Origin of the sequence: Nonomuraea monospora, assembly GCF_039531895.1 — a bacterium.
Lineage (GTDB): Bacteria > Actinomycetota > Actinomycetes > Streptosporangiales > Streptosporangiaceae > Nonomuraea > Nonomuraea monospora.
Map to the genome: position 1 here is coordinate 1 of NZ_BAAAQX010000040.1, position 55,780 is coordinate 55,780.

Annotated in this window: 56 protein-coding genes (1 of these 56 cut by a window edge); 21 read left to right on the forward strand and 35 right to left on the reverse strand. The window is 70.6% G+C overall.

Annotated elements, in window-relative coordinates; translation table 11 throughout:
- Nucleotides 1-944 (forward strand): NADP-dependent oxidoreductase (locus tag ABD331_RS48295; protein ID WP_344491570.1); only part of this gene is annotated, 944 nt, incomplete at its 5' end.
- On the opposite strand, the gene ABD331_RS48300 is transcribed toward ABD331_RS48295, so the two are convergent.
- The 3 genes from ABD331_RS48300 to ABD331_RS48310 are packed head-to-tail and all read right to left on the reverse strand — an operon-like array spanning nt 934 to nt 4,725.
- Entirely contained in the window at nt 934-2,892 is a 1,959-nt protein-coding gene (locus ABD331_RS48300; protein WP_344491573.1) for an acetoacetate--CoA ligase, read from the reverse strand. The two genes, ABD331_RS48295 and ABD331_RS48300, sit on opposite strands and share 11 nt — an antisense overlap.
- A gap of 58 nt (nt 2,893-2,950) precedes the next feature.
- Complete coding sequence (locus ABD331_RS48305; protein ID WP_344491576.1) at nt 2,951-3,808, reverse strand: serine hydrolase; 858 nt, start codon at nt 3,806-3,808, stop codon at nt 2,951-2,953.
- Nucleotides 3,805-4,725 (reverse strand): LysR family transcriptional regulator, encoded by a 921-nt coding sequence (locus ABD331_RS48310; RefSeq protein WP_344491579.1) that lies wholly within the window; start codon nt 4,723-4,725, stop codon nt 3,805-3,807. Before ABD331_RS48310 ends, ABD331_RS48305 begins: the two co-directional genes overlap by 4 nt.
- Before the next feature lie 147 nt (nt 4,726-4,872).
- Here ABD331_RS48310 and ABD331_RS48315 point away from each other — a divergent pair, with 147 nt between their 5' ends.
- Nucleotides 4,873-6,381: a penicillin-binding transpeptidase domain-containing protein gene (locus ABD331_RS48315; RefSeq protein WP_344491582.1), complete on the forward strand. Its 1,509-nt coding sequence runs from the start codon at nt 4,873-4,875 to the stop codon at nt 6,379-6,381.
- Between the two features lie 30 nt (nt 6,382-6,411).
- On the opposite strand, the gene ABD331_RS48320 is transcribed toward ABD331_RS48315, so the two are convergent.
- From ABD331_RS48320 to ABD331_RS48340, 5 genes are all read right to left on the reverse strand, one after another.
- Nucleotides 6,412-7,119, reverse strand: coding sequence for an HAD family hydrolase (locus tag ABD331_RS48320; protein WP_344491585.1), 708 nt, complete (start codon nt 7,117-7,119; stop codon nt 6,412-6,414).
- An 89-nt stretch (nt 7,120-7,208) separates the two neighbouring features.
- Entirely contained in the window at nt 7,209-7,835 is a 627-nt protein-coding gene (locus ABD331_RS48325) for an HAD family hydrolase (protein ID WP_344491588.1), read from the reverse strand.
- Nucleotides 7,836-7,916: 81 nt separating this feature from the next.
- Nucleotides 7,917-8,363: a DUF2690 domain-containing protein gene (locus tag ABD331_RS48330; protein ID WP_344491590.1), complete on the reverse strand. Its 447-nt coding sequence runs from the start codon at nt 8,361-8,363 to the stop codon at nt 7,917-7,919.
- 104 nt (nt 8,364-8,467) lie between these two features.
- On the reverse strand, nt 8,468-8,977 hold the full coding sequence (locus tag ABD331_RS48335; protein WP_344491593.1) for a DUF6912 family protein: 510 nt from the start codon (nt 8,975-8,977) through the stop codon (nt 8,468-8,470).
- Nucleotides 8,978-9,057: 80 nt separating this feature from the next.
- The gene (locus ABD331_RS48340; RefSeq protein WP_344491596.1) at nt 9,058-9,702 is read right to left on the reverse strand and encodes an HAD family hydrolase; all 645 of its coding nucleotides are present in this window, start codon (nt 9,700-9,702) and stop codon (nt 9,058-9,060) included.
- A 141-nt stretch (nt 9,703-9,843) separates the two neighbouring features.
- On the opposite strand from ABD331_RS48340, the gene ABD331_RS48345 reads away from it, so the two are divergent.
- Complete coding sequence (locus ABD331_RS48345; protein WP_344491600.1) at nt 9,844-10,638, forward strand: F0F1 ATP synthase subunit A; 795 nt, start codon at nt 9,844-9,846, stop codon at nt 10,636-10,638.
- Nucleotide 10,639: 1 nt separating this feature from the next.
- Here ABD331_RS48345 and nagZ read toward each other — a convergent pair whose 3' ends face one another.
- The 6 genes from nagZ to ABD331_RS48375 all read right to left on the reverse strand — a co-directional run bounded on the left by nagZ (nt 10,640) and on the right by ABD331_RS48375 (nt 15,774).
- Nucleotides 10,640-11,920, reverse strand: a complete 1,281-nt coding sequence (gene nagZ / locus ABD331_RS48350) for a beta-N-acetylhexosaminidase (protein ID WP_344491603.1) — start codon at nt 11,918-11,920, stop codon at nt 10,640-10,642.
- A gap of 52 nt (nt 11,921-11,972) precedes the next feature.
- Nucleotides 11,973-13,634 (reverse strand): phosphoenolpyruvate--protein phosphotransferase, encoded by a 1,662-nt coding sequence (ptsP, locus tag ABD331_RS48355; RefSeq protein ID WP_344491606.1) that lies wholly within the window; start codon nt 13,632-13,634, stop codon nt 11,973-11,975.
- Nucleotides 13,631-13,891, reverse strand: coding sequence for an HPr family phosphocarrier protein (locus ABD331_RS48360; RefSeq protein ID WP_225271735.1), 261 nt, complete (start codon nt 13,889-13,891; stop codon nt 13,631-13,633). The genes ptsP and ABD331_RS48360 overlap by 4 nt, the downstream gene beginning before the upstream one ends.
- 116 nt (nt 13,892-14,007) lie before the next feature.
- A complete protein-coding gene (locus tag ABD331_RS48365) occupies nt 14,008-14,454 on the reverse strand; it encodes a PTS sugar transporter subunit IIA (RefSeq protein ID WP_344491614.1) in 447 nt (148 codons plus the stop codon).
- Between the two features lie 10 nt (nt 14,455-14,464).
- A complete protein-coding gene (locus ABD331_RS48370) occupies nt 14,465-14,701 on the reverse strand; it encodes a PTS sugar transporter subunit IIB (RefSeq protein ID WP_344491617.1) in 237 nt (78 codons plus the stop codon).
- 38 nt (nt 14,702-14,739) lie between these two features.
- Entirely contained in the window at nt 14,740-15,774 is a 1,035-nt protein-coding gene (locus ABD331_RS48375; RefSeq protein WP_344491620.1) for an SIS domain-containing protein, read from the reverse strand.
- Between the two features lie 115 nt (nt 15,775-15,889).
- On the opposite strand from ABD331_RS48375, the gene ABD331_RS48380 reads away from it, so the two are divergent.
- The 4 genes from ABD331_RS48380 (at nt 15,890) to ABD331_RS48395 (ending at nt 20,223) form a co-directional block, all read left to right on the forward strand.
- Entirely contained in the window at nt 15,890-16,630 is a 741-nt protein-coding gene (locus ABD331_RS48380; RefSeq protein ID WP_344491623.1) for a GntR family transcriptional regulator, read from the forward strand.
- Nucleotides 16,631-16,981: 351 nt separating this feature from the next.
- Entirely contained in the window at nt 16,982-18,250 is a 1,269-nt protein-coding gene (locus tag ABD331_RS48385; RefSeq protein ID WP_344491626.1) for a PTS transporter subunit EIIC, read from the forward strand.
- A 130-nt stretch (nt 18,251-18,380) separates the two neighbouring features.
- Entirely contained in the window at nt 18,381-19,676 is a 1,296-nt protein-coding gene (locus ABD331_RS48390; RefSeq protein WP_344491629.1) for a PTS transporter subunit EIIC, read from the forward strand.
- Nucleotides 19,677-19,854: 178 nt separating this feature from the next.
- Complete coding sequence (locus ABD331_RS48395; protein WP_148439421.1) at nt 19,855-20,223, forward strand: Rv3235 family protein; 369 nt, start codon at nt 19,855-19,857, stop codon at nt 20,221-20,223.
- Nucleotides 20,224-20,482: 259 nt separating this feature from the next.
- Here ABD331_RS48395 and secA read toward each other — a convergent pair whose 3' ends face one another.
- Nucleotides 20,483-23,272 (reverse strand): preprotein translocase subunit SecA, encoded by a 2,790-nt coding sequence (secA, locus tag ABD331_RS48400; protein ID WP_344491634.1) that lies wholly within the window; start codon nt 23,270-23,272, stop codon nt 20,483-20,485.
- A 224-nt stretch (nt 23,273-23,496) separates the two neighbouring features.
- Here secA and ABD331_RS48405 point away from each other — a divergent pair, with 224 nt between their 5' ends.
- The gene (locus ABD331_RS48405; RefSeq protein WP_344491637.1) at nt 23,497-23,757 is read left to right on the forward strand and encodes an HGxxPAAW family protein; all 261 of its coding nucleotides are present in this window, start codon (nt 23,497-23,499) and stop codon (nt 23,755-23,757) included.
- Nucleotides 23,758-24,218: 461 nt separating this feature from the next.
- The gene (locus ABD331_RS48410; RefSeq protein ID WP_344491640.1) at nt 24,219-25,436 is read left to right on the forward strand and encodes a winged helix-turn-helix domain-containing protein; all 1,218 of its coding nucleotides are present in this window, start codon (nt 24,219-24,221) and stop codon (nt 25,434-25,436) included.
- Between the two features lie 84 nt (nt 25,437-25,520).
- Here ABD331_RS48410 and ABD331_RS48415 read toward each other — a convergent pair whose 3' ends face one another.
- The 7 genes from ABD331_RS48415 to mtrA form a co-directional block, all read right to left on the reverse strand.
- Nucleotides 25,521-26,219 (reverse strand): response regulator, encoded by a 699-nt coding sequence (locus ABD331_RS48415; protein WP_043620599.1) that lies wholly within the window; start codon nt 26,217-26,219, stop codon nt 25,521-25,523.
- Nucleotides 26,216-26,356: a hypothetical protein gene (locus ABD331_RS48420; protein ID WP_344491645.1), complete on the reverse strand. Its 141-nt coding sequence runs from the start codon at nt 26,354-26,356 to the stop codon at nt 26,216-26,218. Before ABD331_RS48420 ends, ABD331_RS48415 begins: the two co-directional genes overlap by 4 nt.
- Nucleotides 26,357-26,451: 95 nt before the next feature.
- Nucleotides 26,452-27,120: a ribosome hibernation-promoting factor, HPF/YfiA family gene (gene hpf / locus ABD331_RS48425; protein WP_344491648.1), complete on the reverse strand. Its 669-nt coding sequence runs from the start codon at nt 27,118-27,120 to the stop codon at nt 26,452-26,454.
- 630 nt (nt 27,121-27,750) lie between these two features.
- Nucleotides 27,751-28,422 carry a ComF family protein gene (locus ABD331_RS48430; RefSeq protein WP_344491651.1) on the reverse strand — a complete coding sequence of 224 codons (672 nt, stop codon included), beginning with the start codon at nt 28,420-28,422 and terminating at the stop codon, nt 27,751-27,753.
- A gap of 100 nt (nt 28,423-28,522) precedes the next feature.
- Nucleotides 28,523-30,250, reverse strand: a complete 1,728-nt coding sequence (locus ABD331_RS48435) for an LpqB family beta-propeller domain-containing protein (RefSeq protein WP_344491654.1) — start codon at nt 30,248-30,250, stop codon at nt 28,523-28,525.
- Nucleotides 30,237-31,982 carry an MtrAB system histidine kinase MtrB gene (mtrB, locus tag ABD331_RS48440; protein WP_344491657.1) on the reverse strand — a complete coding sequence of 582 codons (1,746 nt, stop codon included), beginning with the start codon at nt 31,980-31,982 and terminating at the stop codon, nt 30,237-30,239. The genes ABD331_RS48435 and mtrB overlap by 14 nt, the downstream gene beginning before the upstream one ends.
- Before the next feature lie 18 nt (nt 31,983-32,000).
- The gene (gene mtrA, locus ABD331_RS48445) at nt 32,001-32,678 is read right to left on the reverse strand and encodes an MtrAB system response regulator MtrA (protein ID WP_043620615.1); all 678 of its coding nucleotides are present in this window, start codon (nt 32,676-32,678) and stop codon (nt 32,001-32,003) included.
- Between the two features lie 422 nt (nt 32,679-33,100).
- Here mtrA and ABD331_RS48450 point away from each other — a divergent pair, with 422 nt between their 5' ends.
- From ABD331_RS48450 to ABD331_RS48470, 5 genes are all read left to right on the forward strand, one after another.
- The gene (locus tag ABD331_RS48450; protein ID WP_344491660.1) at nt 33,101-34,237 is read left to right on the forward strand and encodes a DUF7847 domain-containing protein; all 1,137 of its coding nucleotides are present in this window, start codon (nt 33,101-33,103) and stop codon (nt 34,235-34,237) included.
- A complete protein-coding gene (locus ABD331_RS48455) occupies nt 34,234-34,878 on the forward strand; it encodes a DUF4129 domain-containing protein (protein WP_344491663.1) in 645 nt (214 codons plus the stop codon). Before ABD331_RS48450 ends, ABD331_RS48455 begins: the two co-directional genes overlap by 4 nt.
- Nucleotides 34,879-35,090: 212 nt before the next feature.
- On the forward strand, nt 35,091-36,188 hold the full coding sequence (locus tag ABD331_RS48460; RefSeq protein WP_344491666.1) for a DUF4350 domain-containing protein: 1,098 nt from the start codon (nt 35,091-35,093) through the stop codon (nt 36,186-36,188).
- Nucleotides 36,175-37,158, forward strand: coding sequence for an AAA family ATPase (locus ABD331_RS48465; RefSeq protein WP_344491669.1), 984 nt, complete (start codon nt 36,175-36,177; stop codon nt 37,156-37,158). Before ABD331_RS48460 ends, ABD331_RS48465 begins: the two co-directional genes overlap by 14 nt.
- 28 nt (nt 37,159-37,186) lie before the next feature.
- Nucleotides 37,187-38,560 carry a DUF58 domain-containing protein gene (locus tag ABD331_RS48470; RefSeq protein ID WP_344491672.1) on the forward strand — a complete coding sequence of 458 codons (1,374 nt, stop codon included), beginning with the start codon at nt 37,187-37,189 and terminating at the stop codon, nt 38,558-38,560.
- A 9-nt stretch (nt 38,561-38,569) separates the two neighbouring features.
- Here the strand turns inward: ABD331_RS48470 and ABD331_RS48475 are convergent, their stop codons facing one another.
- Nucleotides 38,570-39,562 carry a stage II sporulation protein M gene (locus tag ABD331_RS48475; RefSeq protein WP_344491675.1) on the reverse strand — a complete coding sequence of 331 codons (993 nt, stop codon included), beginning with the start codon at nt 39,560-39,562 and terminating at the stop codon, nt 38,570-38,572.
- Between the two features lie 51 nt (nt 39,563-39,613).
- On the opposite strand from ABD331_RS48475, the gene ABD331_RS48480 reads away from it, so the two are divergent.
- Complete coding sequence (locus tag ABD331_RS48480; protein WP_344491678.1) at nt 39,614-40,531, forward strand: RDD family protein; 918 nt, start codon at nt 39,614-39,616, stop codon at nt 40,529-40,531.
- 15 nt (nt 40,532-40,546) lie between these two features.
- Here ABD331_RS48480 and ABD331_RS48485 read toward each other — a convergent pair whose 3' ends face one another.
- Nucleotides 40,547-41,929 (reverse strand): LVIVD repeat-containing protein, encoded by a 1,383-nt coding sequence (locus ABD331_RS48485; RefSeq protein WP_344491681.1) that lies wholly within the window; start codon nt 41,927-41,929, stop codon nt 40,547-40,549.
- A gap of 99 nt (nt 41,930-42,028) precedes the next feature.
- Entirely contained in the window at nt 42,029-43,426 is a 1,398-nt protein-coding gene (locus ABD331_RS48490) for an LVIVD repeat-containing protein (RefSeq protein ID WP_344491684.1), read from the reverse strand.
- Nucleotides 43,427-43,590: 164 nt separating this feature from the next.
- Here ABD331_RS48490 and ABD331_RS48495 point away from each other — a divergent pair, with 164 nt between their 5' ends.
- Both ABD331_RS48495 and ABD331_RS48500 read left to right on the forward strand, forming a co-directional pair.
- Nucleotides 43,591-44,226, forward strand: a complete 636-nt coding sequence (locus tag ABD331_RS48495) for a DUF305 domain-containing protein (protein WP_344491687.1) — start codon at nt 43,591-43,593, stop codon at nt 44,224-44,226.
- A 59-nt stretch (nt 44,227-44,285) separates the two neighbouring features.
- Nucleotides 44,286-44,564, forward strand: a complete 279-nt coding sequence (locus ABD331_RS48500) for a helix-hairpin-helix domain-containing protein (protein WP_344491690.1) — start codon at nt 44,286-44,288, stop codon at nt 44,562-44,564.
- Nucleotides 44,565-44,571: 7 nt separating this feature from the next.
- Here the strand turns inward: ABD331_RS48500 and ABD331_RS48505 are convergent, their stop codons facing one another.
- A complete protein-coding gene (locus tag ABD331_RS48505; RefSeq protein ID WP_344491694.1) occupies nt 44,572-45,717 on the reverse strand; it encodes an epoxide hydrolase family protein in 1,146 nt (381 codons plus the stop codon).
- Between the two features lie 51 nt (nt 45,718-45,768).
- On the opposite strand from ABD331_RS48505, the gene ABD331_RS48510 reads away from it, so the two are divergent.
- Entirely contained in the window at nt 45,769-46,737 is a 969-nt protein-coding gene (locus ABD331_RS48510) for a helix-turn-helix transcriptional regulator (protein ID WP_344491697.1), read from the forward strand.
- A 10-nt stretch (nt 46,738-46,747) separates the two neighbouring features.
- Here ABD331_RS48510 and ABD331_RS48515 read toward each other — a convergent pair whose 3' ends face one another.
- Nucleotides 46,748-47,983 (reverse strand): adenosylhomocysteinase, encoded by a 1,236-nt coding sequence (locus ABD331_RS48515; protein ID WP_148439438.1) that lies wholly within the window; start codon nt 47,981-47,983, stop codon nt 46,748-46,750.
- 187 nt (nt 47,984-48,170) lie between these two features.
- Nucleotides 48,171-49,598: an adenosylhomocysteinase gene (ahcY, locus tag ABD331_RS48520; protein ID WP_344491703.1), complete on the reverse strand. Its 1,428-nt coding sequence runs from the start codon at nt 49,596-49,598 to the stop codon at nt 48,171-48,173.
- A gap of 103 nt (nt 49,599-49,701) precedes the next feature.
- Here ahcY and ABD331_RS48525 point away from each other — a divergent pair, with 103 nt between their 5' ends.
- Entirely contained in the window at nt 49,702-50,046 is a 345-nt protein-coding gene (locus tag ABD331_RS48525) for a MerR family transcriptional regulator (RefSeq protein ID WP_344491706.1), read from the forward strand.
- Between the two features lie 83 nt (nt 50,047-50,129).
- Here ABD331_RS48525 and ABD331_RS48530 read toward each other — a convergent pair whose 3' ends face one another.
- From ABD331_RS48530 to ABD331_RS48550, 5 genes are read right to left on the reverse strand one after another with little or no spacing between them, the layout of a single operon-like run.
- Nucleotides 50,130-51,062, reverse strand: coding sequence for a cation diffusion facilitator family transporter (locus tag ABD331_RS48530; protein ID WP_344491709.1), 933 nt, complete (start codon nt 51,060-51,062; stop codon nt 50,130-50,132).
- Nucleotides 51,063-51,112: 50 nt separating this feature from the next.
- Nucleotides 51,113-52,219, reverse strand: a complete 1,107-nt coding sequence (locus ABD331_RS48535) for an SIS domain-containing protein (RefSeq protein WP_344491712.1) — start codon at nt 52,217-52,219, stop codon at nt 51,113-51,115.
- Nucleotides 52,216-52,383 (reverse strand): Trm112 family protein, encoded by a 168-nt coding sequence (locus ABD331_RS48540; RefSeq protein WP_080042874.1) that lies wholly within the window; start codon nt 52,381-52,383, stop codon nt 52,216-52,218. Before ABD331_RS48540 ends, ABD331_RS48535 begins: the two co-directional genes overlap by 4 nt.
- The gene (locus ABD331_RS48545) at nt 52,380-53,729 is read right to left on the reverse strand and encodes a phosphomannomutase/phosphoglucomutase (protein WP_344491719.1); all 1,350 of its coding nucleotides are present in this window, start codon (nt 53,727-53,729) and stop codon (nt 52,380-52,382) included. Before ABD331_RS48545 ends, ABD331_RS48540 begins: the two co-directional genes overlap by 4 nt.
- Nucleotides 53,730-53,773: 44 nt before the next feature.
- The gene (locus ABD331_RS48550; RefSeq protein ID WP_080042876.1) at nt 53,774-54,142 is read right to left on the reverse strand and encodes a DUF3499 domain-containing protein; all 369 of its coding nucleotides are present in this window, start codon (nt 54,140-54,142) and stop codon (nt 53,774-53,776) included.
- A gap of 344 nt (nt 54,143-54,486) precedes the next feature.
- Between ABD331_RS48550 and ABD331_RS48555 the strand changes: the two genes are divergently transcribed.
- Both ABD331_RS48555 and ABD331_RS48560 read left to right on the forward strand, forming a co-directional pair.
- Nucleotides 54,487-54,846: a metallopeptidase family protein gene (locus ABD331_RS48555; protein WP_344491723.1), complete on the forward strand. Its 360-nt coding sequence runs from the start codon at nt 54,487-54,489 to the stop codon at nt 54,844-54,846.
- Between the two features lie 79 nt (nt 54,847-54,925).
- Complete coding sequence (locus ABD331_RS48560; RefSeq protein ID WP_344491726.1) at nt 54,926-55,309, forward strand: VOC family protein; 384 nt, start codon at nt 54,926-54,928, stop codon at nt 55,307-55,309.
- A gap of 42 nt (nt 55,310-55,351) precedes the next feature.
- Here the strand turns inward: ABD331_RS48560 and ABD331_RS48565 are convergent, their stop codons facing one another.
- Nucleotides 55,352-55,579: a hypothetical protein gene (locus ABD331_RS48565; protein WP_344491729.1), complete on the reverse strand. Its 228-nt coding sequence runs from the start codon at nt 55,577-55,579 to the stop codon at nt 55,352-55,354.
- A 130-nt stretch (nt 55,580-55,709) separates the two neighbouring features.
- Nucleotides 55,710-55,780 carry the end of a hypothetical protein gene (locus tag ABD331_RS48570; RefSeq protein WP_344491732.1) on the reverse strand. 397 nt of this gene lie beyond the right edge of the window, so 71 of the gene's 468 nt are visible here — the last part of the coding sequence; its start codon lies off the right edge, out of view; its stop codon occupies nt 55,710-55,712.

The window sequence follows — 55,780 nt, forward strand, 5'->3', positions numbered from 1 at the left end:
GCCCGGCGCGCGTGGGAAGTGCCGCCGCGCGCCCGGCGCAGGTGGGCGGAGGCGCCACCCGCCGCGCGCCCGGGGCGGCGCCTGTGATGCGGGCCGCGCGGATCCACGGGTTCGGTGACGCCTCGGTGATCCGCGTCGACGAGATCCCCACCCCCCGCCCCGGCCCTGGGGAGGTGCTCGTGGAGGTGGCCGCCACCTCGTTCAACCCGTCCGAGGTCGGCCTGCGGTCCGGGCTGCTGCCGGAGGTGTTCGGCGCGAGCCTGCCGCACACCCTCGGCTGGGACGTCTCCGGCACGGTCGTCGAGACCGGCGCGGGCGTCACCGGGTTCAAGCCGGGCGACCGGGTGTTCGGCATGGTGGACGGCGCGGCGGCCGAGTACGCGGTCGCCCCGGCGAGCGTCCTGGCCCACGCTCCCCGCAGCATCCCGCTCGCCGACGCTGCCGCCGTCCCCGTGGCCGGGCTGACCGCCTGGCAGGCGGTCCACGAGCACGCCCGCGTGGCCGAGGGGCAGAGTGTGCTGGTCAACGGGGCGGGCGGCGGGGTGGGGCTGTTCGCCGTGCAGCTCGCCAAGCTGGCGAGCGCGCGGGTGGTGGCCACGGCGAGCCCGCGCAGCGCCGCCGCGGTCCGCCGCCTCGGCGCCGACGAGGTGATCGACTACACCACGACGCCGCTACCCGCCGACACGGACGTCCTCCTGAACCTGATCCCGGGCACGACCGGGCCAACCGGTGAGAATCGCACCGTCGTCTCGATCGCCGGTGGCGCGGGCCACTTCGTCATGCGCTACGACCCGCACCACCTGACCACCCTCGCCACCTTGATCGACGACGACGCCCTGAAGGTCGAGATCGCCGAGCGGCACCGACTCCCCGACCTGCCTCAGATCCACCGCAGGGCGGAAGCAGGCGACCTGCGCGGCAAGCACACCATCCTCATGGCGTGAAGTGTCGCAGCACCTCCGGATTGGCCATCGCGTCAGGATTGGCCGCGTCCGCGACGGGCGTGCCGAGCAGGATCTTCCGCACCGGGACTTCCAGCTTCTTCCCGGACAACGTCCGCGGAATGCCAGGAACGACCCGGATCTCGTTCGGCACGTGCCGCGGCGACAGCTCGGCGCGCAGCGCGTCGCACAGCGCCCGCTCCAGCGTCTCGCTCAGCGAGGCGCCCTCGACGAGCGTCACGTACAGCAGCAGCCGCCCTTCCTGCCCGAGCTGCCCGGTGTCGATGACGAGGCTGTCGGCGATCTCCTCGAACCGTTCGACGACCCGGTAGAACTCGCTGGTCCCCATCCGCACGCCGCCGCGGTTGAGCGTCGAGTCGGAGCGGCCGTAGATCACGCAGCTCCCGTCCTCGTTGATCTTGATCCAGTCGCCGTGCCGCCACACGCCCGGGTAGACGTCGAAGTAGCTCTCGGTGTACCGCTCGCCGCCGGGGTCGTTCCAGAAGCCGACCGGCATGGACGGCATCGGCAGGCTCAGCACCAGCTCCCCCACCTCGCCGACGACCGGCTTGCCCATCGGGTCGTACGACTCCACCTTCGCCCCCAGCGACCGGCACGGGATGATCCCCGCCCTGATCGGGTGCAGCAGGGTGGCCCCCACGAACCCGGTGCACACGTCCGTCCCGCCGGAGAACGACCCGACGGGGATGCCGGGCAGCTCGGCGGTCACCCAGGCGAAGCCCTCCGGCGGCAGCGGCGAGCCGGTGGAGCCGACCCCGCGCAGCCGTTCCAGCCCCTCGGGGTGGATGCCGGCCTTGAGCGAGGCCATGATGTACGGCGCCCCGACCCCGAAGTACGTCACGCCCTCGGAGTCGGCGATCCGCCACAGCGCGGCGGCCGAGGGGTAGGTGGCGGAGCCGTCGTACAGCACGGGCGTGGCCCCCACCAGGAGGCCGCCGATGAGGTAGTTCCACATCATCCAGCCCGTGGTGGTGTACCAGAAGAACACATCGTCCTCGCCCAGGTCCTGGTGGAAGGCGAGCGACTTGAGGTGTTCGAGCACCACGCCTCCGTGCCCGTGCACGATCGGCTTGGGCAGGCCTGTCGTGCCGCTGGAGTAGAGGATCCACAGCGGGTGGTCGAACGGCACCCGTTCGAACTCCAGCGGCCCCTCCTCGGCCCGCAGCCCCTCCCAGCCGATCACCTCGCCGTGCGGCACCTGTTCGGTGTGCCCGACGCCCGGCTCGGCCTGCTGCGGCGCGCGCCCCTCCTGGGCCGCCGCCAGGTACGGGATCCACACGGTGGCCCGCAGCGAGGGCAGCTCGGCGGCGATCTCGTTGACCGCGGCCGAGCGGTCGTAGCTCTTGCCGTTGTAGTGGTAGCCGTCCACGGCGATGAGCACCTTGGGCTCGATCTGCCTGAACCGGTCGACGATGCTCGGCACCCCGAAGTCGGGCGAGCCGGCCGACCAGATCGCGCCCAGCGAGGCGGTGGCCAGGCAGGCGATCAGGGCCTGCGGGATGTTGGGCAGGTAGGCGGCCACCCGGTCGCCGCGCCCGACGCCCAGCCGCACCAGCCCCGCGCGCACTCTGGCGACCTCTTCGCGCAGCTCGGCCCAGGACATCTCCTGCCTGCCGCCGTCCTCGGAGACGAAGACGAGCGCGGTGCCCTCGGTGCGCCGCAGCGCGTTCTCGGCGTAGTTGAGCGTGCTCCCGGCGAACCACGTGGCGCCGGGCATCTCGCCCGACAGCACCGGGCCGTCGCCGCGGTCGCCGATCACCTCGAAGTAGTCCCAGACCGACGTCCAGAAGTCGGCGGGGTGATCGACCGACCACCGCCACGCGTCCTCGTAATCGACGGGCCGGCCCAGCCATCGCAGGTAGTGGGTCAGCCTGGCGGACTCGACGATCTCTTCGCTCGGCTCCCAGAGAAGCTCGCCCTCAGCAACCATATGCCTCATCCTGTCGCCCGTTAGGGGGAAAGTCATACCCGGCCTTCCCCATAACTTGCTACCTCCGTAGGTGGTCCACCGCCATACGCGCGGCCGTGCCGATCACCGCGTCGGCGCGCGGCTGGTTGAGCGCGGTGCTGAAGGAACGGGTGAAGACGGAGACCGCGTACCGGCCGCCGTCGGGGTACTCGACGACGCCGGACTCGCAGCGCAGCGTCGGCAGCGTGCCGGTCTTGCCGCTGACGGCCACGTCGTCGTACGGGAAGCCGGAGGCCAGGCGGTGCGGCCACACCTGCATGTTGAACACGCCGCGCATCCACGCGCACGACGTCGCGGTGGCGGCCTCGTCCCGCCAGATCATCCCGAACAGCTCCGCCATCTGCCGCGCGGTGCTGCGGTTGGTGCGGGCGGGGTCGAGCGCGCTGAGCTTGGCGATGTCGTCGGGGTCCACGAACGGCCACGCGTGGCCGGTGTCGCGGCCCATGCTGTCGTTCATCTCCCTGGCGCTCTGGACGACCCGGGTGCCGTCCAGCCCGAGCGCCCGCACGGTGGCGTTGACCGCGTCCAGCCCGACCTGGGCGAGCAGCTTGTCGGCCGCCGTGTTGTCGCTCACGGCGATCATCAGGTACGCCAGGTCGCGCAGCGAGATCGTCACGTCGTCGAGCATCGGGGAGAGCCCGGTCGGCCCTGACACCCGGTCCTGCGAGGTCACCGTGACCCTGTCGGTGAGCGCGAGCAGCCCGGCGTCGGCGTGCCGGGCGAGCGTCACCAGCAGCGGCACCTTGTACATCGAGGCCGTGGGCATCGGGTCGTCGGCGCCGTGGCCGAGGTCGTGCCCGGTGTCGATGTCGGCCGCGTACAGCCAGCCGGTGACGCCGGCGGCCCGGAAGAGCCGGTCGAAGGCGGGTGCGCTCATGCCAGCATCCCCGGCCTGCGGCTGACCCGCCGCACGGGTGCGGCGCCATCGTCGGTCATCCCGGCGCTCTCCTTCAACGTACGTACGGCCGCGGCCGAGAAGTCGGCGGACGCGGGCGTCAGCGCGCGCCAGGCGGTGGAGACGCGGCTCGTGATCGGCGAGCCTAGCAGCGGCCTCCAGGTCAGCCCCGGCAGCTCCACCCTCGGCCCGAACGCCACCGCCGCCCCGGCCAGCACCAGCCCGAGCCCCGCGCCGTCGTGCACCTGGGCGGGCACGAAGCCCTGGCGGCGGCACTCGGTCAGCACCTCGGCGCGCCAGCCCGGCTCGCCCTCCCTGGGCGGCATCAGCAGGTCGCGGCCCGCCAGGTCGGCCAGGTGCACCTCGCCGACGCCCGCCAGCGGGTCGCGCTCGGCGAGCAGCACGCCCTGCGCCTGCACCAGGACCTTGCCGAACGTCAGGCCGGGCGCGGCCACGGGATGGCGGACGAGGCCGACGTCGATCGTGCCCTCGGCCAGCGCCGTCACCTGGTCGGCGGTCCAGACCTCGGCGGGCGCGAGGCGTACCTCGGGGCTACTCTCGCGGAAGGCCGCGACGAGGGCGGCCAGCACCGTCGCGGCCAGATCGGGCGGCACCCCCACCTTCAGCACCGTGCCCCGGCCGCCCTGCCTGGCCAGCTCGTGCAGCCGGTCCACGCGGCCGACGATCTCGCGCGCCTCGCCCAGCAGGAGGCGGCCCGGCTCGGTGAGCCTGACCTGGCGGGCCGAGCGGTCGAACAAGCGCACGCCCAGCTCCTCCTCCAGCCGCTTGATGCGCTGGCTGAGTGGCGGCTGGGCCATGCCGAGCCGGATCGCCGCGTTGCCGAAGTGCAGTTCCTCCGCGACCACGATGAAGTAGCGCAGATGCCGGACCAGGTCCATGACCAGCCACTATATCCAGATTTATATCTATGAAGCGGTCATATCAGTATTGGACAGCACGCTAGGGGCTCTGGTGTTCTCTGCGGCATGGCACCACAAACGGGGAGAATCTATGGCAGACGGCGCCGAAGGCGGTGGCCGTGGCTCGTGGCGGCGCTCCTGGTCCCGGCCCTCGTGGCGGGCGGCGTCATCTGGGCGCTGCGGGTCGAGGGCTCGCCCGGGGAGACGGCCGAGCGGTACCTGGCCGCCTGGTCCGTCCAGGACTACGCGGCGATGCGGGCGCTGGTCGCCGACCCGCCCGCCGACTTCGAACGCCTGCACAAGCGCTTCCTCACCGACCTCAAGGCCACCCGCGCCGCCTTCCGCCCGGACGGCGAGCCTGACGGCGACGCCGTCCCCTTCGAGGCCGCCCTCGCCGGGGGCCGCGACTGGACCTACGACGGCCAGCTCAGGCTCGTCGAACGTGACCGCGCCTGGAAGGTCGCCTGGAGCCCCGCCACCCTGCACCCCCTGCTGAAGAAGGGCATGTCGCTCAAGCTGATCACGCAGCAGGGCGACCCGGTGCGCGTCCTGGCCGCCGACGGCACCGACCTCAACAACGCGAGCGCGCCCGGCTCGGTGCAGCAGCTCGTCGAAGGCATGAAGCAGACCTTTCCCGACCGCTTCGCGGCGCTGTCCCGCACCAGGATCGACCTCTACCAGGGCGACAAGCCCGTCAAGACCGTCGCCGCGCAGCAGGCGGGCAAGGAGCCCATCCAGACCACCATCGACCTGAAGGTGCACCGGGCGGGGGCCGAGGCGCTGCAGGGCGTGGAGAAACCAGCCTCTCTGGTCGCGCTGCGCGCCTCGACCGGGGAGATGCTGGCCGTGCTCAACGCGCCGGGCGGGTTCAACCGGGCGCTGCTCGGCAAGTACCCGCCGGGCTCCACCTTCAAGGTCGTCACAGCCTCCGCGCTGGTCGCCGACGGCGTCGAGCCTGACCGGCAGGTCGCCTGCCCGGCCGAGAAGAACATCGGCGGCTTCCCCTTCCACAACGCCGGCTTCGAGGACTTCGGCACGCTGTCGTTCCGCGACGCGTTCGCGCACTCCTGCAACACCACGTTCGGCGAGATGAGCGTCGCCGAACTGAACGGCGGGCGGCTCGGCCAGGTCGCCAGGAGCTTCGGCTTCGGCACCGCCATCACGCCGGGCGTGCCCGCCGTGCGCGCCGAGTTCCCCGACCCCAAGGACGACACGGACCTCGCCTCCGCCTCCATCGGGCAAGGACGGGTGCTGGCGAGCCCGCTCAACATGGCCTCCGTCGCCGCCGCCATCGCCTCCGGCTCCTACATCCCGCCCCGGCTCGTCACCGGCGAACCCGTCCCCGGCGGGCAGCCGGCCGATCCCCGGCCGCTGGAGGGGTCCGTGGTCAAGGCCCTGCGCCGGCTCATGCCCGCCGTCGTCACGGACGGCACCGCCCACGGGGTCAGCTTTCCCGCCGGCACGGCCGGGAAGACGGGGACGGCGGAGTACGGGTCCGGCAAGGAGCCGCCCGCGCACTCGTGGTTCATCGGCTATCAGGGGGATGTGGCGTTCTCGGTCATCGTGGAGGGCGGGGGCGCGGGGTCGGCCGTCGCCGCCCCGATCGCGGCCCGCTTCCTGCGCGCCCTGCCCTGACGCCCAACGCTTCCCGCGCGGCGCAGTTCGTCAGCGCGCCGCGCGGTCCAGGGGCGCCGTCAGTGCGGCGACCGCCGCCACCACCTCGGACGCGTTCGACAGATCGGGCAGCACCACATCGGCCCCGGCCTCCCGCAGCTCGGACGCCATGGATCGCCCGGAGGCCACCCCGATCATCCCCGCCCCACCGATCTTGGCGGCCTGCACGTCCCGCGTGGAGTCCCCGATCACCACGGTGTTGGCAGCGGTGAACACCGCCCCCACCCGCTGCTTGGCCCGCGACTGCGCCACCTGCAGCAGGGTCGCCTTGGGGTAGACCTCCTCGCCATACCCCCCGAGCTCGAAGTCGACGTACTTGTCGAGCCCGAACGCCTTGAGCTTATGGACGGCGTTGGCCCGGATGGTCCCGGTCAGCACCGTCTGCGTCACCCCGTCGAGCCGCGACACGGCCTTGAGCGCCGCCTTGGCGCCGGGCATCATCCGCCCGTCCTGGGCCAGCCGCCCGCGCCGGTCGGCGAAGGCCATGGCGAGGGCGGACAGGAAGCGGGGCAGGTGGTCGTCCTCGGCCACGATGCCGTTGACGGCGAGCGTCTCGAAGACGATCTCGGAGTCGGGGCGGCCGGCCGGGGGGACGAGCTTGACCAGGGGCCGCCCGGTCACGACGCGGAACGCCTCGGCGTAGGCGTCTCGGGTCACGATGGCGACGTCGACGAGCGTCAGATCGACGTTCCAGAGCACAAGGCGGTTGATGGCAGCCTCCTGAGGGGTCCCTGCAAGGGTAAGGCCGGCACCGCCGCCCGGGCCCCGCCTGAGCGATTACGGCATGCTCAGGCGTGGTCGAGCGCGTCGGTGAGCGTGTCGACGACCGGCAGCCCGGTCTCCTCCAGCTCGGCCCTGGTGGTCATGCCGCCGGTGTAGAGCACCGCCTTGGCGCCGACGTGCTTGGCGGCGAGGCCGTCGTCCACGCTGTCGCCGATCACCAGGACCTCGCCGGGATCGACGCCGATGGCCTCGATGTGCGCGGTCATGTGGGCGGCCTTGCCGCCGCCGGTGGCGCCGGTGAGGCCGTCGATCCTGGTGAAGTGCCGGGTGATGCCGAACGACTCGACCTTGGGCACCAGGTGGGTGTGCGGGGCCATCGAGCAGAGCGACTGCGTGCCCGTCCAGGTGGAGAGGATGACCTCGGCACCCGAGGCCAGCTCGCACACGTCGCACAGCTTGAAGTAGTGCTCGTGGAAGCCGTCGTCGAGGAGCTGCCACTCGCCCTCGGCGAGCGGGCGGCCGAGCAGGCGCTCGTAGGCGACCCAGATGGGGCGGGTGAAGACGGCGCGGAAGCCGTCGAGTGTCAGCTCAGGCAGCTCGTACGGTCGGAAGATCTCGTTTGTGGCTGCGACCACGGCGTGGGAGTCGTGGAAGAGCGTGCCGTTCCAATCCCAGATGATGTGCTTTGTCATGTCACTTCCCAGCCTAAATGGCCGGTGTGACATTCCGGTGAACCGGGGGCTGCGACGGCGCGGCCACAGCCCCCGTAGCCGTTACCGGCAGGCCTTGCCCGTGGTGCCGGAGCCGTTCTGGCCGCCCCTGCCGCCGTTCCACTGGACGAACACGCTGCCCCAGGCGCACATGTCCTTGGCCCAGAGCATGTCACCCCAGTGGCGGCCGCCGTTGCCGGCCTTGAACCTGAACGAGCCGGACCGGCCGTCCGCGGTGTAGACCTTGATGGTGCCGCTCGCGGAGGTGGCCGTCCTGACCTCGATCCAGTTGGTCTGGCACTTGCCGGACCACATGAGCTTGATCGTGCCGACCTGGCCGTTGGCCCGACTGTTGATCTTCGCGCTCTTGACGACCCTGGCCGCGTTGCCGCAACCCGACCGGTAGGGGTCCTGGTGGTCGTACGGCTTGAGCGTGGCCGCCTGGGCCTGCGCTGTCGTACCGGCCAGGAGCGTCACCGCACCCACAGCGATCGCTGCGACTCGACGCATCACGTGGAACCGACTCCTTCAGTCAGACAAACCTTGCTGGGTCGTGACCCTAGCGAGATCCGGCCCGGCGGTATCGGAAACCACGCCCGTCCGTAATCGCACCGTTATGGGCGCAGCAGGTCGGGGATCTCCTGGGTCGCGTACCACATGAGCTCGTGCGCCTCGGCGCCGTCGACGGTGAAGCGCGCGTCGTCGTCGCCCTCGTCGGAGGCGGGCAGCGCGGCGACGGCGGCCTCGACGTCGGCCACGGCGTACTCGTCGTCGATGTGCACGGCGGCCACCTTGGCCATCGGAATCGGCGCGGCGAGGCGTACCCTGGCGCGTTCCTCCAGGTCGACGCCGACCGTGGCGGAGCGCTCCGGCACCTCGGCGGCGACCACCACGCGGCGGGGCGCGGCCTCGACGCCGTCGGCGCGGTCGGCGGCGAGCATGCGCAGGGAGGCGCGGGCCGCCTCGGTGAGCGCGACGTACTCGAGCTCCTCGGTGTCGCCAGAGGCGTACCACTCGATCAGCGCGGGCGTCACCGCATAGCCGGTCAGCGGGGCGGGGCCCAGCTCCCCCGCCTCGACCGCCGCGGCCAGGGCCGGAAGAGTGCACGGCAGATAGACGCGCATGACGAACCTTTCCATCACTGTGGGCGCACCAGATATCCGTCACCCTACTGATAGGGCCTGGTCACGACGGCATCGACGGGTTATTTGCGCAACGTGAGCCGCAGCAGGGTCTCCATCTCGGCGATGGTGGTGGCCGCGTCGCGGTGGTGGATCCCGGCGATGCCGAGCGCGCGGGCAGCGACGATGTTGGCCTCGATGTCGTCGATGAACACGCAGTCCTCGCCGGTGAGGCCGATCCGGCCGAGCGCGTGCTGGAAGATGCGCGGCTCAGGCTTGCGCATGCCGACCTCGCCGGAGATCACGACCGCGTCGAAGACCTCGTCCCAGTCGTCGCGCGGGTAGGTGTTGGACCAGGAGTTGGACAGCAGGCAGGTCTTGACGCCGTTGCCGCGCACGTCGCGGAGCATGTCGTACATGGCCTCGACCCGCTCGAAGCCGGCGAACATGCGGTCGAGCAGCCCTTGGGCGACCGGCGGCACGCCGTCCACGGTCAGCAGCCGGGCGGCGAGGTCGCTCTCGAAGGCGGCCCCGTCGATCTCGCCGCGTTCGAGCGCGTGCACGAGGCTCTCCCCGTCACCGCCCCGGTAGGCGTGGTCGATCAGCTCGCGCATCACGGTGTAGTAGCGGTCGGCGTCGATCCTGTCGGCCGCGATCCATCGGGCGATGGAGTCGGAGAGGCTGGTCGTCAGCACGCCGCCCCAGTCGATGAGCACACCCGTAACCATCGTTCTAGGGTAGAGCGTCAAAGATACGACTTTTACCGGAATACACCCACAATTACCACGAAATAACCCTTAAAAAAGGACGTCCGAAATATCCCGTTAAGGTGACCTTCCAGCGTTAGTCGCTACCCAGAAGGGACCGCCGTGCGGACGACGATCCTGATCACCTCCCCTGAAGAGTGGACCGCTCCGGGCACCGAACTCTTCGAATTCGCCCCCATCATCCCCGGCGGACCGGAATGGCTCACCAAACCGGTCCTCATCGTCATGCTCAGCTCAGTAGTGGTCATCGCCCTCTGCTGGGCCGCGTTCGCCAAACCGAAGATCGTGCCACGGGGCTGGCAGAACCTCGGCGAGTACGCCTACGACTTCGTACGCGAGCACGTCGCCAAGCCCAACCTCGGCAAGGACTCCGACCGCTGGATGGGCCTGCTCCTGACGATCTTCCTGACCGTGCTCGTCTGGAACCTGATGGGCGTCGTCCCGCTCATCCAGTTCCCCGCCGCCGCCTACATCGCCTTCCCCGCCGTGCTGGCGGTCTCCGTGTACGCCATCAAGGTCTGCCTCGGCGTACGCCACCACGGCGTGCGCGGCTACCTGCGAGGCGTCGTGTACCTGGAGGGCCTGCCCGGCTGGGCGTACGGCATCTACGCCCCGCTGATCCTCGCCGAGGTCTTCCTCACCTCGCTGTTCACGCACTTCATCCGGCTGTTCGCGAACATGTTCGCGGGCCACCTCCTGGTGGCGTTCTTCGCCTCGGTGGGCTTCTGGTTCCTGTTCGAGCAGCTCTCACCGCTCGGCGCGGCCCTGGGCGTGCTCGGAGTGGCGATGACCATCCTGATCACCGCCTTCGAGATGTTCATCATGTTCCTGCAGGCGTTCCTGTTCGCCATGCTCGCCGCCATGTACATCGCCAGCGGCCTGCACGGCTCCCATTGACTCAGGCGCGGGCGGCCAGCTTGCGGTGCTCCGGCGAGCGCAGCACCTCGGCCGCCCGCTCAGCGGAGGCCACGGGCGCCTCGGTCAGCAGCCCCCTGGTCTGCTTCAACGTCAGCAGCCGGGTGACCGACTCATCGAGGCGCTCCTTGGAGATCCGGCCCGACTTCACCGCCGTCAGCACCGCGCTGTAAGCCCTGGGCAGGTCGTTCGGCATGAGCAGCAGGTCGGCGCCGGCCAGCACGGCCCGCACCGCGATCTCCCCGTCGTTGTACTTCTTGCGCACGCCCGCCATGTTCAGCGCGTCCGTCGAGATCACGCCATTGAACCCGAGCTTCTCCCTGAGCAGCCCGGTCAGGATCGGCTTGGACAGCGTCGCCGGGTCGCCCGACGGGTCGAGCTTGGGGAAGACGAGGTGGGCGCTCATCACCGCGTCCACCCCGGCGGCGATCGCGGCCTTGAACGGCGGCGCGTCGATGCGCTCCCACTCCGCCTTGGTGTGCTTGATCACCGGCAGCCCGGTGTGGCTGTCGACGGACGTGTCACCGTGGCCGGGGAAGTGCTTGGCGGTGGCGGCGATCTTCGCGTCGGCGAACCCCTTGACCGCCGCGGACACCATCTTGGCCACCTTCTGCGGATCATTCCCGTAGGCGCGGCGGCCGATGACCGGGTTGCGCGGGTTGACGTTGACGTCGGCGACCGGGGCGAAGTCGAGGTTGACGCCGAGCGCCCGCAGCTCCTCGCCGGTCGCCTCGGCCACGTCCCGGGCCAGGCCGGTGTCCTTGGTGGCGCCGATCTCCGCCGCGCCGGGGAAGTCGGTCATCAGCGCGGACATCCTGGAGACCAGGCCGTTCTCCTGGTCGGTGCCGATCAGCAGCGGCACCTCCTTCGAGGCCCGCTGCATGCCGTTGGTCAGGCCGACGACCTGGCCGGCGCTCCTGACGTTCTGCGGGAACAGGATGACGCCGCCCAGGTGGTACTTCGCGATCACCTTGGCCGGGGTCTGGGCGGCGTACCTGGCCTGGTTCTCGCCGGAGACGGTGTCGGCGGCGGTGCCGTACAGGACGGGCATGAAGAGCTGGCCGACCTTCTCCTCGACGCTCATCCTCGCCAGCACCCGCTGAACAGGGCTCTGCGCCGGGGCGGTGCTCGCCGCAGGGGTGGTGCTCTGCGCCGGCGGGGCGGCCTTGCCTCCGCTCGGCGTCACCTCCGCCGAGCCGCCGCCACCGCCGCACGCGGTGAGCGCGATCACCAGAAGCCCTGTCGTACCGATCCGTCGAAGCATGACTCCAAAGGTATCCAGACGACGACCCCGCCGGGGCCGCACTCTCCCCCGGCTACAGGCCCAGAGCGCCGAGTCCTGGCAGGTGAGCGCGGGCCTCCTCCCGCGCCTCGGCCGCCGAAGATCGGGCGCGTGCCGCGTCGGCCGCCGCCTCGCACTGCTCCAGCGTGTGCGCCGCCAGCCCCGCGCGTACGGCGGCCAGCGCGGAAGGCGCCATCGACAACGACGACACGCCGAGCCCGACCAGCACGCAGGCCAGCGCGGGATCGGCCGCGGCCTCGCCGCAGACCCCGCACGGCTTGTCCGCCCGCGCCGCCGCGTAGGCGGTGGTGGCGATCAGGTCGAGCAGGGCGGGCTGCCACGGGTCGTGCATCCCGCTCACGGCGCCGAGCTGGCGGTCGGCGGCGAAGGCGTACTGGCTCAGGTCGTTGGTGCCGATCGAGACGAAGTCCACCCTGGCCAGCAGGTCGGCGGCGCGCAGCGCGGCGGACGGGACCTCGATCATCACGCCGACGTCCGTCAGCCCCTTGTCGCGGCACTCCCCGGCGAACCAGGCGGCCTCCTCGGCCGTGGCCACCATCGGCGCCATCACCGACACCGCGCCGGCCGCCGCCAGCGCGCCGAGCTGGACGTCCATCACCTCGGGGTGCCGCGCGAACCTGCGCAAACCCCGCTCGCCCAGCGCCGGGTTCGGCTCGGCGGCCGCGGGCAGGAACGCCAGCGGCTTGTCGGCGCCGCCGTCGAGCGTCCGCACCACCACCTTGCCGCCGGGGAACGCCTCCAGCGCCGCCCGGTAGGCGCGCTCCTGCTCCTCGGCGGAGGGCGGGCCGGGCCGGTCGAGGTAGAGGAACTCGGTCCGGTACAGGCCGATGCCCTCGGCCCCCGCGGCCACGGCGGCGTCGAGCTCGGCCGGGCCGCCCACGTTGGCCAGCAGCGGCACCGGGTGCCCGTCGGCCGTGCCGCCCGGTCCCGTCCACGACGCGAGCGCGGCCTGCCTGGCCGTGGCGGCGCCGACCGCGTCGGCCACGTCGGAGTCGGCGGGCTCCACGCGTACGTCGCCGGAGGTGCCGTCCACCATCACCCGCACGCCAGGCGGGACGCTCGTCGCGCCCGGGCAGGCCACGACGGCGGGCACGCCCATCGCCCTGGCCATGATCGCCGTGTGGCTGGTCGGGCCGCCCTCCTCGGTGACGAACGCGGCCACGTCGTCCCTGGACAGCAGCGCGGTGTCGGCGGGCGCGAGGTCCTTGGCGACCAGCACGTACGGCTCCTCGGGCGCCACCGGCAACCCCGGCATGGCCTGCCCGTTGAGCAGCGCGATCACCCGGTCCCTGATGTCGCCCACGTCGGCGGCCCGCTCGCCCAGGTAGCCGCCGGAGTCCTGGAGCACGTTGCGGTACTTCGTGAAGGCCTCGAAGACCGCCCTGGGGGCGGCCAGCCCGCGGTCGATCAGTGACCTCACCTTCACGACCAGGCCGGGATCCCCGGCCATCAGCGCCTGCGCCTTGAGAATCTCCTCGGCCTCGCCGCCCGCCTGGTTGCCGCGGGCCTCCAGCTCGCCCGCGACCTGCGTGAGCGCGGCCATCGCGCGCTCCTTCTCCTGCTCCGCCTCACCGGTGTAGGTGGCGCCCTCGGGGGGTTCGGGCACAGAGACGGTCAGAACGTACGAGGGCCCGTGCCCGATGCCCGGGCTGACCCCCACCCCCCTGAGGTTCATGGCGTACTGGCGATCTTCGCCAGCTCGTCGAGCACCTCGTCGGCGCCCTCGCCCTCCGCGCTGATCACCACGGACTCGCCCTGACGGACGTCGAGCGCCATGATCGCGAGAATGCTCTTGCCGTTGACCGGCCCACCGCCGTGGGACTTCGTCACCGTGATGTCCATCGGGGCCAGTTTGGCCCGCTGGACGAACGTCGCCGCGGGGCGGGCGTGCAGCCCTACCTCCGCCGCCACGGTGACCTTGCGCTCACCCATCTTGCTGCTCCTCCTTCTCACACCGGTCCATACCGGCCGGACTTCATCCGTCATCGCGGTAAACACGGACAACCCGTTCATTGTGCCGGGTGAACCCGATCTCGGGCGAACGGCCGCTACCCCCATCTGAAGAGCTCGTCCCCGACGTGCACCGACCCCTCAGCTACCCCCGTAAGCTCGCCGGAAAGCGCGTCGAGCGCGACGACCGGGCAGACCGGCGATCTGCCGCCCGCCTCGATGGCCGACGGATCCCACGCCACCACCGGCTGGCCCGCGCTCACCCGGTCGCCCTCGGCGGCCAGGAGCTGGAAGCCCGCCCCCTTGAGCTGGACCGTGTCGATCCCCAGGTGCACCAGCACGCCCTTGCCGTCGTCCCCCACGATGACGTACGCATGCGGGTGCAGTTTCATTATCTTTCCCGCTATGGGGGCCACAGCCTTGCCTGGCCCCCGCAGCGGGTCGATCGCCGTTCCCGGCCCGACCATGCCCGCGGAGAACACCGGATCGGGCACGGCCGCTAGCCCCACAGCCGTCCCCTCCATCGGGGCGAGAACAGTCGTCATGGTCTCGCCCTCAGCCGATGACATCCTCGATGTCGCTGGCGATCGTGTCCGCCTCCGGCCCGACGACGACCTGCACCACGTTGCCCGCGGCCATCACGCCGTGGGCGCCCGCCGCCTTGAGCGCCGGCTGGTCGACCTTCGAGGCGTCGCGCACCTCCGTACGCAGGCGGGTGATGCAGGGCTCGATGTCGATGATGTTGTCGGCGCCGCCCAGCGCGGCGATGATCGCGTTCACGTCCGCCGCCATCCGGACCTCCCTAGGATTAGCACTCTGACCAGGCTAGATCAGTCGGTCTGGGTGACCTTGTTCAGGCCCCGCGGCGCGTCGGGGTCGATACCGAGCCGGCGGGCCAGCGCCTCGGTGAGAAGCTGCCCGGGGATGATCAGGCCCATCGGGGCCAGCCACTCGGGCAGGTCGGGGCCGTTCAGCGCGGCCGTGCCCGCCTGCGCGAGCGCGCCGCCGCCACCGATCGTGTACGCCGCCGCGCCCGCCGCCACCACCCGCTCGGCCAGCGCGACCGTGCCCTGCAACGTCGGGCTGTGCTCGGCGGCCACCAGCAGCGCCGGCGTGTCGGCGTCCACCACGGCGATCGGGCCGTGCAGCAGGTCGGCGTACGACAGGCCCATGGCGTGCAGGTAGCAGGCCTCCTTGAGCTTCAGCGCGGTCTCCAGCGCCGTCGAGAACGCCAGCCCGCGCCCGGACACCACCACTCCCGGCTTGTCGGCCAGCCCCTCGACCACGGCCTCGATGTCACCCGGCTCCGCGATCAGCTTCTCCACGGCCTCGGGCACCCGGCGCAGCTCGTCCACGTCCACGTCGGCGCCCAGGCCGATCGCCAGCACGGCCAGCGCCGCGAGCTGCGTCGTGTACGTCTTCGTCGCGGGAACGGCCTTCTCCTCGCCCGCCACCGTGCACAGGGCCACGTCGGCCGCCTGCGCCAGCGGGCTCCGCTCGCCGCCGTTGGTGACGCCGACGGTCCGCGCGCCGCAGTCCTTGGCCCAGGCCAGCGTCTCGACGATCTCCTCGGTCCTGCCGGACTGCGAGATGGCCACGGCCAGCACCCCGTCCAGGTCCAGCTTGCGCTTGTACGTGGTCGCGATCGAGGGGGCCGCCAGCGCGGACAGGCGTCCGGCGTGCGATTCGACCAGGTAGCGGCCGTACACTGCTGCGTTGTCGGAGGTGCCGCGCGCGATGAACAGCAACTGGCGAGTCTGCTCGCCCATGGCCCTGATCTCGTCGATCTTGGGGAGCAGTGCGTCCAGCGTGGCCCGCAGCGCGGTCGGCTGCTCGGCGATCTCGCTGCGCATCTTGGTGGTCATCTTCGGCTCATCCCTCGGGTTCAGACTTGACCGGCTTTCGCGACATGTGGTCTAGTCCGGACTAGACCAGTACGAACCATAGCCCATTGCCCAGGTAGAGACGAGGGGAGGATCCGTGGCGCACATCGATCCGGACAGCCCGGTGCCCAAGTACTTCCAGCTTCGCGAGATCCTGCTGGACCTCATCGACAGCGACGAGTTCGGCATCGGAGCGGCCATCCCGTCCGAGCGCGAGCTCTGCCAGCGCTTCGGCCTGTCCAGGATGACCGTACGGCAGGCCGTCGACCACCTCGTGTCCGAGGGACGCCTGCACCGCGTGCCCGGCAAGGGCACGTTCGTGGCCCGGCCGAAGATCGAACTGGCGCTGCAGCTCACGTCGTTCACCGACGACATGCGGGCGCGGGGCATGATCCCCGGCTCGCGCGACCTCGACCGCCGCGTCGTGCGGGCGAGCGCGCACCTGGCCAAGGAGCTGGGGATCCAGCCGGGCGAGGAGGTGCACTTCATCGAGCGCCTGCGCACGGCCGACGGTGAGCCGCTGTCCATCGAACGGGCCCACATCCCGGTCAAGCTCGCCCCCGACCTGGCCGACCACGACTTGTCCGACAAATCACTGTATGAGCTGCTGGAGCGGCGCTACGGGCTCGTCATGGACGCCGGAGAGCTCACCATCGACGGCGGCATCGCCGACCCCAGCGACGCCGACCTGCTGAAACTGGCGCGCGGCGGAGCCGTGCTGCTGCTGCAACGGCGGTCGTTCTCCGGCGGGGTCTGCGCCGAACTGGGCGTCTCCACCTACCGCGCCGACCGCTACCAGCTACGCACCATCCTCGAAATGCCCGGCCGCCGTGGCTGACCCCACCCCTCCCCCGCCCCCCGCCCTCCCCTTCTCCCCCTCCTCTGCCCTTCCCTCCTCCTCTGCCCTTCGCCAAGCGCGGCTTCTGAGCCCCGCCCCTGACCCCCGCCCCTGAGCCCCGCCCCTGACCTCCACCCCACCCAGCGCGGCCCTTGAGCCCCGCCCAGACCTTCGCCCAAGCGGGGCCCTTGAGCCTCGCCCCGATCTCCGCCAGACTTCGGCCGCCGAGCCGTCCCGTCCGGCGCCTCACATGACTCCTGGCACTTCCACGCCTTGGAGGAACGCCCGGTGAATGAGCACGTGAACGAAACCCCCTCTGCCACCGCCCGGCCTTCGCCGTTCGCTCGCGTGATGACCGTGCTCCAGCGGCTGGGCCGCTCCCTCATGCTGCCCATCGCCGCGCTGCCCGCGGCCGCCCTGCTGCAACGCTTCGGCCAGCCCGACATGCTCGGCTCCAACGGCGCCGAGCCGGGCGGCCTGGCCGACGTCGCGGGCATGGCCTGGATGAACGAGGTCGCCGCCGTACTGGCCGCCGCCGGCGCGGCACTGTTCGACAACCTGCCGCTGCTGTTCGCCGTGGGCGTCGCGATCGGCTTCGCCCGCAAGTCGGACGGCTCCACCGCGCTCGCCGCCGTGGTCGGCTACCTCGTCTTCGACCGGGTGACCAAGGTCATGTTCTTCGGCTCCGACATCAGGGACACCGTCGCCGTCAGGGTGGCCGACGCCCAGGGCATCAGGGAGATCGTCGACAACGGCGTCCAGAACCCCACCAAGGTGCTCGGCGGCATCGTCATCGGCCTGGTCACCGCCCTGCTGTGGCAGCGCTTCCACCGCATCAAGCTGCCCTCGTGGCTGGCCTTCTTCGGCGGCCGGCGCTTCGTGCCCATCATCACCTCCATCGTGGCCCTGCTCCTGGGCGTGGCCTTCGGCTGGCTCTGGCCGGTGATCGGCGAATGGATCCGCCACGCCGGCGAGGCCCTGGCCGCCATCGGCCCCATCGGCACCGGCATCTACGGCCTGATCAACCGCCTGCTCATCCCCCTCGGCCTGCACCACTTCGTCAACTCCGTGGTCTGGTACGTGGTGCCGCAGTGCGACGTCGGCGGCAAGGTGCTCGGCGGCGACTGGAACTGCTACTTCGGCGGCGCCCCGCACTCCGGCCAGTTCATGGCCGGCTTCTTCCCCGTCATGATGTTCGCGCTGCCCGCCGCCGCCCTCGCCATGTGGCGCGCGGCCCCCGCCCACCGGCGCGCCACCGTGGGCGGCATCATGCTGTCGGCGGCGCTGGCCTCCTTCGTCACCGGCATCACCGAGCCGATCGAGTTCGCCTTCATCTTCGTGGCGCCGCTGCTGCTGGTCGTCCACGCCATCCTGACGGGCCTGGCGATGGCGCTGACCACGCTGATCGGCGGGCAACTCGGCTTCGGCTTCTCCGCCGGCCTGCTCGACCTGCTCCTGAACGCCAGCAAGTCCAACACCGAGAACCTGCCCGGGATCCTCGTCCTGGGCGTGGTCTACGGCGCGGTCTACTACGTCGTGTTCACGTTCCTGATCCGCAGGCTCAACATCATGACACCGGGCCGAGAACCCGAGCCCGACCTCGACTCAGGCGAAACCTAGCACCACCGAACGGGCCACGCCCCCACCCGCCCGAGCGGGCCGCGCGTCCGGGCGTTTCCCGGAGATCCACTGCGGGGTAGTGATCCCCTGAACCCCCACGTCCGGCACTTCCGCGGGGGTGACCACGGCCATGCAGCGACCGGCCCCGCCACCGCGTCACTCGTCCTGGGCCCAGCCGGCCTTCGCCGTGCTGCAACGCATCGGCCGCTCCCTCATGATGCCCATCGCCGTCCTCCCCGCCGCCGGCCTCCTCTACCGCTTCGGCCAGGACGACCTGCTGGGCGCGTCCGGCCTAGGCGGCACGCTCCCCTGGCTCCTCCCGCTGGCCAGAGTCATGGCGGCGGCAGGCGGCGCCCTGTTCGGCAACCTGCCGCTGCTGTTCGCCGTAGGCGTCGCGATCGGCTTCGCCCGCAAGTCGGACGGCTCCACCGCGCTCGCCGCCCTGGTCGGCTACCTCGTCTTCGATCACGTGACAAAGACTCTCTTCTTCGACGCGGGCAGCGGCGCCGTCCACGCCAAGGTCACGGTGATCCTCCACGACGGCAGCCCCGCGCTCGACCTGGGCGCCCCGAACCCCACCGGTGTCCTGGGCGGCATCCTCATCGGCCTCACGGCCGCCCTGCTGTGGCAACGCTTCCACCGCGTCAAGCTGCCCTCGTGGCTGGCCTTCTTCGGCGGACGCCGCTCCGTCCCGATCATCACGGCCGTCGCCGCCCTGCTGCTGGGTGTGCTGTTCGGCCTGCTGTGGCGTCCGATCGGCGACTGGCTGGAGGAGGCGGGCGACTGGCTCTCCGCCCACGGCACGGCCGGGACCGGTATCTACGGCGTGGCCAACCGCCTGCTCATCCCCATCGGCCTGCACCACTTCCTCAACACCATCGTCTGGTTCACGGTCCCGCAGTGCCACGCGGGCGTGAACGGCGCCACCCGGGACGCGACAGGCGACCTGAACTGCTACTTCGCCGGGGAGCAGGGCGCGGGCATCTTCATGACGGGCTTCTTCCCCGTCATGATGTTCGGCCTGCTGGGGGCCGCGCTGGCGATGTGGCGCGCCGCCCCGCCGGAGCGCAGGAAGGCGGTCGGCGGCATCATGCTGTCGGCCGGGCTGACGGCCTTCATCACGGGCATCACGGAGCCGCTGGAGTTCGCGTTCATCTTCGTCGCCCCTGCGCTGTTCGCCGCCCACGCCCTTCTGACCGGCGTGTCGATGGCCGTGATGGCCGAGTTCGGCGCCCGGCTGGGCTTCACGTTCTCGGGCGGCGCCATCGACCTGCTGCTGAACGCCAGCAAGTCCAACACGCACGGCCTCGGCCTGGTCCTCTGGTTCGGCCTGGCGTACCTGCTGCTCTACTACGCCCTGTTCACGGCGCTGATTCGGTGGCTCAAGCTGCCCACCCCCGGGCGCGAGCCGTCCGAACCGCACTAAACCCCGCCGCTCCCGCGCCCGAAAGGCCCGGCACCCCCGCCAACTTGCGAAAACTTTCCCCGCAAAGATGGACGAACTCCGGCCTCAGCCTTACAAGCTGGTGCCTTTTGTATTCCTGAGCCGGACCGAAAACTCCTTCTATTGACTCTTTCTTCCAGGTAGAGAATCGGAGAAGCCCATGTTCCCGGAGATCGATGGCGCCCTCGCACTCAACGCCTTGACCTGGGGGCCGCCAGGCGCTCAACCCGACGAGCGCAAGCTGCGCCACCTCACCCAGGCCCTGGCGGAGGTGCTGGCCGGCCGCCGCCCGCCCCAGATCCTGGCCGACCGCCTCACCGAGCGCGCCTACCAGGACCTGGTACGGGCGGGCCGGATGATCCACGCCAGCCGCCCGCCGTTCACGGGCAGCGTGCACATGAAGCAGCCCACGGACGGCGCCATCGAGATGTGCGCGCTCGTCCACTGCGGCGACCGCAACCACGTCCTGGCCCTGCGCCTGGAACGGCACGGCAGCCAGTGGCTATGCACCGAATTCGAAACAGCCTAACGACCGCACGGCCTCGCCCCTCGACGCCCTCCTAGACCGGCCGGGCACCCCTCCGCCACGGCCCCACCGCCTTCCGAATGGCCCGGCACCCCTCCGCCACGGCCTCATCCCTTTCGAGCGGCCCAGCACGACCTCACCCCGCCCTCCCAGAACGGCGGACCGGCCCCCTCCCGATGGCCAGCCATCCTCGTCCCGAAAAAGGCGGGACCCCCACCTCCGAATCCCGGAAGTGGGGGTCAGAATCGCCTGGGACGCGTCGTCAGGCGGCGTTCTTCGGGTCGCCGTGGCAACGCTTGTACTTCTTGCCGGACCCACACGGGCACGGCGCGTTACGCTCCACGTTGCCGTACGCCGCCCGCTCGGCCTGCGTCGTACGAACCCGCACGTGCTCGACCTCGCCCTGCTCACCAGGAGCGGAGTACTCCAGCTCAGCCGGCCGCTCAGGACCGCGCAGCCCGCGCGCGATGATCGAGCGGGTCTCCGCGAGAACCGCGTCCTCCTCCTCGACGATCGGGTTCTCCTGGACCTCGACCTCGAGGTTGAACAGGAAGCCGACCGAGTCCTCCTTGATGCCTTCCAGCATCGCGGTGAACATCTCGAAGCCCTCGCGGGCGTACTCGATCTTCGGGTCCTTCTGCGCGTAGGCCCGCATGCCGATGCCCTCGCGCAGGTAGTCCATCTCGTAGAGGTGCTCGCGCCACTTGCGGTCGAGCACGGAGAGGATCACGCGGCGCTCCAGGTCGCGCATGGTCTCCGGGCCGAACTCCTCCTCGCGCCGGTCGTAGGCGGCCAGCGCGTCGGCCTTGATCTTCTCGCCGATGAGCTCGGCGGACAGCTCCTCGCGGCTGCCGGCCTCCTCGACGACGTCGTCGATCCGGACGGAGACGGGGTAGAGCTCCCCGAACGCCTTCCACAGCTTGTCGAGGTCCCACTCCTCGGCGAAGCCCTCGGCGGTGGCGCCGGCGACGTAGTCGTCGATGACCTCGCCGATGAAGCCGCGCACCTGCTCGTGCAGGTCGGCGCCCTCCAGCACGCGGTGGCGCTCGGCGTAGATGACCTTGCGCTGGCGGTCCATGACCTCGTCGTACTTCAGAACTTCCTTGCGGATCTCGAAGTTCTGCTGCTCGACCTGGTGCTGGGCGGAGGCGATCGCCTTGGAGACGATGCCGGACTCGATCGGCTGGTCGTCGGGGATCTGCAGCCTGGTCATGATCATCTCGACCCTGGCCGAGTTGAACAGGCGCATCAGGTCGTCGCCGAGCGACAGGTAGAAGCGCGACTCGCCGGGGTCGCCCTGACGGCCGGAACGGCCGCGGAGCTGGTTGTCGATGCGGCGCGACTCGTGCCGCTCGGTGCCCAGGACGTACAGGCCGCCCAGCTCGGTGACCTCGTCGTGCTCGGCCTTGACCGCCGCCCTGGCCTTCTCCAGCGCCTCGGGGTAGGCCTTCTCGTACTCCTCCGGCGTCTCGACCGGGTCGAGCCCGCGCTGGCGCAGCTCCAGGTCGGCGCGGAACTCGGAGTTGCCGCCGAGCATGATGTCGGTGCCTCGACCGGCCATGTTGGTGGCGACGGTGACGGCGCCCTTGCGGCCCGCCTCGGCGATGATCGACGCCTCGCGCGCGTGGTTCTTCGCGTTGAGCACCTCGTGCGGGACGCCGCGCCGCTTGAGCGCCTTCGACAGCCGCTCGGACTTCTCCACCGACGTGGTGCCGACGAGCACCGGCTGCCCGGCCTCGTAGCGCTCCTTGATGTCCAGCACCACCGCGTCGAACTTGGCGTCCTCGGTCTTGTAGACCACGTCCGGCTGGTCCTTGCGGATCATCGGGCGGTTGGTGGGGATCGGGACGACGCCCAGCTTGTACGTCTGGTGGAACTCGTTGGCCTCCGTGGCCGCCGTACCGGTCATGCCGGCCAGCTTGCCGTAGAGGCGGAAGTAGTTCTGGAGGGTGACCGTGGCGAGAGTCTGGTTCTCGTCCTTGATCTTCACGCTCTCCTTGGCCTCGATGGCCTGGTGCATGCCCTCGTTGTAGCGGCGGCCGTGCAGGATGCGGCCGGTGAACTCGTCGACGATCAGGACCTCGCCGTCGGCGACGATGTAGTCCTTGTCCTTCTTGAACAGCTCCTTGGCCTTGAGCGCGTTGTTCAGGAAGCCGACGAGGTGGGTGTGCTCCGGCTTGTAGAGGTTGTCGATGCCGAGCCAGTCTTCCACCTTCTCGACGCCGGCCTCCAGGATGCCGACCGTGCGCTTCTTCTCGTCGACGATGTAGTCGCCGGTGCTCTCCTCGCCCGGGTTCTTCGCCTCGACGCCCCTGCGCAGCCGGGGCACGATCTTGGCGAACTCCTGGTACCACTTGCCCGACTGCTCGCCGGGGCCGGAGATGATCAGCGGCGTACGGGCCTCGTCGATCAGGATCGAGTCGACCTCGTCGACGATCGCGAAGAAGTGGCCCCGCTGCACGCACTCGTCGAGCGACCAGGCCATGTTGTCGCGCAGGTAGTCGAAGCCGAACTCGTTGTTCGTGCCGTACGTGATGTCGGCCTCGTACTGCTTGCGGCGCTCGTCGGGCTGCTGGCCGGAGACGATGCAGCCGACCTCCATACCGAGGAACCGGTGGATGCGCCCCATGGTCTCGGCGTCACGCTTGGCCAGGTAGTCGTTGACCGTGATGACGTGCACGCCCTTGCCGGCGATGGCGTTGAGATAGGACGGCAACGTACAGGTCAGCGTCTTGCCCTCACCGGTCTTCATCTCGGAGATGTTGCCCAGGTGAAGGTTGGCACCGCCCATGATCTGCACGTCGTAGGGCCGCTGGCCGAGCACGCGGCGGGCCGCCTCGCGCACGGTCGCGAACGCCTCGGGAAGCAGATCGTCGAGGCTTTCGCCGTCGGCATGGCGCTGCTTGAACTCGTCCGTCAGCGCACGCAACTCCGCGTCGGACAGGCTCGTGAAGTCGTCCTCGATGGAGTTGACCTGGTCTGCGATCCGCTTGAGCTTGCGCAGGATCTTGCCTTCGCCGGCACGTAGGATCTTGTCGAGAATGGCTGCCACTTTATGTAAAGCTCCTCGCAGGTCTACCCCGGCGGCGCCGCCAGGAGGAGAGGCCGAGACAAACTTCCCCGTAGCCCATCGTAGGCGGTTCCACAACCAGACACAGCCACCGTGACGACGAGGGCGCAGAACCCGTCTGGGAGAATGGGCGCAAGGCAGAGGGTATGCCGGTGGAGAGCCGGCTCGCACCAATAGCGCGATAACCGGCAAAGGAAGGATTTGTCATGGTTGAGGGGAAGAAGTCGGAGCATACGGAGAATCTCGGCAGCCACGGAGGGCGCGCGTCTTCGTGGCTCGCGGTGACCGTCATGCTGGTGGGAACCGTCCTGGCCGGCTTCGGCCTGACGGCCTCGAACTGGACGCTCGTCTGGATCGGCGCCGGGTTGTTCGTCGTCGGCGGCATCCTCGCCCTCGTCTTCGACATCTTCACCGACGTCGTCATCGACGCTCCGCGGGTGGGCATGCGCGCTGAGGATCACCGCTAGACCGCACGCTCAGACCACACGCTTCCGACGGCGGGCGCCCGGCCACGGGCGACCCGCCGTTCGCCTGCCGGGCACGAACGACGCCCCCTTACCGGGCTTGCGCGGCCCTCCCCTGACTTGCGCGGCCCTCCCCTGGCTTGCGCGACGCCTGCCCAACCCGTCCGGCATGACACACGCGCGCTTCGGCGCGACGCATAGCCCGGCGCGGCGCACGTCCGGCGCGACGCATGGCCTGGCACGACGCATGGCCGGGCGCTCCGCATGGCCTGGCGCTCTGCACGTCCGATATGACGCATGGCCCGGCGTTACGCACGTCCGGCACCGCGCATGAAGCCCAGCCCCGCCCTGCGCCGCACACGCCATCACCACGCACGCACACACGATCGAGACGCACGCCCGGCCGATTCTGTCGGTCCCCCTCGCTAGATTGCTCGCATGCATCGCCATACGGAGCCGCGGGCATGACCGGCGTGACCGACCTGACCCCCGACGAAGCCCGCCGGATCATCCTGCGCTCGCAGGGTTTCATCGGCGCAGACGCCCGCAAGGGCGGCGTGCACGCCATGCTGCGCAAGCTCGGCGCGATCCAGCTCGACACGATCTCGGTCCTGGCCCGCTCCCACGAGCTGGTCGCCTACGCCCGCCTCGGCGCGGTGGGCCGCCCCAAGGTCGAGCGCGCCTACTGGCACGACCCCGCCCAGAGCTTCGAGTACTGGTGCCACGCCGCCTGCATCCTGCCCATCGAGCACTGGCCGCTCTACTCCTTCCGCAGAAGGGCCTACCGCGAGCGCCGCTACCGGTGGCACGAGGTGCCCGACAACGTGGAGAAGCTGCTCGACCAGGTCCGCGAGTCGGGCCCGTTGACGACCTCCGACGTGGGCGGCGCCAAGAACGGCGGCCCCTGGTGGGACTGGTCCGACTCCAAGATCGGCCTGGAGTGGCTGCTCGACATCGGCGAGCTGGTGTGCAGCCGCCGCGTCGGCTGGCGCCGCGTCTACGACCTGGCCGAGCGCGTGGTCCCCGCCGACCTCCTGGCCGAGGACCTGTCCGACGAGGAGTGCATCGTACGGCTGGCCGGCGTGGCCGGGCGCGCCCTGGGCGTGGCCAACCGCACCGACCTGCTCGACTTCCTGCGCCTCAAGGGCCGTTACGCGGCGATCCTCGACGAGGTCCTGCTCAGCGGCGCGGCCGGTCTGGTGCCCGTGGCCGTCGCCGGCTGGCCGGGCAAGAAGGGCCTGGCCAACGCCTGGGCGTCACCCGAGGGGCTGGCGTCCGAGCCGCGCGGCCGGCACCGCACCACGCTGGTGTCGCCGTTCGACTCGCTCATCTGGCACCGGGAGCGCACGAGGCGGGTGTTCGGCTTCACCTACACGCTGGAGCTCTACGTACCCAAGCACAAGCGGGTGCACGGCTACTTCACGATGCCGGTGCTGGCCGGGGGGCGGCTGATCGGGCGGGTGGATCCGGCGCGCGAGGGGTCCACTCTGGTGGCCAGGCAGCTCAGCCTGGAGCCCGGCCTGTCGCCCGCCAAGTGGGGGGACGCGCTGAGCGAGGCTCTGTGGTCGGCGGCCGAGTGGGTGGGTTGCGACGCCGTGCGCGTTGAGCGTGCTGACCCGCCTGAGCTGCTTCCCCTCCTGAACGCGACCCCCGCGCACCGGGCCTCGGCGATCGGGGGCTGAGCTGGGGGATGGCCTCGCGGGGATGCGCACCGCCCACCAGCGCCCCGCAACGAGAGCATCCAGCCCCGCCACGGAGCGCGCAGATCAGGTGATCTCGAGCATGCGCTCCCGCACCGCGTAAACCACAGCCTCCATCCGCGAGTGCAGTTGCAGCTTGTCGAGGATGTTCCGCACGTGGTTCTTCACGGTGTTCTCGGAGATGAAGAGCTGCTTGGCGATCTCCCGGTTGTTCATGCCCTTGGCGACCAGCCGCAGCACCTCCATCTCGCGGTCGGTCAGCCGCGGGACCGGAAGCTGGGGCGGGCGCTCGGCTTCCTTGCGGCTCATGTTGGCGAACTCGCTGATGAGCTTGGCCGCCATCGCCGGGTTGATTAACGACTGGCCTTCGTGCACGCCGCGCACCGCGGCCGGGACGTCGTTGATCTGGACGTCCTTGAGCAGGTAGCCGGTGGCTCCCGCCTTGATGGCCTCGAAGAGATCCTCTTCCTCGTCGCTCACCGTCAGCATGATGATGCGGGTGCTCGGGACGGAGGCCTTGATGCCCTTGGTCGCCTCGATCCCGTCTTGCCGGGGCATGCGTACGTCCATGAGGGCGACGTCAGGCATGAGGCGATCGGCCAGTTCGACCGCCTCCTGCCCGTCGCTCGCCTCACCGACCACCTCGATGTCAGGCTCGGCAGCCAGCGCCAGCGCCAGGCTCCGCCGGATCAGCTCGTGATCGTCGACGATCAGCACGCGGATCGGCTCGCTCGCCTGAGCGCGGGCCTCGCCGGACTCGGTCACGAAGCCTCCTTGGGGTGCTCCGTGACGACCAGCCTCGTGACGACCAGCATCGTGACGGGCAGCCTCGTGACGGGCAGCCTCGCGCCTGCCGTTGCCTCGCTTCGCTCGCTCATCCCTACCTGACTGAGCTCGCTCACGTCTCCTCCTCGTCGGGGGGCCAGAGCCGTCTGAACCGCCATGATGGCATGTACCCGCGGTTCTCGGGTGGTCGAGAAGATCTTTTAGCGCGCGATCAGGGCTCTACGAGCCGCAACACGCCGTAGTTGTAGCCGCGTCTGTTGTAGACGACGCACGGCTGGCCGCTCTCCTTGTCACGGAACAGGTAGAAGTCGTGTCCTACCAGCTCCATCTCCAGCAGGGCCTGGTCGATGGTCATGGGTTCGGCTCGGTGGTACTTCTCCCGGACGATGAGCGGGCCGTCGCCGTCCATCTCGATCGGGACGATGTCGTCGTAGAGCTGGTCGCTCTTCTGCTGCAGCTCGTCCTCGTCGGGTTCGGCCTGCTTGGGGACGTCGGGCTGCTTGAGTGGCGCCAGATCGGCAGCGTCAGGGAGCGTCGCGGTGATCTCGGCCACCGAGGGTGGGCAGTGGTTGCCGTGGTGCACCTTGCGTCGGTCGGCCAGCCTTCTGAGGCGGCCTTCCAGTTTGTCGAGGGCTAGATCGAGGGCTGCGAATCGGTCGTCGGCCGAGGCCTCGGCGCGGATGGCCGGCCCTCGGGAGTGAATGGTGAGCTCGACACGCTCGCGCTGTCCGGCGAGGCGCGGATTACGCTCTTTCGACACCTCCACATCAACTCGGATGAGTTTGTTGTCCAGACGTTCGATCCTGGCCAGCTTGGTCGTCACGTGGTCTCGGAACCGATCACTTACTCCTGTGTGCCGGCCCTTGACGATGATGTCCATGCAACAGCCCCCCTTCGGTCTAACGACTGAGCAAGAGCGCCCGACGACGACGTGCGCGTCGGACGGGGTCGATTGGCTGCCTTCCTGTCACGGTTACCCTCTTCCGACATTGCGCCACCGGGAACTCGGAAGGCACCCGCCCGGCCGACCTGGTCTTCGACCCCACATCCGCCTGCTGAGGATTTCGCAGCTCTGTTGCCACTACTGCCCTTCTCTTCTGACGGGGGACATCTGGACCCCCGGGAAGGCAGGACTTACCCCTAAGCCGCACCGTGATCGGTCGACAAAGAGTCGCCTTACGTGGACCGTTTTGCCTGCGGCTGGCATCGGCTAGCAGAGCCGGGGACCCCGACCCTGCGCAACCACGGACCCGAACGGGTGCCATGTAGGAACGCTATCCGCATCCAGCACGAATGTCAGCCGGGGCCTCTCCAGGAGGATCACGGTACGTGATGTCCACCTGGGGGGTAAGCGCATTCCGGTGCCCCATTTAACCGATCGGCAACCCTTATGCGTGCGGGGCTCCCGCTCACTGAGCAGTGCGGGTACCCGTCTAGGGGAAGTGACATGTGACCTCCTGGCTAGGATCCCGATTTGGATCTTTCTTTACCCAACGTGACCATGACGATTTCAAGATCTTCGGCGTGTCGCGCCCGCCGTCACCGACAGCGGCACCGCGATACCCGCAGCTCGCAGGGCCCGGGCGGCCTCGGTGAGGGTGGCGCCGGTCGTCACGATGTCGTCCAGGAGCAACGCAACGGGCGCTGGAGGGCCGTTGGCGGCGGGCAGGACCTGGAGTGACCCTGCGAGGTTGGCGGCTCTCAGAGAGCGACTCAGGCCCGCCTGGTCGGCCACCCGCCTGCTCTGGCCCAGCCCGGCCCACGCCTCGGCCCCCGCCCCGAGCGCCCGCAGCCTGGCGGCCACCAGCACCGCCAGTCTTCCCACCGGGTCGTGGCCTCTGCCCCGGACGCTGCTGCGGGCACTGGGGACCGGGACGACGGCGAACCGGCCGCCCGCCCAGTCGCCCAGGGCCATCAGGACCGTGCGGGTCAGCGCGTCGGCCAGCACCCCGGCCAGTGCCACGGCTCCCCGCTCCTTGTACGCGACGATCATCCGGCGCACGGCGCCCTCGTACGGCGCCGCCGACCAGCAGTCGGGCAGACCGGGCGGGCTCGGGACGGGGCCGCGCCTGGCGGGGGCACGGGTGAGGGACCCGAAGCAGCGGGGGCAGCACGACGCCCCCTTGGCGCCGCAGCCCGCGCAGGCCGGGGGAAGGACGAGGTCCAGCACGACGTTCAGCACGGGCCTCAGCATGCCGGTCGCCACCGACAGTTTCCGGGCGGTGACGAAAAGCGAGGGACCGCCCGGCACAAGGGCGCAGGCACGGGGCCGATCAGCAGGGTCAGCCCAGCGGGAACACCGGCGTCCCCGCGTCGGTCTCGACCTTGACGTCCCAGGTCTGCCGATCCTGGCTCAACACCATCAGCTTGGTCCCGTTCCCGGTCGTGACGTCGGCCAGCACCTGATCCTGGAACGCCGCCACCGACTCCAGCCGATCCTTCAACGGCACCCCCGTGGTCTCCCCGTCCCCCACATTGATCTCGTTGAGCGTCTGCCCGGCCGTCCCCTGCACCAGCACGAGCAGGCGCTCGTCGTCCAGCCAGGCGATGTCGCGGATCTCGTTGCCGGTCTCGGTCGTCATCAGGCTCTGCAGGTTGGCCAGCTTCGTCCCGGCCTCGCCGGTCAGCGCGCCGATCTGGACGGTGTTCTCGCCGGTGGTCACCGCCACCCGCACCCCGTCCCTGGCGATCCTGAACTGGTTGACGTCGAGCTTGTCCAGCTCGCCCGGCACCTCGACGGGCTCCACGCGCGTCCTGGCCGGGTCGTACTTGAGCAGCACGCCGTTCTTGCCGTCGTAGGTCCACAGGGACCCGTCCCTGTTCCAGGTGGGCGGCGTCAGTTCGGTGCCCTGGACGACCTCCTGCCAGGCCGCCTCGGGCGCGAGCCCGGCGACGGAGATTCCGGTCGAGGTGCGGGCGGCGATGAGCGGGTTGGGGCCGGCGGAGACGGCGAAGTGGCTGTAGCCCTCGCGCTGCTCGCCCGCCGCGCCCGCCACGGCGCCTCCCGCGCCGTCCTTGGTCAGGTAGTGGACGGCGCCCTTGTCGACGTAGTACGCGCTGTCGCCGACCTCGTCGTCCAGCCACTGGTCGTCGGAGTCGGGCCGGTCGACGGTGTAGGCCTCGCCGTCCACGAGGATCTCGATGATGCGGCCCTTGGCGATCTCGTTCTTGTTGAGGCTGTTCCTGATCTGGCCCCTGAGGGTCTCCTCGGCGCTCAGGTCGAGCGTGTCGAGCGGCCCGGAGAGGTTGATGATCACGCGGTCCTCGCCTGCCCTGATCGACTCGATCTTGGTGTCGGCGGGGAGGCTGGAGGTGACGGCGCCGCGCAGGCCCTCTGTCGGCGGCTTGAGCAGGCGTTCGAGCACGGTCTGCGCGAACGTCTCCGTCGTGTTGAGCCGCAGGCGCACCCGGTCGACGACGAGCCGGTCCTGGGTGCTGCGGTTGACGTAGTAGAGGTTGGTCGGCCGGTACGCGCGCGCCACGTCCGACTCGGTGAGCACGAGCCCGGCGGGCAGGTTGCTGACGCGGTACCCCTCAGGCATCTTGACCAGCTCGAACGTCCGCTCCCACGGCCCGGCCGTCGGCTTGTAGGAGTCGTCCTCGTTGATGAGGGCCACCCAGTTCCCCTTGAGCCCGACCTTCATCGCGGTCTCGGACTCGCGCGGCGGCGGCACCCCCACCTCGTACGCGTCCTGGATCACCGTCACGGGCCCGGCCGCCGACCACTTGGCCCGCGCCTCGGCCGTCAGGTACTTGGGCAGGATCGACGGGTCGTCGGCGTAGGCGGCCATGGCGGCCTGCAGGCCCCTGATCGTGTCCTCGACGCCCCATCCGGGCTGCGGCGGGATGGCGATCATGCGCTGGAACGGCTTGTTGAGCGGGTCGCCTGCGCCCTGGTCGTTGCCGACGGTGTACGGGCCGGTCACGGGGATCACGGTGCAGCCCGAGCCGCCGAACGCCGCCGCGGCCACGATCGCCAGCGCGGCGGCGGCGCGCCTACTCCTCGTCATGCTCGGCTCCGTCCCCGGAGGCGGGCAGCAGGACGGGCGTCATCGCCGTCCGCCAGGTGCGGCGCATCTCGATCTCGGGCGGCACCAGCGACAGCGGCGAGCCCTTGAGGTCGACGCCCGCGCTTCTGGGCAGCGTGAGCCTGAACTGGGAGCCCTCGCCGGGCTGACCCCACGCCTGGAGCCAGCCGCCGTGCAGGGCGGCGTCCTCGCGGGAGATGGCCAGGCCGAGCCCGGTGCCGCCGATGGTCCTGGCGCGGGACGGGTCGGCCCGCCAGAAGCGGTCGAAGACCATGGTGTCCTCGCCTGCCTTGAGCCCGATCCCGTGGTCGCGCACGGCGACGGCCACGGCGTCGCGGTCGGCGCCCACGGTGACGACGATGTCGCGGCCCTCCCCGTGCTCGATGGCGTTGAACAGCAGGTTGCGCAGGATGCGCTCGACTCGCCTGTTGTCGATCTCGGCCACGCAGGGCTCGTTGGGCAGCCTCAGCTCGAAGCGGGTGCCGTGCCGCTCGGCCAGCGCCTCGGAGTCGCCGATGGCGCGCAGGACGACGTCGCGGATGTCCACGGGTTCGAGGTCGAGCGTGGCGGCTCCGGCGTCGTAGCGGCTGATCTCCAGCAGGTCGGCGAGCATCGACTCGAACCGTTCGAGCTGGGCCTGCATCAGCTCGGCCGAGCGGGCGGCCATCGGCTCGAAGTCCTCGCGGGCGTCGTAGAGCAGGTCGGCGGCCATGCGGACGGTCGTCAGCGGCGTGCGCAGCTCGTGCGAGACGTCGGAGACGAACTGCCGCTGCACCTGGGACAGCTCCTCGAGCTGGTGGATCTTGAGCGCCAGGTTGGCGGCCATCTCGTTGAACGAGTTCGCCAGGCGGGCCAGGTCGTCCTCGCCGCGCACCTTGAGCCGTTCGTCCAGCCTGCCGGAGGCCAGCCGCTCGGCGGCCTGGCGCGCGAGCCGGACGGGTGTGACGACCTGGCGGGCGACGAGGTAGGCGATGGCGGCCAGCAGCAGGACGAGCCCGAGCCCGACGACGACGATGGCCAGCCGGACGTTGGACAGCAGCTCCTCTTCCTCGTCGAACGGGAAGAAGTGGTAGACCTCGTAGGTGCGGCCGTTGGTGGGCAGGTGCACGATGCCGCCGACCACGTACGTCAGCCTGGGCTGGCTCTGGCCCCGGAAGGTGATCACCTGCGTGAAGCCGGTGACCTTGTCCCACTTGTACTCGCGGATGTTGCGCTGCAGCGTCATCCGGAGCGTGAGAGGCACGTCGGCGGGCACCACGCTGCCCGACGCCCGCGACTGGCCGGGGGTCGTCAGGTTGAGCACCAGCACCTCGTAGCGCTTCTCCGAGCCGTTCTCGCCGGAGCCGGTGACGGTGTTCATGACCTCGTCGAGCAGGTTGCCCCCGCCCTGCTCGCCGCCGTCGGCCTGCTTGGCGGGGTCGTCGGTCTCGGGGGTCAGCGCGTCGAGTATCTGCAGGCGGTCGGCGGACGCCTCGCTGGCGGCGGAGCGCTGGCTGCTGTCCACGACCGACTTGTTGATCTGCTGGAACAGGAACGTGCCGAGCACGACCACCACGATGACGGAGATCACCAGCGTGCTGGTGACCACCTGGAGCTGCAGCGAGCGCCGCCAGACGCTGCGGATCCTGCCCGCCGCACGCAGAAGCCGCCGGCGGACGCCGCCGAGAATCTGGCGGAACGTCCGTCTGCGGGCTCTCTTCTTCGTCGGGGGCACGGCGGGGAGAGGCGAGGGTTAGGCGGGACCGGCTTTGTAGCCCACGCCACGGACCGTCACGACGATCTCGGGGTGCTCGGGGTCCTTCTCGATCTTGGCCCTGAGCCGCTGCACGTGCACGTTGACCAGGCGGGTGTCGGCGGCGTGCCGGTAACCCCACACCTGCTCCAGCAGGACCTCGCGGGTGAAGACCTGGCGCGGCTTGCGGGCCAGGGCCACCAGCAGGTCGAACTCCAGCGGCGTGAGGTTGATGGTCTCCTCGCCGCGCTTGACCGAGTGGCCGGCCACGTCGATCGTGATGTCGCCGATCTGGAGGATCTCGGGGGTGGGCTCGTCGGTGCGGCGCAGCCGCGCCCGCACCCTGGCCACCAGCTCCTTCGGCTTGAACGGCTTGACGATGTAGTCGTCGGCGCCCGACTCCAGCCCGAGCACGACGTCGATCGTGTCGCTCTTGGCGGTGAGCATGACGATGGGAACCCCCGACTCAGCCCTGATCCGGCGCGCGACGTCGATGCCGTCGGCCCCCGGCAGCATCAGGTCGAGCAGAACCAGGTCCGGGCGTGTATCCCGGAACGCGTCGAGGGCCTTGTCGCCATCGGAGACAAAGGACGGCTCGAAGCCTTCCCCCCGCAGCACGATCCCCAGCATCTCGGCGAGAGCGGCGTCGTCGTCGACGACCAGCACGCGACCTTTCATGGCCCCTCATTCGTTCTACGCATTGTGGGACATACCCGCACGATCGCTGAAGGTTACCCTTGGTTGACCCATGAGTGTGACCTGAGCCCTGCAAAAGGCGAATTTTAGGTCCGCCCCCGCGACCGCAATCTCAGTCTGCGGTAACAGAGCGACTTTCGGCCATCCCTGACCGCGAACCTTGCCCGGATTCCTCCGTGAATGCGGGCAAGATGAGGCGGCGAATCCTCTCCGTGACACCAATGCCCCGCCCAGCGTGCCAGGATTGGGATATGTCAGACGGTCACGGTCCCACGCCCGAGACGCCATCAGGCTGGTCGGCCGAACAGCCCCCGCCCTACAGCGCCCCGCCGGCCTCCCCGTGGACCGCCCCCGGCGCGCGACAGCAGGCTCCCAGCGGACAACACAGTGGACAGCCTCCGTACGTGCCGCCCGCGCAACCGCAGCACCAGCAGCCGCCCCCGCAGCCGCCTTACGGGCACGCGCCGCAGACACCATATCCGCAACAGCAGCCGGGATACGGCTACATGCCGCCGCCGGCGCTCCGCCCCGGCATCATCCCGCTGCGCCCGCTGGGTCTCGGCGACATCCTGGACGGCACGATCAAGCTGATCCGGTCGAACCCGAAGGCCGTGCTCGGCCTGTCGGCCGTGGCCGCCCTGCTCGCCTCCGTGCCCGTGGCCATCGGCCAGGCGTTCCTGCTCGACGCCATGCCCAGCCCGCTCGACGACCCCGCGAGCTTCGCCACCGCCGAGAGCGAGCTGACCACCGTCTCCGGCGTCCTCGGCCAGTACGCCGGCACGCTCATCTCCTCCGCGATCTCGTTCGTCGTCGTGACCGTGCTGACCGGCGTGCTGACCCGCATACTCGGCCGGGCCGTCTTCGGCGGCAACATCAGCGCCGGCGAGGCCTGGCAGCTCGTCAAGGGCCGGGTCCCCGCGCTGTTCGGCGTGGTGGGCATGATGGCCGCGATCATGATCGTGCCGCTGATCGTCTTCGTGCTGCTCCTGGTGGCGATCGCGATGAACGCCTCCGACTCCTCCGCGCTCGGCTGGATCGCGGGCCTGACGATCCTGTTCCTCATCGCCTACGTCGCCTACTACCTGTTCTTCAGGACGCGCTTCGCCTTCGCCTCCTCGGCCGTGGTCCTGGAGGGCCGCGGCCCGGTCGACGCGATGCGCCGCTCCTGGCACCTGGTGACCGGCGACTTCTGGCGGGTGTTCGGCATCCTGCTGCTCACCTCGATCCTCGTCGGCCTCGTGGCGAGCCTGCTGACGATGCCGTTCACGCTGGGCGGCACCCTGTTCGGAATGTTCGGCGCCAGCTCGGCGGCCACGACCATCGTGACGGCCGTGCTGATCGCGATCGGCGGCACGCTCGGCGCGATGTTCACCTACCCGTTCGAGGCCGGCGTCGCGGGCCTGCTCTACGCCGACCGGCGGATGCGCAGTGAGGCGTTCGACCTCGTGCTGCAGACGGCGGCCATCGAGCAGCAGCGGCAGGGCTGGGTGCACGCCTCCGCCGACGAACTGTGGCACCCGTCCAACTCCGCCAGGTCGTGAGCCCGATCGACAGGGAGGAGGCCGCGCGCAGGGCCGCGGAGGAGCTCCTCAAGCCGGAGTACCAGAACGAAGCGCTGTTCGACCGGATCTACCGGTACGTCATGCAGTTCCTCGGCGACCTCGTCGACACGGCCGGAGGCGGCGGCTCGGCGGGCGGGATCATCGCGGCCATCGTGATCACGCTGATCCTCCTCGCGCTGATCGCGCTGATCGCGTGGCGGCTGCGCAAGACGGCCCGCAGGAACGCGCTCGCGCCCGGCGCGCTGTTCGGCGCCAGGGCGCTCAGCGCGGCCGAGCATCGGCAGGCGGCCGAGCGGCTGGCCGCGGAGGGCCGCTGGACGCAGGCCGTCCAGGAGCGGCTCCGCGCCATCGCCCGCGACCTGGAGGAACGCGCGCTGGTCGACGGCATGCCCGGCCGGACGGCCGACGAGCTGGCCGCCGAGGCTGCGGTGTCGCTGCCGGCGTTCGCGCAGGAACTCGCGGCGGCGGCCCGCTCGTTCGACGACGTGACGTACGGCGGGGTGCCGGGGACACGGGAGGCTTACGAGACGATGACCGGCCTCGACGAGCGCCTGCGCCTGGCCCGGCCGGCGCCGCTCGCCACGGGCGCCGGCACGGCGGCGGGTGAGGGCCGGGCATGAGCGCCACGACCCCCCAGTCGCCTCCAGGCCAGACTCCCGGGCAAGCTCCAGGCCAGACTCCTGGGCAGGCTCCCGGGCAGACTCCCGGGCAGGCCCCAGGCCAGACTCCTGGGCAGGCTCCAGGCCAGATTCCTGGGCAGACTCCCGGGCAGGCTCCGGGGCAGTCCCGTCCGACCTCCCCTACCGCCCGCTCCGCCTGGCGTTCCAGCCGCATGATCGTGCTGCTCGGCGCCGTCGTGGTGCTCGTGTCGATCCTGGGCGTCCTGCTCGGCCCCGAGCAGACCCCGGCCCGCTACCTCGACCCCGACGACACCTCGCTGTCCGGCTCCAAGGCGCTGGCCGAGTTACTGCGCGACCGCGGGGTCACCGTCGACCGGGTCGACTCCGTCGAGGCCGCCGCCGCCAAGGCAGCCACGGGCGACCGGCTGCTGCTGATCACCGACACCACCTACATCGACGAGTTCGACCTGGCCAGGATCCCCGGCGACCGGCTGGTCATCGGCGGCGTCTTCGGCCTGGAGGCGCTGGCCCCCGGCGTGCGCGTGGAGCCGGTCGGGGAACGGGTCCGCTCCCGCGAGCCCGAGTGCGGGCTGCCCGCCGCCACCGCCGCGGGCAGCGCGTTCCTGGGCGGCGCGCCGCTGCGCGGCCCGTCCGGCTCGACCGCCTGCTATCCGGCGGGCGACGGGCACGCGCTGGTCAGCTTCCCGTACGCGAGCGGCGTCATCACGGTCGTCACCGACGGCGACTTCATGACCAACCAGCGCCTGGCCGAGGACGGCAACGCGGCCCTGGCGCTGAACCTGGTCGGCACGGGCAAGGCCGTCACCTGGCTGGTGGCGCCGGAGACGCCGCCCGCCGTCGCGCTGCCGGGCGAGCGCGGCAAGTCGATGTACGACCTGATGCCGCCCGGCATCCGCTGGGCCGTCTACATGGCGATCATCGCCGTCCTCGTGACCGCGTTCTGGCGCGGCAGGCGGCTGGGGCCCGTGGTGACGGAGAAGCTGCCCGTCATCGTCAGGGCCGCCGAGACGGTCGAGGGCCGCGGCCGGCTCTACCGGGCCAGGCGGGCCAGGGAGCGCGCGGCCGACGCGCTGCGCGCGGGCACGATCGACCGGCTCACCCCGAGGCTGGGGCTGGCCTCGGGCGCGGACCGCCAGGAGATCGTCCCGGCGCTGGCCGCGCGTACGGGACAGGACGCGCAGCAGGTCGGCGCGGCACTCTACGGCCCACCACCGGCGGACGACGCGGGGCTCGTCAGGCTCGCCGGATATCTGGACTTCATGGAGAGGCAGATCAGTGAACACCGATGAGACATACCGGGTGCCGGCCGGCAACGGCGACTCGGCCAGGGAGGCGCTCGGCGCGCTGCGCGCCGAGGTGGCCAAGGCCGTCGTCGGGCAGGACGCGGTCGTGACGGGGCTGGTCATCGCGTTGCTGTGCAGGGGGCACGTGCTGCTCGAAGGCGTGCCTGGCGTGGCCAAGACGCTGATGGTGCGCACGCTGTCGTCGGCGCTGTCGCTGGACTTCAAGCGGGTGCAGTTCACGCCCGACCTGATGCCCGGTGACGTGACGGGGTCGTTGATCTACGACGCGAAGACCGCGGAGTTCGAGTTCCGCGAGGGCCCGGTGTTCACGAACCTGCTGCTCGCCGACGAGATCAACCGTACGCCGCCGAAGACGCAGGCGGCGCTGCTGGAGGCGATGGAGGAGCGGCAGGTCAGCGTGGAGGGCGCGGCCCGCGCGCTGCCCGACCCGTTCGTGGTGTGCGCGACGCAGAACCCCGTCGAGTACGAGGGCACCTACCAGCTCCCCGAGGCCCAGCTCGACCGGTTCCTGCTCAAGCTGACCGTGCCGCTGCCGCCGCGCGAGCAGGAGATCTCGGTGCTCGAACGGCACGCCCGCGGCTTCGACCCGCGCGACCTGTCGGAGATCAAGGCCGTCGCCACGGCCGAGGACCTGGCGGCGGGCCGGGAGGCGGCGGCGCAGGTGCACGTGGCGCCCGAGGTGCTCGGCTACATCGTGGACGTGGCCCGCGCCACCAGGAACTCCCCGTCGCTGCAGCTCGGCGTCTCCCCGCGCGGGGCCACGGCGCTGCTGGCGGCCTCGCGGGCGTGGGCGTGGCTGTCCGGCCGCCCGTACGTCACCCCTGACGACGTGAAGGCGCTGGCCAGGCCCGCGCTGCGGCACCGCGTGCAGCTCAGGCCCGAGGCCGAGCTGGAAGGCGCGACCGCCGACGGCCTGCTCGACGGCATCCTGGCCTCCGTCCCGGTCCCGCGTTGACGGCCGCCACGGGAAGCGGGGTGCGGGAATGGCTCTGACGGGACGCGCCGGGCTGGTCGCGGCGGTCGGGATCGTGGCGGTGCTGCTCGCGCCGCGGCCCGGCGCCGCGCTGGCCGGGGTCTGCCTGCTGCTGGCCGCCGGGATCCTGATCGACCTGGTGTTCGCCGGGGCCGTGCGCCCGCTGCGCCTGCACCGCTCCGGCGACACGCTGGTGCGGCTGGGCCAGGAGGCCACGGTGGAGCTGGTGGTCGAGAACCCGGGCGGCCGGCGCGTGCGCGGCCTGCTCAGGGACGCCTGGCCGCCCTCCGCGAACGTGCACCCCCGGGTCGCGAAGCTGGACGTGCCCGCCGGGGAACGCCGCAAGCTCGTCGTCACGCTCGCCCCGACCAGGCGCGGCGACCGCTCGTCCGTGGCGATCACCGTCCGCTCGGTCGGCCCGCTCGGCCTGGCCGCCCGCCAGGGCAACCACCAGGCACCCTGGACGGTGCGGGTGCTGCCGCCGTTCCTGTCGCGCAAGCACCTGCCGTCCCGGCTGGCCCGGCTGCGTGAGCTGGACGGGCAGCACCCGGCGCTGGTACGCGGGCAGGGCACCGAGTTCGACTCGCTGCGCGAGTACGTGGTGGGCGACGACGTGCGCTCCATCGACTGGCGGGCCACCGCGCGCCGCCACGACGTCGTGGTGCGCACCTGGCGGCCGGAACGCGACCGCCGCGTGCTCATCGTGCTCGACACCGGCCGTACCTCCGCCGGGCGGGTGGGCGCCGCGCCGATCCCCATGGCGGGGGCCGAGGCGGGCGGCGGCGGGCTGTTCCTGCGGCCCGACCCCCGGCCCGCGCCCGGCTGGCCGCGGCTCGACTGGTCGATGGACGCCGCCCTGCTGCTGGCCGCGCTGGCCGCCAGGGCCGGCGACCAGGTGGACTTCCTGGCCTACGACCGGGCCGTACGCGCCTGGGTGAGCGGGGCCTCGCGCACCGAGCTGCTGTCGTCGCTGGTCAACGTGATGGCGCCGATCGAGGCGGAGCTGATCGAGGCCGACTCGCAGGGCATGGTGGCCGCGATCCTGTCGCGGGCCAAGCGGCGCTGCCTGGTCGTGCTGCTCACCGACCTGAACCCGGCGGCCCTGGACGAGGGCCTGATGCCGGTCCTGCCGCAGCTCTCCTCGCGGCACCTGGTGCTGGTGGCCGGTGTCTCCGATCCGTCGGTCGCGGCCATGGCGGGCCGCCGGGGGTCGGTGGACGAGGTGTACGACGCGGCGGCGGCCGAGCAGGCCCAGCTCGGGCGCAGGCGCATCACGGCCAGGCTGCGGCGGCACGGGGTCGAGGTCGTGGACGCGCCGCCGGAGGACATCGCGCCCGCGCTGGCGGACGCCTACCTGGCACTGAAGGCCGCCGGCCGCCTCTAGAGGAATCGGTCAGGCGGTCGGGGCGACGTCCGGCGCCTGCTCGATGTCCCCGGTCTCGTTCTCCCGCAGCGCCCGGCGTCCGAAGATGATCACGTACGCCAGGAAGACCGCCTCGGCGAGCACCCCGATGCTCACCCGAGCCCAGGTGGGCAGCCCGGACGGCGTCACGAACGCCTCGATCAGCCCCGACACGAACAGCACCACGACCAGCCCCATCGCGACGCTCATCACCGCCCGCCCCTGCTCGGCCAGCGCCTCGATCCGCCTGCGCGGCCCCGGGTCGATGACCGTCCAGCCCAGGCGCAGGCCCACGGCCGCCGCCAGGAAGATGGCGGTCAGCTCCAGCAGGCCGTGCGGCAGGATCAGGCCGAAGAAGATGTCCAGCTTGTCCCTGGAGGCCATCAGGCCGCCGGAGACGGCGACGTTCTCGGCGTTGGCGTAGAGCGCGTACGGGATCGGCAGGCCCAGCAGCACCGCGTACATGATCATCTGGGCCGCCACCCAGGCGTTGTTGGTCCACACCCGGCTGGCGAAGGAGGCGGCGGGGTGCTCGGAGTAGTAGTCGGCGAAGTCCTCGTTGACGAGCTGGGTGATCTCGTCCGGGCTGGCGATGGACGCCTGCACGTCGGGGTTGGCCGCGACCCAGGCCCCCATCACCCACCCCACCACCAGGAACGCGACCGAGATGGCCAGCCACCACCACCGCGCCCGGTAGGCCACCACGGGGAACGACACGGTGAAGAAGCGCGTCACCTCGCGCCAGGCCGGGGTGTGCGCGCCGGTGACGGCCGACCTGGCCCTGGCCACGAGCGCCGACAGCCGGCCGACCAGCGCCGGGTCCTTGGCCGACGAGCGGACCATGGACAGGTGTGTGGCCACCCGCTGGTACAGCTCCACCAGCTCGTCCACCTCCGCGCCGGTCAGCGAGGAGCGGTGCTTGACCAGGTGATCGAGCCGGTCCCACACGGGGCGGTGTGCTGTGACGAACGCATCGATGTCCACCTGAACATTCTGGCCGCTCGATCACCGGGACATTGCCGTTAGGCTCCACATATGTCGGACGTTGTGACCGGCGACGCCGTCGTCGTCGAAGTGCGGGTGGCCCAGATGCCCTCCAGGGCGCTGGCGATCATCATCGACATGGCCGTGCAGTTCACCGTGCTCATCGCCGCCTACGCCCTGCTGGGAGCGTTCGCGGTGATCACGGACTCCGCCATGTTCGGCGCCGCCATGCTCGTCCTGGTCGTGCTGGTGCTGGTCGGCTACCCGGTGATCTTCGAGTCGCTGAGCAGGGGCCGCAGCCTCGGCAAGCTGGCGCTCGGGCTCAGAGTGGTCGGCGACGACGGCAGCCCTGAGCGCTTCAGGCAGGCGCTGTTCCGCGGGCTGGCCGGGGTCCTGGAGTTCTGGATGTTCTGGGGGGCGCCGGCGCTGATCGCGTCGCTGGTGTCGCAGCGGGGCAAGCGGCTCGGCGACGTGTTCGCGGGCACCATCGTGATCTCCGAGCGAGGGCCGCGCGAGACGGGGCAGGTCATCGTCATGCCGCCGCCGCTCGCGGGCTGGGCGGCCACGCTGGAGCTGTCGCAGTTGCCCGACGAGGTGGCGCAGGCGGCCAGGCAGTACCTGACGCGCTGGCACGACCTCACGCCGCAGGTGCAGCACGAGATGGGGGTGCGCATCGCGACTCAGGTGTCCGCCTTCGTCTCGCCGGCGGCTCCCGGCGGGGTGCCCGCGCACGCGTACCTGAGCGCCGTCCTGGCGGAGCGCCGCCGTCGCGAGCAGGCGCGTTTCGCGCAGCGCCTGGGGAACGGCCAGCCCCAGCAGGGCCCGTACGCACCACCGGCGCTCCCCCAGCAGAGCCCTTACGCACAACCGTCATACCCGCAGCAGGCCCCGCTCCCACACCAGCCTCCGCCGCCCCCCGCGCCGGAGCCGCCGAGGGCGACTCCGGGCGGGTTCGCGCCGCCTCAGTGAGCGAGGGCCGTCACCTCAGCCGTGGTGGCGGCCGTGGAACGACTCCTGCGTCTGGGTGTTCAGCCGTTCGGTACGGACGAACCTGGCGCTGTCGGTCAGCCGATCACTGATCTTGATGACGTCGAGCCCCTCGTGGAAGTCCGCCGCGTAGATGTAGCCGTTGTAGTAGTACGCGGACCAGACGCCACCGCCGCCGCCCGCCGAGCGGGGACCGCGCTCGAAGTAGCCGATCTCCCTCGGGTTGGCGGTGTCGGTGAAGTCCCAGATCGACACGCCGCCCATGTACCAGGCCTGCACCATGATGTCGCGGCCCTTGACGGGGATGAGCGAGCCGTTGTGCGCCACGCAGTTCTCGCTGTCGGCCTGGTAGCGCGAGATCTTGAAGTAGTTCTTGAAGACGAGCTGCCCCTTGACGATCTCGTAGATGGCGTCCGCGCCGCGGTTCGGGCCGGTGGCCTCGTTGCAGGTCGCCGCGCCGCCGCCGCCGAGCTCGTCGGTGAAGACGACCTTCCTGGCGTCGTTGGTGAAGGTGGCGGAGTGCCAGAACGCGAAGTTCGGGTCGGTCGTCCTGGCGGTGACCACGGGGTTCAGCCGGTCGGAGATGTCGAACAGCACGCCGTCGCCCATGCACGCGCCCGCCGCGAGGTCCTTCTCGGCGAAGGTGGTGATGTCGTGGCAGCCGCTGGTCGGCACGAGCAGGCCGGGCTGGGTCTCGTTGCCGCCGTCGGGGAAGACGACGGGGGTGGCCGCGACCGCGGCGGCGGCCGGGTCCTTGAGCGGCACCTTGATGATCGAGATCTTGTCGTGCGGCGGCTGGCAGTCGGGGAAGTTCGCGGCCGGCAGGTACGACGACACGTAGATGTAGACGTTCCTGTTGCGGTCACGTCCCTTGCCCGGCACCAGGGTCAGGGTGTGGGAGCCGCAGTTGGTCTCGACGGACTTGATGTAGCGCGGGTTGGCCTTGTCGGAGACGTCGAAGATGCGGACGCCCTCCCACGACTCCTTGATCGTGGCGCTCTGTGCCGTGCTGCTGCACGAGTCGTTGTTGCGGGAGGAGTCCACGGCCGTGAAGAGCAGGTCGCCGTAGACGGACACGTCCATCTGCGAGCCGGGGCAGACGACGGAGCTGACCGGCGTGGCCTTCCTGGGGTTCCTGATGTCGTAGATCGAGAAGCCGCCGTAGTTGCCGACGTAGGCGTAGTCGCCCTGGAAGGCGATGTCGGTGTTGATGGTGGCCGCGATCGGGGCGGGCTTGGGGATGTTCAGGACGTGGGTCACGTTGGGGCTGGTGACCACGGTGTCGGGCGGCGGGATGTCGGCGGCCAGCGCCGGCATTCCGGACAGCGCCAAGACGGCGGCCGCCGCGGCCATGACGAGGGAACGGCGCTTCAGGGACACTCGGGAGCCTCCTTGATCACGTTCATGGGTGAGAACGTGGGATGCGGAACCTGAAAAAAGGGGGGAAAGGGGCCCCGGTAGGAGCCCCCGCCGCACGATCTACCAATGGCCGTGCCCGCGCTCGGGGTACGACGTCTGCGTCTGCGCGTTGAGTGAGCGCATCTTGACGCCGCCGGCCTTGTTCGTACGCCAATCGTTGATCTTCAGCACGTCCAGGCCCTGATGGAAGTCGGAGCCGTAGATGTAGCCGTTGTAGTAGTAGGCGGACCAGAAGCCGGCGAACAGCGGCCCGGCGGTGAGGTCGGGGCCGCGCTCGAAGTAGGCGATCTCCTTCGGGTGCGCGGAGTCGGTGAAGTCCACGACCGAGATCCCGCCCTGGTACCACGCCTGCACCATGATGTCGCGGCCCTTGACCGGGATCAGCGAGCCGTTGTGCGCCACGCAGTTCTCCGTGTCGGCCTGGTGCCGCGCGATCTTGAAGTAGCCCCTGAACTGGAGTTGCCCGCCCACGAGGTCGTAGTAGGCGTTGGCGCCCCTGTTCGGGCCGATGGCCTCGTTGCAGGTCGCCCTGGTGCCGCCGCCGAGCTCGTCGGTGAAGATCACCTTGGTGCCGTCGTTGTTGAACGTGGCCGAGTGCCAGAACGCGAAGTTCACCTCGTCCCGCACGGTGGCGGTGACCTTGGGCCGCTCGGGGTCGCGGATGTCGAACAGCACGCCGTCACCGATGCAGGCGCCCGCGGCGATGCCCTTCTCCGGGTAGGCCGTGATGTCGTGGCAGCCGGTGGTGGTCGACTTGCCGTCCGGGTAGGGCAGCGGCACGCCGGGGAACCCGCCGTCGGGGAACAGGTTGGGCGTGGCGATGACCGTGGCGGCCTGCGGGTTCCGCAGCGGCACCTTGATGATGGAGATGAGGTCGTGGGGCGGCCGGCAGTCCGGGTAGGTGTCCCTCGGGCCGTAGGAGGAGACGTAGACGTAGACGTTCTCCCTGCGGCGGTCGGGCACCAGCGTGTGCGTGTGCGAGCCGCAGACGGTCTCGACGGCCTTGACGTAGCGCGGGTTGGCCTTGTCGGAGACGTCGAAGATGCGGATGCCCTCCCACGACTCCTTGACGGTGGCGCTCTGCTCGGCGCTGCTGCAGGCGTCGCTGTCACGCGCGTAGTCGACCGAGCCGAACAGGAGGTCTCCGTAGACGGACACGTCCATCTGGCCGCCGGGGCAGACGACGGAGCTGACCAGCGAGGCCTTCTTCGGGTTCCTGATGTCGTAGACGGAGAAGCCGTCGTAGTTGCCGACATAGGCGTAGTCGCCGTGGAAGGCCATGTCCGTGTTGATGTTGGCCAGAGCCTGGGGCTTGGGCACGTTGGTGACGTGCTTGATGTTCGGGCTCATGACGGTCTCGCCAGGAGCCGGGATGTCCGCCGCCTGCACGGGTGCCGTGACACCCGCCAGCGCGACGAACGCCGCCGCCAGGATGAGGGCTCTGCGGGGGGATAACACCGAACCTCCTATAAAGGGGGCATAAATCTACGCAATCGTCACCCTTTTCGGCCGCACCCGACCAGCGTCCAACCTGTCAAATTTTGTTCCGAATCGACCTCTAGGAATTTGTGCCCCTTTCACCTAGAGTGCGCATGCTGTACCGAGTTCAGTCAGGAGGCTGAGTGCGCGCTGCGCTCGTCGTCGTCGTGGCCTTGGCCGTCGCCCTCCCGGGTTGCAGCTCCGACACGGCCCCGCAGGCCCCCAGGGCCGGCTCGTCGGCGCCCGTGATCGCGCCGGGACGCCCGGGTGAGCAGGCCAGAACCCTCTCCCCGCAGGAGGCCGCCACCGCCGTGCCCTCCCCCACGGCCAACGCCGCCGACGTGAAGTACGTCCAGGACATGATCGTGCACCACCGGCAGGCCGTGGACATGGCGCTGCTCGCCCCGAACCGCGCCGCGTCCGTCAAGCTCAAGAACCTGGCCGACCGGATCCAGGACGTGCAGGGCCCCGAGATCCAGTACATGTCCTCCTGGCTGCGGGAGCAGGAGCAGACGGTGCCCGGACACCACGCCCGCCACGACGGCATGCCCGGCATGGCGACGCCCGAGCAGTTGGAGGCCCTGACGGCGGCCAAGGGCGCGGAGTTCGACCGGATGTTCCTGCAGCTCATGATCAGCCATCACCTGGGCGCGATCGAGATGTCGAAGCAGGTGCTGATCGGCGGCTCGCACATCAGGATCGAGGAGCTGGCCACCGACGTCAGCGTGGAGCAGGCGGCCGAGATCCGGCGCATGCAGCAGATCCAGGCCGCCCCCTGACAGCCGGACGTCCGATTTCTGCAAGCCGCGGCGGCGGCGCCCCGCATACCGTCGCGCACATGGAGACGAGCCTCTCGAACCTCACCGACCTGCTCAACGTCGGCCGCGCCGTGGCCGCCCGCTTCGAACGCCTCGGCATCACCCGCGTCGACCAGCTCGCGGGCCAGGACCCGCTCGACCTGTACGAGCGCATGTCGGCCGCCCGCGGCGAGCCCGAGGACCCGTGCCTGCTCGACACCCTCATGTCCGCCGTGCGCCAGGCGGAGGGCGAGCCGGCCCTGCCGTGGTGGCACTACACCCCTGAGCGCAAACGCCTGCTGGCCGCCAGGCAGGCCTGAGCGGGGCTCAGCGCAGGGGGCGGAAGAAGGCCCGGATGTCGTCCACGAGCAGATCGGGGGCCTCCATCGCGGCGAAGTGGCCGCCCCGGTCGAACTCCGACCAGTGCACGACGTTGTGCTCACGCTCGGCGATCCGGCGGACCCCGCCGTCGCCGGGGAAGACGGCGACACCGTGCGGCAGCGCCGAGTACTCGGCCGCGCCGCCCCACCCCTTCTGCCCCTCCTTGTAGAGGCGGGCGGCGGAGGCCGCGGTGCCGGTGAACCAGTAGATGCTCACGTCGGTGAGCAGTTCGTCCCGGTCCACCGCGTCCTCGGGCAGGTCGTGGGCCGGGTCGGTCCACTCCTTGAACTTCTCCGCGATCCACGCGAGCTGGCCCGCGGGCGAGTCGTGCAGCCCGAACGCGAGGGTCTGCGGCCGGGTGGCCTGGATGATCGCGTACCCGGCCCCGTCCTGGTCCTGGTACTGGCCGAGGCGGGCCAGCTCGGCGGGGGTGAGCGAGTCGAACTCGGCCGGGTCGCCGGAGGGGAATCCGAGCGCGCCGTTGACGTGCACGCCGACCACGTTCCGCGGAGCGGCGCGGCCGAGCATCGGCGAGATGACCGCGCCGCTGTCGCCGCCCTGCGCGCCGTAGCGCCGGTAGCCGAGCCGGTCCATCAGGCGCGCCCACGCCCGCGCGACCCGCTCCAGGTCCCAGCCGGTCTCGGTGGTGGGCCCGGAGAAGCCGAACCCCGGGATCGACGGGGCGACGACGTGGAAGGCGTCGGAGGGGTCGCCGCCGTGTGCCGCCGGGTCGGTGAGCGGGCCGATGACGTTCAGGAACTCGGCGACGGAGCCGGGCCAGCCGTGCGTGATGATCAGCGGCAACGCGCCGGGCTCGGGCGAGCGGGCGTGCACGAAGTGCACGTTCTGACCGTCGATGGGGGTCGTGAACTGCGGGAACGCGTTCAGCCTCGCCTCGGCGGCCCGCCAGTCGAAGCCGGTGCGCCAGTACTCGGCGAGCTGCTTCGCGTAGCCGGTGGGCACCCCGTAGGACCAGCCCACCCCGGGCAGGTCGTCCGGCCAGCGGGTCGCCGCCAGCCGGGCGTGCAGGTCGTCGAGCTGCTCCTGCGGGATCTCGATGCGGAAGGGACGGATGTTCGCGTCTTCGGTCATGTCAGCAGGTTATGGACGGCTTAGGACAAGTTCGGTCCTAGCATGGACGTCATGTTGGAGACCTCGGCACGACTGCTGCGGCTGCTCTCGCTGTTGCAGACCCCCCGCGACTGGCCGGGCGCCGAGCTGGCCGGACGGCTCGGCGTCTCGCCCCGCACGATCCGCCGCGACATCGACCGGCTGCGCGAGCTCGGCTACACCGTGCACGCCACCGCGGGCGCGCCCGGCTACCGGCTCGGCGCAGGCGCGGGGCTGCCGCCGCTGCTGCTCGACGACGACGAGGCCGTCGCGGTCGCCATCGGTCTCGGCACCGCCGCCGTCTCCGGCGTGACAGGCATCGAGGAGACGTCGCTGCGCGCCCTCACCAAGCTCGAACAGGTCCTCCCGTCCCGGCTCCGGCACCGCGTCGGCGACCTGCGGTCGGTCACGGTCCCGCTGGCCGGTTCCACGGCCGCGGCTGTGCGGCCGGACGTGCTCACCGCGATCGCCGCGGCCGTGCGCGACCGGGAGAGCCTGCGCTTCGGCTACCGCACCCGCGACGGCGCCGAGGAGGACCGCACAGCGGAGCCGTACCGGCTGGTCAACTCGGGCCGCCGCTGGTACCTGGTGGCCTGGGACACCGGCCGGGCCGGCTGGCGCACGTTCCGCGTCGACCGGCTGCGCCTGCGCACCCCCAACGGGCCGCGCTTCACGCCCCGCCGGCCGCCCGGTGACGACCTCGTCCAGTACGTCTCGGAGCGGATCTCCGTCAACCCCTACCGCTACCGCGGCCGGTTCACCGTGCACGCGCCCGCCTCCGTGGTCGCCGCCCGGATGCCGCCGACCACAGCGCTGGTCGAGCCCGCGGGCGACGACGCCTGCGTCCTCACCACCGGATCGAACTCCCTGGACGAGCTGGCCATGTGGGTCGCGGCACTCGGCGTGCCGTTCGAGGCGCACGAGCCACCCGAGCTCGTCCGGCACCTCCGCGACCTCGGCGCCCGCCTCACCGACGCGACCCGCCACCACCCGCCCGGTTGACGATCGGCCTCTAGGAGCCCACCCGCCAGGAGTGCAGGTAGTCCTCCTGCTCGGCCGTCAGCAGGTCGATGCCGATGCCGGCGGCGGCCAGCTTCAGCCTGGCCACCTCGTGGTCGATCTCCTCGGGCACGTCGTAGACGCCGGGCGCCAGGTTGGCCCGCTCGCCGGCGAGCCACGCCACCGCGAGCGCCTGGGCGGAGAACGACATGTCCATGACGGCCGCCGGATGCCCCTCGGCGGCGGTGAGGTTCACCAGCCGCCCCTCGGCCAGCAGCAGGAGCCGCCGCCCGTCCGGCATGACGTACTCGTCGGTGTTGGGCCGCACCGCCCTGTGCACCTCGTGGGCCAGCTCGTCCAGGGCGCGCACGTCGATCTCCACGTCGAAGTGCCCCGCGTTGGCCAGGATCGCCCCGTCCCGCATCACCGACAGGTGCTCGGCCCTGATCACGTCGCGGTTGCCCGTCACGGTGACGAACAGATCGCCCAGCAGCGCGGCCTGCGCCATCGGCCGCACCTCGTACCCCTGGAGGGTCGCGTCCAGCGCCTTCACGGCGTCGATCTCTGTCACGATCACCCGCGCGCCGAACCCCTTGGCCCGCTCGGCCACCCCCCGGCCGCAGAACCCGAACCCGGCCACGACCACGGTCCGCCCGGCGAGCATGGTGTTGGTGGCCCGCATGATCCCGTCCAGCGTCGACTGCCCCGTCCCGTACCGGTTGTCGAACATGCGCTTGGTCCGAGTGTCGTTCACGGCCACCACAGGAAACCGCAACGCCTGCTCCGCCGCCATCTGCCGCAACCGGATGATCCCGGTCGTGGTCTCCTCACACCCACCCGTGACCCCGTCGAGCAGGTCGGTGCGCTCGGTGTGCAAGATGTTCACCAGGTCGCACCCATCGTCCAGCACCAGCTCAGGCCCAAGATCCAGCGCCTGATGAATGTGCCGGTAGTAGGTCGCCCGATCGACCCCTGCACGGGCGTGCACAGCGATCCCATACCCCCGCAGCGCCTCGGCGACGTCATCCTGCGTGGACAACGGATTGGACGCCGCCAGCGCGATCTCCGCCCCACCCGCCTTCAACGCCCCCAGCAACACGGCGGTCTCGGCCGTAACGTGCAGACAGGCCGCGATCCTCAGCCCGTCGAGCGGCCGCTCCACCGCGAACCGCTCACCGATCGCCGTGAGCACCGGCATCGAGCGCGCGGCCCAGGAGATCTGCCGCTCACCGCTTTCACTGAGGTCCATGGCCAACCTTAAACCGAAGAAGACGGCCAAGGTCACGCTCGTCACGGCGCGCGGCTCGTGAGCCTTCACGACCGGCCATGACAGACGGAAGGGGCGTCGGCGCGTGCGGTTGTGCTGGCCTGCCGTAAAAGATCAAAAACGGAAAGCTCCGAGAGGCGATGTACCACCCCCCGGAGCTTGAAGTAGATCAGTACCGATAGTGGTCGGACTTGTAGGGGCCTTCGACGTGGACGCCGATGTAGGCGGCCTGCTCCTTGGACAGCTCGGTGAGCTTGACGCCCAGGGCGTCGAGGTGCAGGCGGGCGACCTTCTCGTCCAGGTGCTTGGGCAGCGTGTAGACGCCGATCGGGTACTCGGAGGTCTTGGCGAACAGCTCGATCTGCGCGATCACCTGGTTGGTGAACGAGTTGGACATGACGAAGCTGGGGTGGCCCGTCGCGCAGCCCAGGTTCATCAGGCGGCCCTCGGCGAGGACGATGATCGAGTGCCCGTCGGCGAACACCCACTCGTCGACCTGCGGCTTGATGTTGTTCTTGACGATGCCGGGCAGCTTGGCGAGGCCGGCCATGTCGATCTCGTTGTCGAAGTGGCCGATGTTGGAGACGATCGCCTGGTGCTTCATCTTCGCCATGTGCGCGGCGGTGATGATGTTGAAGTTGCCGGTGCAGGTGACGAAGATGTCGGCGATGCCGACGACCTCGTCCAGCGTCGTGACCTGGAAGCCGTCCATGGCCGCCTGGAGCGCGCAGATCGGGTCGATCTCGGTGACGATGACGCGGGCGCCCTGGCCGCGCAGCGCGTCAGCGCAGCCCTTGCCGACGTCGCCGTAGCCGCAGACCACGGCCACCTTGCCGCCGATCAGCACGTCGGTGGCGCGGTTGAGGCCGTCGATGACGGAGTGGCGGCAGCCGTACTTGTTGTCGAACTTCGACTTGGTGACCGAGTCGTTGACGTTGATCGCCGGGAAGAGGAGCTGGCCGTTCTTGTGCATCTCGTAGAGACGGTGCACGCCGGTCGTGGTCTCCTCGGTGACGCCCTTGATGCTCTCGGCGATCCGGGTCCACCGCTTGTCGGCGCCGACCGTGCGGGTGAGCAGGTCGATGATGACGTGCCACTCCTCGGGGTCGTCGGCCGTGGCGGCGGGGACGGCGCCGGCCTTCTCGTACTCGGCGCCCTTGTGCACGAGGAGCGTGGCGTCGCCGCCGTCGTCGAGGATCATGTTGGGGGCGTCGCCGTCAGGCCAGGTGAGCGCCTGCTCGGTGCACCACCAGTACTCCTCCAGCGTCTCGCCCTTCCAGGCGAACACCGGCACGCCCTGCGGGTCGTCGACGGTGCCGTTGGGGCCGACGACGACCGCGGCGGCGGCGTGGTCCTGGGTGGAGAAGATGTTGCAGCTCACCCAGCGCACCTCGGCGCCCAGGGCGACCAGCGTCTCGATGAGGACGGCGGTCTGGATCGTCATGTGCAGGGAGCCCATGATCTTCGCGCCGCGGAGGGGCTGGGAGGCCGCGTATTCCTTGCGGACCGCCATGAGGCCGGGCATCTCGTGCTCGGCGAGCCGGATTTCCTTACGGCCGAAGTCGGCAAGTGAAAGGTCTGCGACCTTGAAGTCCATCGGGTTTCCCCTCGCGTCACTGATGGTTGTCGCCGACGAGTCTAGGCGGCGGTTGTACGGGGACGCACCTCGCAGAGGGCGAACCTGACGTAAGAATGTAAGAATGCGCATCACTGAAGCGGCCAAGCGGCTCGGCATGTCCCCGCGAATGCTCCGATACCGGGAGGCACTCGGGCTGCTGCCGCCCGTTCGGGAGCAGGGGGCGCACCGGCGCTTCGGGCCCGACGAGCTGGCCGCCGTGGCTCAGGGGGTGGAGCTGGAGAAGCGGTTCGACGTGTCGCCGGCCGAGCTGGCGTTCGCGCTGCGGGTGCTGAGCGAGCCGTCGGTGGCCGCCGCGGTGCGGGATCTCGGGATCCGTATCGGGCGGATCCAGGTGCCCCGGCGCGCGCTCGACTTCGAGAAGGAGAAGGCGCTGCGCCTCCTGCGCAGTTCGAACGGGAACCGCTGACGTGGGCGGCGGCGGCCATGCCACCGCCCACGTGCGGCTCACTGCTCGCGGCCCGTCAGCCGCGCCTCGTCCTCAGCGGCTCGTCAGCCGGATGCGGAGGTGCTCCTGAGGCGGTCCAGGTCGGGCTCCAGGTAGATCACCCGCGCGATCGGCACGGCCTCGCGGATGCGACGCTCGGCCTCGTCGATGCCGTGCGCGACCTCGGCCGCCGTGTCGTTGTGCTCCACCGCGATCTTCGCGGCCACCAGCAGCTCCTCGGGCCCCAGGTGCAGCGTCCGCATGTGGATGACCCGCGCGACCTCGGGCGCCCCTTCGAGCGCGGCCCTGATCTGGTTCTCCACCTCGGGCGAGGCGCCCTCACCCACAAGCAGCGACTTGGTCTCGATGGCCAGCACGATCGCGATCACAGCCAGCAGCACGCCGATCATCAGGGTGCCGATGCCGTCCCAGACGCCGTCGCCGGTGATGACGGCCATCGTCACGCCGAACAGCGCGAAGACCAGGCCGAGCAGCGCGCCCAGGTCCTCCAACAGGATGACGGGCAGCTCGGGCGACTTGGAGCGCCGGATGAACGCCCACCACGACTGGGTGCCGCGGACCGCGTTGGATTCCTTGATCGCCGTACGGAACGAGAACGACTCGGCGATGATCGCGAAGATCAGCACCCCGAACGCCCAGACGGGCTGCTCGACCGGATGCCCTTCCTGGATCTTGTGGACGCCCTCGTAAATCGAGAACGCGGCACCGATCGTGAACAGCACGACGGCCACCACGAAGGCGTAGAAGTAACGTTCGCGGCCGTACCCGAACGGGTGCTCCTTCGTGCTGGCCCGGGCCGCCCGCTTGCCGCCCACCAGCAGCAACACCTGGTTGCCCGAGTCGGCGACCGAGTGGATGCCTTCCGCCAGCATCGAGGAGGACCCGGTGAATGCCGCGGCCACGAACTTTGCCACGGCAATTGCCAAGTTCGCGGTCAAGGCCGCAACGATTGCTTTGGTTCCGCCGCTCGCGCTCACCGAACTTCTCCAGTCATAAAAGATCACCTGCAAAGGCCTGAAAGGCGATCCTATGGGGAAATTCTTGCCTTGACCTCAGTGATCGCTGACACAGAGGTCGGATCGACGTCATAACCCAGCGCCAGATAGGTGCTCGCATAGTCGCCGAGCCCGATCAGGCTCGCGATGCGCTCCAGCGGATGCACGCCCTCGGCGGCCAGCTCCGTGACCGGCACGTCGCGCTCGCGGGCCAGCCGCAGCGACGCCTCGCGCCGCCGCGTCACCTGCGGGTGCTCCTCGACGTCGCGCAGGACGACGAGCCGCAGCGCGCGGCTCGCCGTGTCGGCGAAGATGTCGCGCTCGGCCAGCGGCCCGTCGAACGCCGCCACCTGGTGGTGGCCGGCCTCGGGCAGCTCGCCGTGCACGGCGGGGTACTTGGCGTTCGCGCCGAGCTGGCAGACCAGCCGGTACGCCGCCACGGACGCCGCCGGCGACGACCCCCAGATCATCGGCACGCTCTCGGCCAGGTCCATCGCCAGCGACTTGCCCGGGTTGATGAACGACTCGCTCGACGGGCGGCACCGGTGCGCCATGTCCTCCAGCGATCTGGCCACCCGCTCGAACAGGTCGGCGTCGGCGGACACCAGCCGCAGCGCCGCCGCCGCCACGATCGGGGGGATGCTCAGCAGCCACAGGTTGGCCCTGGACTGGCCGGTGATCGGCACCGGCACGTAGACGGCCGACGCCTGCGTGGCGATGGCCTCCAGCGGGGTGCCGGGCGCGCCGACGCCGAGCAGCGTGCAGCCGCGCCGCACCGCCTGCGTGGCCAGCGACAGCGTCTCCTCCGTGTCGCCCGAGCCGGAGACGGCGATGACCAGGTCCGTCGCGCCCACCCAGCCGGGGAGCTGGTAGGAGCGGACGGTCACGATCGGCAGCGGCGCGCCGCTGCCGACGACCGCCGCCAGGATGTCGCCGGCGATGCCGGAGCCGCCCATGCCCGCGACCACGACGGCGCGCGGGCGCCCGCCGTCGGCCAGACGCTCGACGCGGGCCTCGACGGCGTTGCGGTAGCCGGTGCGTACGTGCGCCGCGGAGGCCGCGACGGCCGGGAGCATGCCGCCAGGATCGCCCTCGCCGAGGTGCCGCTGGTCGTCAAGCCGCTCCGGCTCCCAGGTCACGGCTTCCTGGCCTCATCGACGAGCAGGACGGGAATGTCATCCCGGACCGGGTAGATCAGGCCGCAGCCGGTGCAGACCAGCTCCTCCGCCTCGTTCTCGGCCCGCAGCGGGGCCTTGCACGCCGGGCAGGCGAGGATCTCCAGCAGCCAGTCGTCGATCTTCACGCAGACACCTTTCCCACAATGGCGAGGACCTCGTCCCTGATCGCCGTCATCTTGCTCTCGTCGGCCGCCTCGGCGTTGAGCCTGAGCAGCGGCTCGGTGTTGGAGGGCCGGAGGTTGAACCACCAGCCGGGCCCGGTCACGGTGAGCCCGTCGAGCTCGTCGAACTCCCCGCGCCCCGCGAACGCCTCGCGCACCCGCCGCAGCGCCTCGGCCTGGTCGGACACCTCGCTGTTGACCTCGCCCGAGGCGTGGTAGCGCGAGTAGGCGCCGACGACCTGCGACAACGGCCGATCCTGCTCACCCAGCGCGGCCAGCACGTGCATGGCGGCCAGCATCCCCGAGTCGGCGAACCAGAAATCCCTGAAGTAGTAGTGGGCCGAGTGCTCGCCGCCGAACACCGCGCCCGACCTGGCCATCTCGGCCTTGATGAAGGAGTGGCCCACCCGCGTGCGCACCGGCACGCCGCCGTGCTCGCGGACGATCTCGGGCACGCCCAGCGACGTGATCAGGTTGTGGATGATCGTCGCACCGGGGTACTTGGCCAGCTCGCGCACCGCGACCAGGGCCGTGATCGCCGACGGCGAGACCGACTCGCCCCGCTCGTCGATCACCCAGCACCGGTCGGCGTCGCCGTCGAAGGCGAGCCCCAGGTCGGCGCCGCTGTCGACGACCGCGCGCTGCAGATCGACCAGGTTGCCCGGCTCCAGCGGGTTGGCCTCGTGGTTGGGGAAGCTGCCGTCGAGCTCGAAGTACAGGGCGGTCAGCTCGATGGGCAGGCCGTCGAACACGGCGGGAACGGTGTGGCCGCCCATGCCGTTGCCCGCGTCCACGACGACCTTCAGCGGCCTGATGCCGCTCAGGTCGACCAGCCCGCGCAGGTGGTCGGCGTAGCCGCTGAGCAGGTCCTTCTCGATCAGCGAGCCGCCCTGCTCGACCGGGGCGCCGACCAGCTCGGCGGCCCTGTCGCGGATCTCCGTCAGCCCGGTGTCGCCGCCGATCGGCACCGCGCCCGCCCGGCACATCTTCATGCCGTTGTAGCGGGCGGGGTTGTGGCTGGCGGTGAACATCACCCCGGGCAGCCCCAGGCTGCCGCTGGCGTAGTAGAGCAGGTCGGTCGAGCCCAGCCCGGCGTGCACCACGTCGGCACGGCGCGAGCGGGCGCCCCGGATGAACGCCTCGGCCAGCAGCGGGGACGACTCGCGCATGTCATGCGCGACCACCACCGACCCGGCCCCGGTCACCTCGACGAACGCCGCACCCACGGCCTCGGCGGTCGGCTCGTCCAGCTCGTCGGGCACCACCCCGCGAACGTCGTACGCTTTGAAGATCTTGGCGAGGTCGCCCACTCTCCAGCTCCGCCCCTAGGTCGTTTCCGCCGTACAGGACGAGCCTACCGGTCGCGGTGCTGCTGGGCCGATCTCAGAACGCGCAGGTGCCCGCGCCTGCTCACCTCGACGCCCTGACCGACCGGCTCGCCCCCACCGGAGGACGTCGGCCGCGCGGCCTCCCTGACGGCGTTGGCCAGCGCTTCGAGATCGTCGGAGCTGGGCGAGGCGCCGTCCGTCGGCAGCCGCACCACCTCCCAGCCACGGGGGGCGGTCAGCCGCTCGGCGTGTTCGGCGCACAGGTCATAACAGTGTGGCTCCGCGTACGTCGCCAGAGGGCCGAGAACAGCGGTCGAGTCGGCGTATACGTACGTGAGCGTGAAGACGGCAGGCTGGCTGCAGGCGGTGCGGGAACAGCGGCGGACGGGGCTCACGGAGGGACCGTATCTGGTAAGAGTGCGAGGCGCCACTACCTGAGCGCTCTTAACGAGCGTGTCGCCACAATTCGGACACCTGTCGCAGCGTTTCCACCCACATGCCCCGAACCCTCCTCCGGTCGGCCCCACATCGCCCTCCCCGGCTTCCCCACCACATGACCTGCCCAATCCTCCGCCCCGCCGCGATCTTCCCTGCGACGTTCCCGATCTCCCGGCGGCGCTCCCGGGGACCGCGCGGGCGGCCCCGTACACTTGCATCCGTGACTCCAAAGCGCGGTCCCCGACGGCGCGATCGCCACGGTCGCGGCCTCCGCGGCCCGCTCGCCCCCTCCCACGTCCCCATGGCCAAGTCCCGCAGCGAACGATTCGACGACCTGGTGCTCGACGCGGTCGACCGCCTCAGGCCGCGCTGGGAGAGGCAGTTGTCGGCGGTGGAGTTCGCGGTGGAGGACGTGCCGCCGCTGAGCGAGCTGGGTGACGGCCCCCGCCTCAACTCCGACCCGATCCCCTTCGGGCGCGCCGACGCCGCCACCGGCCAGACGCCCGCCTCCATCGTGGTGTACCGCCGGCCGCTGGAGGCCAGGGCCAGAGACAGGGACACGCTGGGGGCGATGGTCCACGACACCGTCGTCGAGCAGGTGGCCACGCTCCTGGGCCTGGCTCCGGAGACCGTCGATCCGGGCTACGACGACCGCCGCTGACGTCCCCTTTTGCCCCTGCCGATGAGTTTCGCGGGCCCCGCGGGTCCAAACCGCGAGACTCGACGACAGGAGGCCCGAGATGGGCGAGCAAGTGAGCACCGCGATAACCGGCATCAGGACCGTCGGCGTCCCGGTCACGGATCAGGACCGTGCCGTCGCCTTCTACGTGGACGTCCTCGGCCTGGACAAACGGCTGGACGCCCCGGTGGAGCAGCTCGGCGGGCGGTGGATCGAGGTGGCGCCGGCGGGGGCCGCGACCACGATCGCCCTCGTCCCGTCCGGCCCGGACGCCAAGGCGGGGGTCGAGACGGGGATCCGGCTGACCGTCGGGGACGCGACGGCCCTGCACAAGGAGCTGGTGGAGCGCGGGGTGCGGGTGGGCGAGCTGCTGATGTGGCCTGGGGTGCCGCCGATGTTCAGCCTGCGGGACCCGGACGGCAACGGGCTGGAGATCGTCGAGTGACCGGTTCGGGTGGCGGGCGCCGGCCCGCCACCCGAACCACCCTCAGACCGAGAGACAGCCCACGAGCGGAACCTCGACCGGCACGGCCACGGCCCCGGCGGGGTCGGCGACCGTGCCGGTCGTACACGTGGCCATCATCAGCGGATCCATCTTCTGCACCGACTCCAGAACCGCGGCCTTCGAAGGATCGACGACGGCGTGGGCGGGAGCCGGAGCAAGCAGGACCAAACCGGTGACAACAGCGGCGATCTTCAGGGGGAACGTCGGCACAACAGCCTCCTCGATGCGTATGCGGACTATCACCCTCCGTCACCGCGTCCTGGCCACACAAGGGAACAACTGGTTACGTTGAGTTATCCCCGGCGTTGTGGATCTCTGACGGCACGGACGCCCCCAGACCTCAGCTCACACCGCCGACGATCGCCTTCCCCTGACGCGCCGCCTCCACATAGAACGGCACAAGCGCCTCGA

Coding starts and splice junctions, on each gene's coding strand:
- ABD331_RS48300 (WP_344491573.1), bottom strand. CDS start 2,892: ATGGTTGCTGAGGGCGAGCTTCTCTGGGAGCCGAGCGAAGAGATCGTC.
- ABD331_RS48305 (WP_344491576.1), bottom strand. CDS start 3,808: ATGAGCGCACCCGCCTTCGACCGGCTCTTCCGGGCCGCCGGCGTCACC.
- ABD331_RS48310 (WP_344491579.1), bottom strand. CDS start 4,725: ATGGACCTGGTCCGGCATCTGCGCTACTTCATCGTGGTCGCGGAGGAA.
- ABD331_RS48325 (WP_344491588.1), bottom strand. CDS start 7,835: ATGACAAAGCACATCATCTGGGATTGGAACGGCACGCTCTTCCACGAC.
- ABD331_RS48330 (WP_344491590.1), bottom strand. CDS start 8,363: ATGCGTCGAGTCGCAGCGATCGCTGTGGGTGCGGTGACGCTCCTGGCC.
- ABD331_RS48335 (WP_344491593.1), bottom strand. CDS start 8,977: ATGCGCGTCTATCTGCCGTGCACTCTTCCGGCCCTGGCCGCGGCGGTC.
- ABD331_RS48340 (WP_344491596.1), bottom strand. CDS start 9,702: ATGGTTACGGGTGTGCTCATCGACTGGGGCGGCGTGCTGACGACCAGC.
- nagZ (WP_344491603.1), bottom strand. CDS start 11,920: ATGCTTCGACGGATCGGTACGACAGGGCTTCTGGTGATCGCGCTCACC.
- ptsP (WP_344491606.1), bottom strand. CDS start 13,634: ATGAACCTCAGGGGGGTGGGGGTCAGCCCGGGCATCGGGCACGGGCCC.
- ABD331_RS48360 (WP_225271735.1), bottom strand. CDS start 13,891: ATGGGTGAGCGCAAGGTCACCGTGGCGGCGGAGGTAGGGCTGCACGCC.
- ABD331_RS48365 (WP_344491614.1), bottom strand. CDS start 14,454: ATGACGACTGTTCTCGCCCCGATGGAGGGGACGGCTGTGGGGCTAGCG.
- ABD331_RS48370 (WP_344491617.1), bottom strand. CDS start 14,701: ATGGCGGCGGACGTGAACGCGATCATCGCCGCGCTGGGCGGCGCCGAC.
- ABD331_RS48375 (WP_344491620.1), bottom strand. CDS start 15,774: ATGACCACCAAGATGCGCAGCGAGATCGCCGAGCAGCCGACCGCGCTG.
- ABD331_RS48385 (WP_344491626.1), top strand. CDS start 16,982: ATGACCGTGCTCCAGCGGCTGGGCCGCTCCCTCATGCTGCCCATCGCC.
- ABD331_RS48390 (WP_344491629.1), top strand. CDS start 18,381: ATGCAGCGACCGGCCCCGCCACCGCGTCACTCGTCCTGGGCCCAGCCG.
- ABD331_RS48395 (WP_148439421.1), top strand. CDS start 19,855: ATGTTCCCGGAGATCGATGGCGCCCTCGCACTCAACGCCTTGACCTGG.
- ABD331_RS48405 (WP_344491637.1), top strand. CDS start 23,497: ATGGTTGAGGGGAAGAAGTCGGAGCATACGGAGAATCTCGGCAGCCAC.
- ABD331_RS48410 (WP_344491640.1), top strand. CDS start 24,219: ATGACCGGCGTGACCGACCTGACCCCCGACGAAGCCCGCCGGATCATC.
- hpf (WP_344491648.1), bottom strand. CDS start 27,120: ATGGACATCATCGTCAAGGGCCGGCACACAGGAGTAAGTGATCGGTTC.
- ABD331_RS48435 (WP_344491654.1), bottom strand. CDS start 30,250: ATGACGAGGAGTAGGCGCGCCGCCGCCGCGCTGGCGATCGTGGCCGCG.
- mtrA (WP_043620615.1), bottom strand. CDS start 32,678: ATGAAAGGTCGCGTGCTGGTCGTCGACGACGACGCCGCTCTCGCCGAG.
- ABD331_RS48460 (WP_344491666.1), top strand. CDS start 35,091: ATGATCGTGCTGCTCGGCGCCGTCGTGGTGCTCGTGTCGATCCTGGGC.
- ABD331_RS48470 (WP_344491672.1), top strand. CDS start 37,187: ATGGCTCTGACGGGACGCGCCGGGCTGGTCGCGGCGGTCGGGATCGTG.
- ABD331_RS48480 (WP_344491678.1), top strand. CDS start 39,614: ATGTCGGACGTTGTGACCGGCGACGCCGTCGTCGTCGAAGTGCGGGTG.
- ABD331_RS48500 (WP_344491690.1), top strand. CDS start 44,286: ATGGAGACGAGCCTCTCGAACCTCACCGACCTGCTCAACGTCGGCCGC.
- ABD331_RS48505 (WP_344491694.1), bottom strand. CDS start 45,717: ATGACCGAAGACGCGAACATCCGTCCCTTCCGCATCGAGATCCCGCAG.
- ABD331_RS48510 (WP_344491697.1), top strand. CDS start 45,769: ATGTTGGAGACCTCGGCACGACTGCTGCGGCTGCTCTCGCTGTTGCAG.
- ABD331_RS48515 (WP_148439438.1), bottom strand. CDS start 47,983: ATGGACCTCAGTGAAAGCGGTGAGCGGCAGATCTCCTGGGCCGCGCGC.
- ahcY (WP_344491703.1), bottom strand. CDS start 49,598: ATGGACTTCAAGGTCGCAGACCTTTCACTTGCCGACTTCGGCCGTAAG.
- ABD331_RS48525 (WP_344491706.1), top strand. CDS start 49,702: ATGCGCATCACTGAAGCGGCCAAGCGGCTCGGCATGTCCCCGCGAATG.
- ABD331_RS48555 (WP_344491723.1), top strand. CDS start 54,487: ATGGCCAAGTCCCGCAGCGAACGATTCGACGACCTGGTGCTCGACGCG.
- ABD331_RS48560 (WP_344491726.1), top strand. CDS start 54,926: ATGGGCGAGCAAGTGAGCACCGCGATAACCGGCATCAGGACCGTCGGC.